Annotated in this window: 48 protein-coding genes, 4 tRNA genes and 1 riboswitch (1 of these 53 running past the window's edge); of the genes, 24 read left to right on the plus strand and 28 right to left on the minus strand. The window is 58.2% G+C overall.

The features are described 5' to 3' along the window. A protein-coding gene (locus tag JFT58_RS17525; RefSeq protein ID WP_003192651.1) for a hypothetical protein crosses the window boundary here: on the plus strand, positions 1 to 82 show its end. 152 nt of this gene lie to the left of the window's left edge; only the last 82 of its 234 coding nucleotides appear in the window; the start codon falls outside the window, past its left edge; it ends in the stop codon at positions 80 to 82. Between the two features lie 6 nt (positions 83 to 88). Here the strand turns inward: JFT58_RS17525 and JFT58_RS17530 are convergent, their stop codons facing one another. After that, on the minus strand, positions 89 to 583 hold the full coding sequence (locus tag JFT58_RS17530; protein ID WP_054896283.1) for a GNAT family N-acetyltransferase: 495 nt from the start codon (positions 581 to 583) through the stop codon (positions 89 to 91). A 119-nt stretch (positions 584 to 702) separates the two neighbouring features. On the opposite strand from JFT58_RS17530, the gene JFT58_RS17535 reads away from it, so the two are divergent. The 4 genes from JFT58_RS17535 (at position 703) to JFT58_RS17550 (ending at position 4,601) form a co-directional block, all read left to right on the plus strand. Then, a complete protein-coding gene (locus tag JFT58_RS17535) occupies positions 703 to 1,218 on the plus strand; it encodes a GNAT family N-acetyltransferase (protein ID WP_054896282.1) in 516 nt (171 codons plus the stop codon). 544 nt (positions 1,219 to 1,762) lie between these two features. Continuing rightward, positions 1,763 to 2,752, plus strand: coding sequence for a hypothetical protein (locus JFT58_RS17540; protein ID WP_054896281.1), 990 nt, complete (start codon positions 1,763 to 1,765; stop codon positions 2,750 to 2,752). After that, positions 2,745 to 3,359 (plus strand): hypothetical protein, encoded by a 615-nt coding sequence (locus JFT58_RS17545; RefSeq protein WP_054896280.1) that lies wholly within the window; start codon positions 2,745 to 2,747, stop codon positions 3,357 to 3,359. The genes JFT58_RS17540 and JFT58_RS17545 overlap by 8 nt, the downstream gene beginning before the upstream one ends. Positions 3,360 to 3,476: 117 nt before the next feature. Beyond that, positions 3,477 to 4,601 carry a DUF4238 domain-containing protein gene (locus JFT58_RS17550; RefSeq protein ID WP_054896279.1) on the plus strand — a complete coding sequence of 375 codons (1,125 nt, stop codon included), beginning with the start codon at positions 3,477 to 3,479 and terminating at the stop codon, positions 4,599 to 4,601. A 152-nt stretch (positions 4,602 to 4,753) separates the two neighbouring features. On the opposite strand, the gene JFT58_RS17555 is transcribed toward JFT58_RS17550, so the two are convergent. The 5 genes from JFT58_RS17555 to JFT58_RS17575 form a co-directional block, all read right to left on the minus strand. Further along, positions 4,754 to 5,488, minus strand: coding sequence for a hypothetical protein (locus JFT58_RS17555; RefSeq protein WP_140915327.1), 735 nt, complete (start codon positions 5,486 to 5,488; stop codon positions 4,754 to 4,756). Positions 5,489 to 5,993: 505 nt separating this feature from the next. Next, the gene (locus tag JFT58_RS17560) at positions 5,994 to 6,644 is read right to left on the minus strand and encodes a DUF7002 family protein (RefSeq protein WP_103299829.1); all 651 of its coding nucleotides are present in this window, start codon (positions 6,642 to 6,644) and stop codon (positions 5,994 to 5,996) included. Beyond that, positions 6,644 to 8,326: an adenylosuccinate synthetase gene (locus JFT58_RS17565; protein ID WP_103299831.1), complete on the minus strand. Its 1,683-nt coding sequence runs from the start codon at positions 8,324 to 8,326 to the stop codon at positions 6,644 to 6,646. The genes JFT58_RS17560 and JFT58_RS17565 overlap by 1 nt, the downstream gene beginning before the upstream one ends. Before the next feature lie 3 nt (positions 8,327 to 8,329). Beyond that, positions 8,330 to 8,902 carry an AAA family ATPase gene (locus tag JFT58_RS17570; RefSeq protein ID WP_254989604.1) on the minus strand — a complete coding sequence of 191 codons (573 nt, stop codon included), beginning with the start codon at positions 8,900 to 8,902 and terminating at the stop codon, positions 8,330 to 8,332. A 365-nt stretch (positions 8,903 to 9,267) separates the two neighbouring features. Continuing rightward, entirely contained in the window at positions 9,268 to 9,501 is a 234-nt protein-coding gene (locus JFT58_RS17575; protein ID WP_054898598.1) for a DUF6124 family protein, read from the minus strand. A gap of 437 nt (positions 9,502 to 9,938) precedes the next feature. Here JFT58_RS17575 and JFT58_RS17580 point away from each other — a divergent pair, with 437 nt between their 5' ends. Beyond that, on the plus strand, positions 9,939 to 10,388 hold the full coding sequence (locus JFT58_RS17580) for a GNAT family N-acetyltransferase (protein ID WP_054898597.1): 450 nt from the start codon (positions 9,939 to 9,941) through the stop codon (positions 10,386 to 10,388). Positions 10,389 to 10,517: 129 nt separating this feature from the next. Here the strand turns inward: JFT58_RS17580 and JFT58_RS17585 are convergent, their stop codons facing one another. From JFT58_RS17585 to JFT58_RS17650, 14 genes are all read right to left on the minus strand, one after another. Further along, positions 10,518 to 12,755, minus strand: a complete 2,238-nt coding sequence (locus JFT58_RS17585; RefSeq protein ID WP_054898596.1) for a GMC oxidoreductase — start codon at positions 12,753 to 12,755, stop codon at positions 10,518 to 10,520. Then, positions 12,752 to 13,243, minus strand: coding sequence for a sorbitol dehydrogenase (locus JFT58_RS17590; protein WP_054898595.1), 492 nt, complete (start codon positions 13,241 to 13,243; stop codon positions 12,752 to 12,754). The genes JFT58_RS17585 and JFT58_RS17590 overlap by 4 nt, the downstream gene beginning before the upstream one ends. A gap of 4 nt (positions 13,244 to 13,247) precedes the next feature. After that, a complete protein-coding gene (locus tag JFT58_RS17595) occupies positions 13,248 to 14,588 on the minus strand; it encodes a hypothetical protein (RefSeq protein ID WP_054898594.1) in 1,341 nt (446 codons plus the stop codon). Between the two features lie 173 nt (positions 14,589 to 14,761). Further along, the gene (locus JFT58_RS17600) at positions 14,762 to 15,595 is read right to left on the minus strand and encodes a hypothetical protein (RefSeq protein WP_054898593.1); all 834 of its coding nucleotides are present in this window, start codon (positions 15,593 to 15,595) and stop codon (positions 14,762 to 14,764) included. A gap of 137 nt (positions 15,596 to 15,732) precedes the next feature. After that, the gene (locus JFT58_RS17605) at positions 15,733 to 16,134 is read right to left on the minus strand and encodes a GFA family protein (RefSeq protein WP_082423452.1); all 402 of its coding nucleotides are present in this window, start codon (positions 16,132 to 16,134) and stop codon (positions 15,733 to 15,735) included. 692 nt (positions 16,135 to 16,826) lie between these two features. Continuing rightward, entirely contained in the window at positions 16,827 to 17,264 is a 438-nt protein-coding gene (locus tag JFT58_RS17610; protein WP_054898592.1) for a hypothetical protein, read from the minus strand. Then, a complete protein-coding gene (locus JFT58_RS17615) occupies positions 17,245 to 18,012 on the minus strand; it encodes an SDR family NAD(P)-dependent oxidoreductase (RefSeq protein WP_054898591.1) in 768 nt (255 codons plus the stop codon). Before JFT58_RS17615 ends, JFT58_RS17610 begins: the two co-directional genes overlap by 20 nt. An 8-nt stretch (positions 18,013 to 18,020) precedes the next feature. Further along, the gene (locus tag JFT58_RS17620) at positions 18,021 to 18,791 is read right to left on the minus strand and encodes an SDR family NAD(P)-dependent oxidoreductase (protein ID WP_054898590.1); all 771 of its coding nucleotides are present in this window, start codon (positions 18,789 to 18,791) and stop codon (positions 18,021 to 18,023) included. Between the two features lies 1 nt (position 18,792). Then, complete coding sequence (locus tag JFT58_RS17625) at positions 18,793 to 19,938, minus strand: oxidoreductase (protein ID WP_054898589.1); 1,146 nt, start codon at positions 19,936 to 19,938, stop codon at positions 18,793 to 18,795. Positions 19,939 to 19,951: 13 nt separating this feature from the next. Next, the gene (locus JFT58_RS17630; RefSeq protein ID WP_054898588.1) at positions 19,952 to 21,151 is read right to left on the minus strand and encodes an AfsA-related hotdog domain-containing protein; all 1,200 of its coding nucleotides are present in this window, start codon (positions 21,149 to 21,151) and stop codon (positions 19,952 to 19,954) included. Then, the gene (locus JFT58_RS17635; protein ID WP_054898587.1) at positions 21,148 to 21,678 is read right to left on the minus strand and encodes a DUF2867 domain-containing protein; all 531 of its coding nucleotides are present in this window, start codon (positions 21,676 to 21,678) and stop codon (positions 21,148 to 21,150) included. Before JFT58_RS17635 ends, JFT58_RS17630 begins: the two co-directional genes overlap by 4 nt. Positions 21,679 to 21,691: 13 nt before the next feature. Next, on the minus strand, positions 21,692 to 22,285 hold the full coding sequence (locus JFT58_RS17640) for an NAD(P)H-dependent oxidoreductase (protein ID WP_052199940.1): 594 nt from the start codon (positions 22,283 to 22,285) through the stop codon (positions 21,692 to 21,694). Between the two features lie 139 nt (positions 22,286 to 22,424). Next, positions 22,425 to 23,000, minus strand: coding sequence for an acyl-homoserine-lactone synthase (locus JFT58_RS17645; protein ID WP_034126215.1), 576 nt, complete (start codon positions 22,998 to 23,000; stop codon positions 22,425 to 22,427). 159 nt (positions 23,001 to 23,159) lie between these two features. Beyond that, on the minus strand, positions 23,160 to 23,876 hold the full coding sequence (locus JFT58_RS17650; RefSeq protein WP_054898586.1) for a helix-turn-helix transcriptional regulator: 717 nt from the start codon (positions 23,874 to 23,876) through the stop codon (positions 23,160 to 23,162). 460 nt (positions 23,877 to 24,336) lie between these two features. On the opposite strand from JFT58_RS17650, the gene JFT58_RS17655 reads away from it, so the two are divergent. Continuing rightward, the gene (locus JFT58_RS17655; protein ID WP_034126216.1) at positions 24,337 to 24,900 is read left to right on the plus strand and encodes a nucleotidyltransferase family protein; all 564 of its coding nucleotides are present in this window, start codon (positions 24,337 to 24,339) and stop codon (positions 24,898 to 24,900) included. A 105-nt stretch (positions 24,901 to 25,005) separates the two neighbouring features. Here the strand turns inward: JFT58_RS17655 and chrA are convergent, their stop codons facing one another. Beyond that, positions 25,006 to 26,199, minus strand: coding sequence for a chromate efflux transporter (gene chrA / locus JFT58_RS17660; RefSeq protein ID WP_054898585.1), 1,194 nt, complete (start codon positions 26,197 to 26,199; stop codon positions 25,006 to 25,008). 164 nt (positions 26,200 to 26,363) lie between these two features. Here chrA and tspO point away from each other — a divergent pair, with 164 nt between their 5' ends. Genes tspO through JFT58_RS17675 form a run of 3 tightly spaced genes read left to right on the plus strand, consistent with a single transcriptional unit; the run spans position 26,364 to position 28,214 of the window. Continuing rightward, complete coding sequence (gene tspO, locus JFT58_RS17665) at positions 26,364 to 26,804, plus strand: tryptophan-rich sensory protein TspO (protein ID WP_054898584.1); 441 nt, start codon at positions 26,364 to 26,366, stop codon at positions 26,802 to 26,804. After that, a complete protein-coding gene (locus JFT58_RS17670; RefSeq protein ID WP_054898583.1) occupies positions 26,804 to 27,733 on the plus strand; it encodes an alpha/beta hydrolase fold domain-containing protein in 930 nt (309 codons plus the stop codon). The genes tspO and JFT58_RS17670 overlap by 1 nt, the downstream gene beginning before the upstream one ends. After that, complete coding sequence (locus JFT58_RS17675; protein WP_054898582.1) at positions 27,723 to 28,214, plus strand: GNAT family N-acetyltransferase; 492 nt, start codon at positions 27,723 to 27,725, stop codon at positions 28,212 to 28,214. The genes JFT58_RS17670 and JFT58_RS17675 overlap by 11 nt, the downstream gene beginning before the upstream one ends. A gap of 98 nt (positions 28,215 to 28,312) precedes the next feature. On the opposite strand, the gene JFT58_RS17680 is transcribed toward JFT58_RS17675, so the two are convergent. The 4 genes from JFT58_RS17680 to JFT58_RS17695 all read right to left on the minus strand — a co-directional run bounded on the left by JFT58_RS17680 (position 28,313) and on the right by JFT58_RS17695 (position 32,442). Beyond that, positions 28,313 to 29,077, minus strand: a complete 765-nt coding sequence (locus JFT58_RS17680) for an ABC transporter ATP-binding protein (RefSeq protein WP_054898581.1) — start codon at positions 29,075 to 29,077, stop codon at positions 28,313 to 28,315. After that, positions 29,074 to 30,078 carry a FecCD family ABC transporter permease gene (locus JFT58_RS17685; protein ID WP_198834422.1) on the minus strand — a complete coding sequence of 335 codons (1,005 nt, stop codon included), beginning with the start codon at positions 30,076 to 30,078 and terminating at the stop codon, positions 29,074 to 29,076. The genes JFT58_RS17680 and JFT58_RS17685 overlap by 4 nt, the downstream gene beginning before the upstream one ends. Then, a complete protein-coding gene (locus JFT58_RS17690) occupies positions 30,075 to 31,085 on the minus strand; it encodes an ABC transporter substrate-binding protein (RefSeq protein ID WP_054898580.1) in 1,011 nt (336 codons plus the stop codon). The genes JFT58_RS17685 and JFT58_RS17690 overlap by 4 nt, the downstream gene beginning before the upstream one ends. Before the next feature lie 115 nt (positions 31,086 to 31,200). Continuing rightward, positions 31,201 to 31,393: riboswitch (cobalamin riboswitch) on the minus strand. Between the two features lie 119 nt (positions 31,394 to 31,512). Further along, positions 31,513 to 32,442: a DNA/RNA non-specific endonuclease gene (locus JFT58_RS17695; RefSeq protein ID WP_054898579.1), complete on the minus strand. Its 930-nt coding sequence runs from the start codon at positions 32,440 to 32,442 to the stop codon at positions 31,513 to 31,515. 136 nt (positions 32,443 to 32,578) lie between these two features. Here JFT58_RS17695 and JFT58_RS17700 point away from each other — a divergent pair, with 136 nt between their 5' ends. Both JFT58_RS17700 and JFT58_RS17705 read left to right on the plus strand, forming a co-directional pair. After that, positions 32,579 to 33,640 (plus strand): M4 family metallopeptidase, encoded by a 1,062-nt coding sequence (locus JFT58_RS17700; protein WP_054898578.1) that lies wholly within the window; start codon positions 32,579 to 32,581, stop codon positions 33,638 to 33,640. A 29-nt stretch (positions 33,641 to 33,669) separates the two neighbouring features. Further along, a complete protein-coding gene (locus JFT58_RS17705; protein ID WP_034126226.1) occupies positions 33,670 to 33,975 on the plus strand; it encodes a protealysin inhibitor emfourin in 306 nt (101 codons plus the stop codon). 18 nt (positions 33,976 to 33,993) lie between these two features. Here JFT58_RS17705 and JFT58_RS17710 read toward each other — a convergent pair whose 3' ends face one another. Beyond that, the gene (locus JFT58_RS17710; RefSeq protein WP_054898577.1) at positions 33,994 to 35,388 is read right to left on the minus strand and encodes an aldehyde dehydrogenase family protein; all 1,395 of its coding nucleotides are present in this window, start codon (positions 35,386 to 35,388) and stop codon (positions 33,994 to 33,996) included. 237 nt (positions 35,389 to 35,625) lie between these two features. Between JFT58_RS17710 and ptrR the strand changes: the two genes are divergently transcribed. Next, entirely contained in the window at positions 35,626 to 36,519 is an 894-nt protein-coding gene (ptrR, locus tag JFT58_RS17715) for a putrescine utilization regulator PtrR (RefSeq protein ID WP_054898576.1), read from the plus strand. A gap of 77 nt (positions 36,520 to 36,596) precedes the next feature. On the opposite strand, the gene JFT58_RS17720 is transcribed toward ptrR, so the two are convergent. Together JFT58_RS17720 and JFT58_RS17725 are read right to left on the minus strand one after the other, a co-directional pair. Continuing rightward, positions 36,597 to 36,806 (minus strand): hypothetical protein, encoded by a 210-nt coding sequence (locus JFT58_RS17720; protein ID WP_005789784.1) that lies wholly within the window; start codon positions 36,804 to 36,806, stop codon positions 36,597 to 36,599. Positions 36,807 to 36,906: 100 nt separating this feature from the next. Continuing rightward, complete coding sequence (locus tag JFT58_RS17725) at positions 36,907 to 38,103, minus strand: amino acid aminotransferase (RefSeq protein WP_054898575.1); 1,197 nt, start codon at positions 38,101 to 38,103, stop codon at positions 36,907 to 36,909. 343 nt (positions 38,104 to 38,446) lie between these two features. Between JFT58_RS17725 and uvrB the strand changes: the two genes are divergently transcribed. The 11 genes from uvrB to JFT58_RS17780 form a co-directional block, all read left to right on the plus strand. Beyond that, the gene (uvrB, locus tag JFT58_RS17730; RefSeq protein ID WP_003192575.1) at positions 38,447 to 40,462 is read left to right on the plus strand and encodes an excinuclease ABC subunit UvrB; all 2,016 of its coding nucleotides are present in this window, start codon (positions 38,447 to 38,449) and stop codon (positions 40,460 to 40,462) included. Positions 40,463 to 40,648: 186 nt separating this feature from the next. Next, a complete protein-coding gene (gltX, locus tag JFT58_RS17735; protein ID WP_032896132.1) occupies positions 40,649 to 42,130 on the plus strand; it encodes a glutamate--tRNA ligase in 1,482 nt (493 codons plus the stop codon). A gap of 147 nt (positions 42,131 to 42,277) precedes the next feature. Beyond that, positions 42,278 to 42,353: transfer RNA gene (locus JFT58_RS17740), tRNA-Ala, on the plus strand. Positions 42,354 to 42,432: 79 nt separating this feature from the next. Next, a tRNA-Glu gene (locus tag JFT58_RS17745) sits at positions 42,433 to 42,508 on the plus strand. Between the two features lie 50 nt (positions 42,509 to 42,558). Beyond that, positions 42,559 to 42,634: transfer RNA gene (locus tag JFT58_RS17750), tRNA-Ala, on the plus strand. An 81-nt stretch (positions 42,635 to 42,715) separates the two neighbouring features. After that, positions 42,716 to 42,791: transfer RNA gene (locus tag JFT58_RS17755), tRNA-Glu, on the plus strand. Positions 42,792 to 42,974: 183 nt separating this feature from the next. Further along, positions 42,975 to 43,514 carry a TetR/AcrR family transcriptional regulator gene (locus JFT58_RS17760; RefSeq protein WP_054898574.1) on the plus strand — a complete coding sequence of 180 codons (540 nt, stop codon included), beginning with the start codon at positions 42,975 to 42,977 and terminating at the stop codon, positions 43,512 to 43,514. Positions 43,515 to 43,529: 15 nt separating this feature from the next. Beyond that, complete coding sequence (locus JFT58_RS17765) at positions 43,530 to 44,363, plus strand: alpha/beta hydrolase (RefSeq protein ID WP_054898573.1); 834 nt, start codon at positions 43,530 to 43,532, stop codon at positions 44,361 to 44,363. A gap of 38 nt (positions 44,364 to 44,401) precedes the next feature. Beyond that, positions 44,402 to 44,836: an acyl-CoA thioesterase gene (locus JFT58_RS17770; protein ID WP_054898572.1), complete on the plus strand. Its 435-nt coding sequence runs from the start codon at positions 44,402 to 44,404 to the stop codon at positions 44,834 to 44,836. Positions 44,837 to 44,891: 55 nt separating this feature from the next. Beyond that, on the plus strand, positions 44,892 to 45,857 hold the full coding sequence (locus tag JFT58_RS17775; protein ID WP_054898571.1) for a tRNA dihydrouridine synthase: 966 nt from the start codon (positions 44,892 to 44,894) through the stop codon (positions 45,855 to 45,857). 612 nt (positions 45,858 to 46,469) lie between these two features. Continuing rightward, positions 46,470 to 46,966, plus strand: a 497-nt coding sequence (locus tag JFT58_RS17780) for a hypothetical protein (RefSeq protein WP_442963550.1), incomplete at its 3' end; no start/stop codon positions are given.

Consider the following 46,966-nt stretch of genomic DNA (forward strand, 5'->3'; position numbering starts at 1 on the left):
GATCAAAAGCCAAATCGCAGAGTCGCTGTATGTGGCGTATGACGACGCGGCGAGCAATCGGGCGGGTGAACTGAAGGGCTAGTGCACCTCAGCCCATGGTTCCGGAATGAGCGCCAATCGCCGGACTAGGCTGACGAACATAATAATTGTCGAACTCACTGCTTTCGATGAACTGGAAGCCATGGCGGGTATAAAAGCGATTCGAAGCGCTTTCTTTGAGAGCCCCTACTTTGATAGGCAGCGCAGCCGCATCCGCCTCTTTGAAAATCTGAGTGAGAACAGCAGACCCCACCCCTGACCCTTGCGCGCTCGGCCTTACATACAAGTGGTCGAGCAAGAGTTCATTGGGGTGATGTTTCACCACTACGAAACCCACCCGCTCTCCAGATGCCTCGATATAGCGTGTGTCGCGAGCTTCAAAGCCGCCAAGAAACCGCTCCCGCGCACGCACAGGGTCAAATCGCCCAACACGCTCCAGACTTTCGCGCATGGCCTCGATTCGAATAGCTACCAGATTATCCAAGTCGCTTTGTTGAACTGGGGCCAAAGTGATGGGGGAATTTTGATTGGGTGCGACGGGCATATTGGGTGCTCGAACTACCATCCTGGGGGCTCAGTATAGATAGCCTGATACTGATGAAGCGACCCGCATGATATGTTCACGGCATACATGGAGTAACGGACCCCAGGAAGGAAATGGCCATGCCAGTGGACACCCACGCAATCCGCATTCTCTCGCAACGCCTGAGCATCGAGCCCTTCTGCGAGCAGGACGCTGTTGAGTCTTTCTCTTGTATCTCACTGTCTCTGACTCGCTACATGTCCTGGGAACCGCCTGCCTCACTGGAAGAGTACGCGCAAGTCTGGGGGCAGTGGCTGCCTGCGATAGCGGATGGTAGCGACATTGTGTTCACGGTCAGGGAGCTGGTGAATGCTCGTTTTGCCGGCTTGGTTGGGCTGAACGATACCGGCAGTGAAACACCGGAGTTGGGCATCTGGATCCGTGAAGATAAACATGGGTTGGCGTTTGGTGGTGAAGCGGTGCGGGCGGTTGTTCAGTGGGCTAGCCAGTGGGTGGTGGTAAAGTACTTTATCTATCCTGTTGCGACGCAGAATGGTGCGAGTCGGCGTATTGCTGAAGCTTTGGGGGGAGTCGTTATCGAGAGGCGGGCGTCGGAGAAATATGATTCGGTTGTGTACCGGATACCGGTGGTTTAACTCTGGGTATCAGGTTGGCCGATTGCTCTCCTTCACGAACGGCAGAAATCGGCCAGAAGCAGACGCCACTCAATTCAGCGCGCTGATTGTGATTGCTCTCGAAATCAGGGAACGAGCGACGAGTCCTCTTTTCAAAAGCGTAACGAATCCTTCGATACCGCTTTCCAGACACTTCAGCTTTTCCATCGCCTATTCCTTATTTGATTCGCATCAGGTCATAGAACATCCGCGATCCGCTCGGATGCCATCAACCGAGATGAAAACAACACAGCCGCACCACCATGTGCGGCATACCGCACATGGTGATTACGGCATCCCTGGGTGTTCATGGCAATGAGGAGACTGTCCATTAGTGGTTCTGCGCAACGTCGAGGCGCTGTAGCGCTTGCTGTGATCTTTCGGGCGGGAGGTAGCCGCCGCTGCGGGGTGGAGTTTCCTGACAGACGGCAGGAACAGTGCCCACTGTCATAGGTGACAAAAAACTGATGAGCAACTATGGTTGGCATCAGTTTGCCATCCGTAAGCCGGAACGTAGAGGGATCTAATGTCAAAGCCACCGCGCCCCGTTGAGTTGGGTAATTTTGTCTGCAAGTTCGGCAGCAAAAATCTCCTCGATTATTTTGAGACTGTTGTCTATCCAGCTTTTGCTGATGATGGCCTACTGCGGAAGTACAGTGAAACGAAATACTTTTTTGATAAAGTTGAGTTGATAACCATCGACGGCAGAGTTCTACTGGTCGGTAGATTCATAAAAGATATGATTCTGGAGCGGGAACAGATTTATAAGCAGTCACAGGGTTTGGTAGAAGATCACGATGAAATGCAATCCTCTCCGTCAGCAATATTTGTGCTGGTTCTGGATGTCCATCGCTTGATCTATTTGAAAGAAACTAAATTTGCACCCACTCTGGAAAATTTTAAATCAACCATTGAGAGTTTCATCAAGACAAAACACAAACTGTACATTGATAATCTCGCCGAGGAAAGTAAGGCGGCGGGAAACCGAGTGACGAAGAAGAAATTATTGCTTGAGCATTTTCCGCCGACACTAGACATAATTCCTTTGACATCAGCTCATAATGTGGAAGATTTCATTCGGCAGTATGAAGTGCTCAGCTCCGTGACCTATAAGTTTTCAGATAGGAACGATGAACTGGACAACGAAGGGTTTTTCCGGGCAGTTCAGAGACAGAAAGACGAGGTAGGCAGTCGTACCACGACAATCAAGCACTCAAGCCCAGAGGGGCTAGAGAAGGAGGCCGTGATCGAAGAGGTTCAGGCTGCAACAGTTCAGGGTAACCAGCGGGTAGTGATGGTGGGAAAAGATTCATCTGGAAACACCGTTAGGGGTGACAATAATGATTTCCAGCTCAAAACCTCGATCGAGGTTACCAGTCATACACCGGTTCGTATCGCAAAAAAAATGTTTAGTAAGTTTTTGGAACTCCTGGGTGATGGTTTGATTCAAGTCGAAAACCCGCCCAAACGTGCGCGTGAGAAACTAGCTCCCTATCGAGATAATGACGATGAATAACGATGATCTGTCGGCCAAGGCTTTGACGGAGGAGAAAAGCCTGTGGGCCGTCTATCTCAGGGCTCGCCGGATCCCTTTCAACTCTTTCAATATTTGGACAACAATCGCCGTTGTGGGTCTCGTGACCGCTCAATACTGTGTTTTAGAAATCTCTCTTGATGAAAAACTTAAAATAGTGAGGGAATTTTCGTCAATCGCGATGGGAATTGTCGTCTCTGTGCTTGGGTTTCTTTTGGCGGGGTTCACAATCTTCGCCACCATTAGCCAACCCGATATGTTAGTTGCTATGTCGAGGCACCGTCACGAGAAGTCCGGCTTATCCTACTTGAAGAATAATTTCTTTATTTTTATACGGATTTTCATATATTACTTGGTATATACCATAGCTTGCTTATTGATAACAGTTTTCGGGGTTAAGGGTGGGCTATTGTACAAGCTGATCTCTATGTCGCCGATTGGGTGCCATATCGAAGAGTGGCTTGTAGGTATTTCATATGTTTTTCTTTATGGAGGCATGTTCTTTCTTATGATGCAGCTTAAGTCCTTTATCTACAACGTTTATCTTTCAGTGATGACCGCTATCAGGTGGAAGGCTATGCAAGATTGATGAGGAAGAGGTGACTCCCGAATATCCGCTTCCGGCCATAAGCGTACGCTCAGGACTGGTCATCTTTCGGCCAAAAGAAGACGCTCAAGGCATCTATAGAAGCGGGGGCGATTCGCAATGATAAAACAACAGTCGTACAGACATCACTACGTGCCCCAGTGGTATCAGAGGGGATTTCTTCCACATGGTCATACCGCGTTCAAAATACTGGACTTGCGGCCAGAGATTTTCCGCGATGCTAAAGGAGCGGTTGTCGGTCAAGCGCGTGCAATTCTAACCAAAGGGCCGGATGCTTGGTTTTTTGAGCGGGATCTATACACCACCCGCGTGCTGGGCGAACCGAATGATGACATCGAAAGATTTCTGTTTGGAGCAATAGACAGAACGGGGAAGGAGGCAATTCAGGCGTTACTCGAAAGTGACTGGAACAAAGTGCACTTCACATACACGCAAGTTTTCGAGTTCCTCGATGCACTCCGATTGCGTACCCCCAAAGGTCTCCGATTCCTTCAATCAACACTTGCGACGACAAATCAGCAAGAACTCATGGTTCGCATGCAGGAAGTTCGCAGGATGCACTGTGTTATGTGGATGGAAGGCGCCATAGAGATTTTCGAAGCTACCCAATCAGGGACCAAGTTCATTTTTTCAGATCACCCTGTGACATTTTTCAATCCTCACGTTTTTCCGAAAGATCGTGCCATACCGGAAGGTTTAGACGTTCCCCAGCACTGGTTGGGAACTCAAACCTTAATTCCACTCGATAGCAACCATTTGATGGTGATCACACATAGGGAGTGGGGTCGCAAGCAAGGTGAAATTCGAGCTAGAAAATCACGCACCAATCCAAGACTTTTTGATAATCCGCTAGTTACTTACGATGGAATTCAGAGAGGAAGACAGCTTTCTGAGAAACAGGTGCGAGAGGTCAATTACATAATTAAAACTCGTGCAGAGCGGTACATCGCGAGCTGCAACGAGCAGCACCTGTTCCCTGAACGCCATCTTAAAACTACTCTGTGGAGCAAGCTGGGAAGCTTTCTAATGCCTCGAAGCTATGCGACAGCGCTTCAGAGCGGCTTCATGACAGTAAAAAAGAAGGACGGCTCTTACTATTTTCAAGATGAATTTGGCCGACGCCCAAACAGCAAATCCGAATTTGATAAGGCGGTACAAGACGCCAAATCAATGGAGGCAATGATGAAAAGGGTTCTAGGCGAACGGTATAGCGGGAAAGAGTGAGAGGCCGCTATCGGCCAGATGATTGATGAGGCGGAATCGCGCTCCGAGACAACTTGCGAGTTGTGTGGTGCTGCCGGAAAGACGCAAGAGAGCGAGCGTGGGTGGCTACGCGCGAGATGCATGCTCACGCTATCTGAGGATTCTCCGCGTGCCTAAACCCCCAAACGGCGATTCTGCTTATCTGATAGTGGGTTTTCGACTGCATCTTTATGGGCCGCTTGGCATTTATCCCAAAATGCCCGATGAAACCATCTCAAAGCCTCTCCCGAAATCGGCAATAAGTTCGTCCAAAATCGATACCGAACCGCACCCAGGCTGATTGAGCTAATGAAACTCGTAGGCCTTCTAGTCGTTGAGTCCACGGGGACGATTAGCCCCCCATGGGCTGCATACTTATGTTCACCGTGCGCTTCCCGGAAATCTTGATAGGTTGGATCCGCATCAATTCTAAGCCAAACGACATTACGGTCAACGGCACCAATGGCAAACCGACTGACATCCAACGGTCGAGGTCCGGAGGACTCCGCGACATGGCAGCACAACAGCTTTGAAAAATAGCGGAACACATTGAGATAGGCTTCGCTACCGATCTCATACTGGGGTAGGTCGAAGACTGATGACGGATCTTCGCCTTTCAGCAAACGTGCTGATACCAGTGCATGAAACCTGTCGAACTCTCTATCGGCTGCCTGGGTTCTCGCTCCATTACACGTTGAGCACATCCGGGCGGTGAAGTGGAAAGCCTCGGATTTTGGGCCTTGAGCTGGACGTACGATGCTCTCGCCATTGAAACTCCCGATGACCATGCGATCCTTTCCGAAGATTTTTCGCAAGGCAGATGCTTTGATCTTGTGTTCACCAGTTAGCGCCTCATCAGATCCACACAAGCAACACACCTTCACCTGATACGACTCAAAGAATATTCCCATCGAGGTCCCTTTCGAAAACGAGAGTAAATGGCATTGGTGCTTCGTGGCCAACGTCAGGGAGACGTCATTACGAATAGCCCTTGTGTAAAAAAGTGACTGATATATTTAATAAAAACTTAAAATCTCGGAATAAATTAACCAGTCTTTAAGAAGTTAATCCTTTTTAACGGTTTCCTACATTAACCAACGAAGCCACTCTTCATTTGCATCTCCAGCACCACCATCCGCGGCGAGTATCTTTTTCGGAAGGGACGTAGGCTTTAGCCCAATCTTTGAACTTTTCCCTTACTAGAACCTGATGGGCTTCAGCAGAAAAAGGGGACGGATTTATTTTTAGGAAATAAATCCGTCCCCTTTTCGCGTCCCCTTTTCAGTCCCACAAGCAGCTTTCTTGTACACCGTTGTCATACGCTTTCTCCATCATGCGTCGTTGCGACATAACTCCCCCTTGGGTAGATGAGCGTTAACCAATGACTTTCAACACTTCACTGCCCCTCATACGCCGAATTTCCACCACATAGTCAGCGATGTTAGGTACGGAGTAATCGACAACCAACTCGACAACATTTTTGACCGGCTTGCCCGAAGGCTTCACAGGATAATCTGCGATTCTATGAAAGATCTCCGTATCACGACGATGAGGAATAGGCCACGTGTTACCCGAGTTCATGTGACACAGCCATATTTTTTCAGCGTAGGCCGGGATAAACTCCGCAGAGTTCAACGTCAGAACATCGTGTTCGAGCGTTCTGTAATCACGAGCGCCTAGCAGACGATGCAGCCTTTCTTCCTCGACCCAGAAGAAGACCTTGTCGTTTATCAATTCATACCACTGCCGGGGTGTTGTCCCATTCATTAGAGCCTGTAACAGCCGCCCCTCTGGCATAGGCTTTTGATCACGAAGCACTATGTTGGAAGGGTGGTCTGCCCGCACATCCATTTTCTGACTACGGTGTTCGCTTTCGAACTGAGCGCGTTCGCCATCTGCCACTTCAAGATGATCAAGGACTGCGGTCGTGCTCATCAGTCCACGTTGTTGAATACTCCCCCACGTCCCGCGTTCAGCCATATGGTATACACGAGGGTGAAGCTCAATGAGCTTTTCCAAATTCATCAGTCTCTCCTACCAGAGCGTGCAGTCCAATTGCGTCGATCGATCAGCGAGCGTAGATCACTGGCATCTGGATCTCTAGAAAACCTGGTGTTTATCAGCGATACGGGGGCTTGAGAGACGCGCTCCAATTCCTCCACAAACTTTATAGTTTCTGGGTCAAGCTGCTCGAATCTACGCGCTTTACTATTCGTCGACTTGAGGTAGTCCGCAAAGGTGAGGACGATGTCGGTGGGCGCATTTAGAGCGCACGCTTTTCGGAATTGATCCCACTCGAACCACCCGACTCGCCTATTGCGGCGGGTGGTGGACGTCTTCTCAGCTGCGTTTAAAACCTCAGCTTCAAGACCCGCAAATTCGGCGATTTTGTCGAAGGTGGTAGAAAGCTTGAGCGTTCCAGATGTGTGGCCCTTGTCTCCGTCCGGATCTCCAACACGTATTGGCATCGGTCGGATGACCATAAGGATTTTACGAATCCTGCTGGGTGATATTCCTGCCTCAGCGAGGCACCCTGCGACATTGGTGTCCCTCGAGGTCACATGGGGGTAATCACCATGAAAAATACTCAACCCACTACCTTGGGTTCCTTCTAACAGAATGGAGTGACCGTTGCGGTAGGCTTCCTCCAATCTGTCTGATGTGGAGCCGTGAAAATTTCCAGGAGTGCCTACATACGGACGCAACGCATCCACGTCCCGTGCAAGCCTAATCGTTGCTCTACCTCTACTGAGAATACGCCGTGCGGCGGCAGCTCCACTCCCGCTTCCGGTAGACGCGATAGTTGAAACCAGATGCGCCTTCTCCGCCTGAATGTCTTCATCTTCAATGATGGTAGCTTGAGGGTCGATGAACAGGCGGTCTACGCCGATACCGCACTCCTCGATTTCCTGTAAAAGCCCCGGCAATCGAATAGTCATGCCAGGGCCAAGAAGGAGTCGAGCGGACACATCGCGAGACCCTGACGGTAGATGATGATAGGTGTAGGGGCCTGCGGAACTGGCCACGGTGTGTCCAGCATTTGGGCCCCCTACGCGAACCATGACATCGTATTCTCGAGCCAGGTAGGAAACGATATTGCCTTTACCCTCGCTCCCGTACTGCCCACCAATGAGAACATCCACGCATCTAATTTCGGGCGGCGTGAAAAGATGTAAGCGAGCGGCTACCCGTACCAACGTGTCCTTGGAGTCCGAGCGCTCGGTGTATATCCGAACGTCCGAATCTTCCTTAAGAGAGTTAATCTCTTCCGGATCCCTCAGTTGATTGAGCTCGTCATAAGCCGCAGGATTGGTTCTGCCTTCAACTCTTTTCTCGTAACGCTCATGAAGGGTCTTGTCACTTGCGTAGAGGTGAACATGCACAAGGTTTGCACCAAAAGTCTCTCGAAACTGCAAAACCTGTTTCAGGGTATCTAGATGATCTACGACCAATGGTCGATCATCTTTCTGATCTGCGCATATTTCCTTTGTTTCAACGAGCATCCACTGCGCACGCTGGTTATCGTCTAAATCTCTTCGGCGATCGATCAAGGCGGGCTGATCCATGCTGAGATTCCACGCTACATCTTGGGAGGCCCGGCGGTCGCTAACCACAACGAAGTTGAACTCCTTTTCCAGCAAGTGAGCCAACTCACTTTTACCGCTACAAGTTTTTCCACTGATCACTACGATCTGCCGAGTCTCCATGCGCTACCTCTCCCAGATTTCTATTATCTGAAGTGCGATTTCAGGAGCTGTAAGTGCTCCGGTATCGAAAACCTTGTCAGCCATACTTCCTAGTGAACGTGCACTCAGCTCATTGGGGTGTCGTACATTTGCTTGATATTCCGCGAGATGATTCGGGCTACGCTCAGCGTATCTTTGCTGCAGAACGGACTCAGGCGCGTCTATATGTATGTGCATAACCGCCGCCGCATAGTGATGCTTGAAAAGCTCCACCTGTTTCGACTTGCGGACGGAGTCCAGCAACCAATTATCGACATCCGGCCGGGCGTTGATTGCCGGTCTGGCGACTGAGTCAATGACCCACGAAAAGTCAGTAGACCTATCCAGACTGTCGCCAAGCTCCTGCAGTTTGTGACGGTCAGGCACTACGCCCTGGCCAACCAACTGCGTTCGCAAAAAATAACTACTACTAATTGGAAAAAAACCAAAGTGTTCTTGTAGAACTGCGGAAACAGATGTTTTGCCGCTGGCCATGGGGCCACTTAACAGAAGTAGTCGCTTCACGTTTATGACGAATCCCTTTCTGGAATGTTTCATCTCAGACGTAGCGTAGCTTAGATATACAAAGTGATACGTTTTTTTGCCGAAGCTACCGCACCACAACCATTTTCTTCAGTTCAGTGCCCAGGAATGCGAATTCTTGCCGCCCGTATGCCTGATGACGCTTCAGAAGCTCATCGGATATCAAGGAGGCCCAGGGTAAAGTGTGAATCGGCCCTAGTATTGTAGATCTCATTTGGAGGATTGCTTTTGGCCGAAAGCAGTCGCCGCTCTCGTCATCGCAGAGGGTTTTGTGCCTGGGCTGAATCCACCAAGGCCATAAAAAACAAATCGCCGAGTCGTTGTAAGTGGCTTATGACGACGCGGCGAATCATCGGTCTAATAAGTTGAAGAGCTAATCATCACCCAGGGCAGGGCACTTCGCGGTCAAGAAGTCTGGCTGTGAGGAGTACGCCCAGTTCACTCAGTTGGTGGATGGCCAGGGCGATGTCGCGGTGTTTGCCGTTGAGGTCTTCGGACAGGTCGAGCAGCAGGGTGCTGACGCTGGTGAAGGTTTCGTAGGTGTTGGTGATGAGGGTTTCGTTGCTGGCGTTGGGGGCGACGGTGAAGAGCGTTGTTGAATCTGCTTTTGACATGAGTAGACATCCTGAGTGATGCCACCACCTTTCCGCTACTAAACAGTGGGTGGCAGCTGTACGCAGGTTAGTAGACCGGTGGATATCTAAAGCCGGCGCGCCCGAAGACGCCCTACGCACAGCCACCATCAAGCACAGACGCACTGTCTGACTGATGAAACTCATGCACTAATAGATACCCAAGCTCAGGCTACTAAACCCGATCACTGAACAATTCAGCGACCGAGCCACCTTAGAGACGGCCACCTCAGCGCACAAGCCGGCGGATTCTGACGCAGGCGTAGGCAATGGAGCAAGGTGCGGCAGGGGAATCGGATTTTGCCTTCAGGCGCTGCGTTATCGTTTGGGGTTTTCGCGAGCAAGCTCGCTCCTACAGGCGTGTTCGTCACCTCAGACGAAATTGTTAGCATTGAACGCGTTTCATATTGGAGGCAGGGATGGATGAACGATATGAGGTTCAACGGATCACCCACCTTCCGCGCCAGATACAAGCGCTGGAAAAGGAAGCCGTTGGCGAGGGTTTCAGGTTCCTCACGCGTCTGATTAACGAATGGCACTCTGGAGCAAACCGCTTTGATGCACCCGGCGAGTGTCTGATGGCGGCCTATTTGAATCAGCAACTGATCGGCATCGGCGGTCTTTCAGTTGATCCCTATGCTGACAATAACGTGGCCAGACTGCGGCGGGTTTACGTCGCAGCTTCGGCAAGGGGGCAACACGTCGGGCAGGCGCTGGTAAAGGCGCTTGTTGAACGCGCCGCTCTCAGGTTTCAGGTCGTGCGTCTTTTCACGGTTACGGCTGAAGGAAGCGCCTTTTATGAGCGCTGTGGCTTCAAGCGGACAGATGAGGCTCAGGCGACTCATATCATGCGGCTTGGCGGTTTTTGAGGCGATGGCTGCAATGGCAATGGCTCACGGCGTTAGGCGTGGCCGATAGCTTGTAAGTGACGGGATTGAGAGAGCAACCCCACAGCACTGCAGCATCACCGCAGCACTGTGGGGTTGCTATGACAACGCCTACACCGACCCGAAACGTACCTCCACTGACAGACTGCCCTGGTTATCGCTCAGGCCAGCCCCGTAGCGCCCGGCCAGGTCGTCATTGATGCACAATTGCAACTCCCCCTGTTGGCCACGCGGCAATTGCGCCTGGTTGCCGACCAGGAACGGCGCGCCGCTGGTGCCGATACGCCCGATCAACGCGCCTTCCGCTTGACCGGGCAAGGTATAGCCGGGCTTGGCGGTCAGGCCTGGGTGGCCCGCCGCGCCGACCATGCCGGTGCCCGGGTTGGCCGTCCACTGCCCACCGGTGCACACCGCCAGTTGCCAGCTCTGTCCGTTGACCTGCACGCCGGTGCCCTGCCAGGGGTCTCTGGCCTGCACCTGCACGGTACGCTTGAGCAGGTCGCTGGCGACCACGTCGGCGGCCTGGAAGGTCAGCGCGGTGATGGTCAAGGTCGGGTTGGCGGTGCCGGTGGAGGGGAACACGCCGTCGCCCACCAGGAACAGGTTGGGGTGGTCCCAACTGCGTTGGTCCTTGTCCACCACTGAATATCTGCGGTCCGAGCCCATGCGGTAGGTGCCCATCAGGTGGCCAGCGCCGTAGAAGGCGTAGTTCTGACCGTCGTACTCGAACACGGTTTGCGAGCCGGGCTTGAGCTTGGGCTTCAGGTCGGTCAGCTCGGTGGCGCCCATCAGTTTGGTGATGATATGCGTGGCGGCCAGGCGCGCCTGCTTGAAGCCCTCCTTGGTGTAGTCGGACAGTTCGTAGGCGATCTCTGGCCGAGGCAGGCCCAAGCCGTCGGTGAAATGCTTGCTACTCTCCACCCGGCACTGCGCATGCTCGGGGTCTTTCTCCACCTGCTCGATCAAGAAGGCCAAGCGGAACTGGCGGGTCAGCACGCTGTTGAGCTTCTGCACCAGCGCCACGCCGGACAATGCCTCGCTCTTGTGGTCGGCGCCGCCATTGTTGGTGCCGCCATTGTTGTCGCCGTCGATAAAATCGCAAACCGTGGTGTACGGATCATTCGCCGACCAATTCCAGCCCTCGTTGCCGATCTCGATACGCCACGCGGCACGCTCGCTGCGGAACGGGCCATCGCGCATGTCTTCGATCCCCGAGGTGGACAGTGGCCCACGGAACGGGAACAACGGCTTGCCTTCAGGCATCAGGCCCCAGGCCAGGTACACCGGGTGGTCGGCCAACGACTTGCCGACCTGGCCGCTGCTGTTGGCCACGCCGTTGGGGCTGTGCGGGCTGATGGAGTTGAGCAGCAGCTTGGGCGTTTCGATCGCGTGGGCGGCGATCACGTAGCGCTTGCCCTGGGCCGTGCCGTTCTGTTGCGTGCCGTTGTTCTGGTACTGGATGAAATCGATACCCGTGACCCCATTGGCATCGACCTGCACCTTGCTCGCCACGCATTGGTAGAGGATCCGCACGTTACCGGTATCCAGTGCCTTGGCCATGGTCACGGTAGCGTCGTACTTGGCCTGGATCGGGCAGATCGGCGTGCAGCTGGTGTTGCCGGCGCATACCCGGCGGCCGTTGTCGTTCTGCGAGTTACGCCCGGCTGGCGTTTGCCGCACGTTGAGGGTGAAGCCCTGGTACTGCTTGTCATTGATGGCCTTGCCCACGCCCTGGTCGACCAACGATGGAGGAATGCCGTGCATGCTGTATTGGTAGCCATGGGGGAAGGTCACGCCCAGGTAGCTCTGCGACGCCACATCGGCGGACACGCACATCTCTTCCTCGGCGCGGCAGTAGGCGGTTTGCAGGTCGTCGTAGCTGATCGGCCAGTCGACCCCGACCTTGTACTTGGTCTGCATACGAAAGTCGTTGGGCAACAGGCGCAGGGCCGTGCCCATCCAGTGCCACATAGTGCCGCCGCCTACCCGCTCGTAGGTGCTGGCGAACAGTTGCGGCCCGTTCTGTACCAGGTAGCTCTTCTGCACCTTGTCCTTGTCGTCGCTGCCGGCGGTGATCAAGTCCTGGATAGTCGCTCGCGGGGCGAACTGTTTGGCCGGGGTCTGCTTGCTCTGCTCCGGTGGGTAGGGCGACTCGGGCGCTTTGAGCACGGCGGTGTAGAAACGCTCCAGGTACTCGCTGCGGTTAGGCGGTATCGCCGGGCCCGACTCGAGCACCAGCACTTTCAAGCCGGCCAGGCCCAGCTGGTAGGCCATGACGCTGCCGGCCATGCCGGCGCCCACGACGATCACGTCGGCGGTTTCGATGTTCTGGGTGTTTAGAGTGCTCATGGCTGCTGCCCTTCCTTGGCGTCGACACCGGTGAATTGCTTGAGGGTCGGTGGCTGCTCGGCCCAGTAGCCGAAGTGGTACTCGCTGTAGCCCATGGGGTGGGATTGGGCGATTTTCCACGCCCAGCTTTCCTTGTAAGCCTGGTCGGAGACTACGCGGATGTCATGCTCTTTGGCGGTGCCCTGGTCATAAGGCTGGTACCAGCTACCAAGCAGCCACAGCTTCATGATCGAGCGGGCGCCTTTGGCGATCTGCGGGTCCGAACTGCCGAGTATGGCGCTGGCGATCTGCTCATGGGGTTGGCCTTTGATAGGGACGTACAGGTTCAGCAGTTTGCTGAACGCTTCGGTGCCCATGCCTTGCTGGGCGGTGTCGAAGAACACCGGAGGCAGGTTGATCGGGTCGACGGCAGGCGCCAGCAGCTTGGCTGACAGGCCAGTGAGCTCGGCAGACAGGTCGATGAAGTCTTGCAGGTTCGGGTCGTTCATGGCATCACTCCTTGGCACCGGTGGATTGGGCACGTTCAAGCAGAAAGGTGAAATCGGCGAAGCTGGTGCGCGGTGACTGGGTCACCCGGGTGGTCGCGTTGTTGTGGCATTCCATGCAACTGGATGAAGCCTGCGGCGTAGTGCCCTGGTTGTAGGTTTCCAGCGTGGCGTTGGCCAGGAAGTTCGGCGCAGGCGTGCCCAGCGGGTTGGTTGGCGACGGCACCTGGCAGTCATCGGCGGGGGCGGTTGGCCATTGGGTGCTGATCAGTTGGTAGTTGGCCCACACCGTACCCTTGAGCGCGCCTTGCCATTGCGCGTTGAGCTGGTGGGTTGCGGCGGTGAGCGGAATTTCCCGCACGATCTGCGAGGGTGTGGCTTTCTTCGACGGGTCCCACGGCTGCGCGGGCGGCTCGTTCACCGGGCGGTCGCTGGCCTGGGCGTTGTAGAACAGGTAGGGGCCCTTGCGCTCGTTCATGGGGGTGGTCTTTTCCGGTACGTTGCGCACGTGCTCGAAGCTTGACCACACCCACTGCGGCGCATCTTTGGTCTTGTGCACGATGTGCAGGCCGACCAGCCCGACCTTCTGCACGTTGCACGATTCGGGGATCACCGCGCCCTTGCTCGGGTCGGCGTTGCCTGGGGTGTAGACCAGCGCGTCGACGGCGTGGAAGTCCTGCGAGTTGTCGTTGCCGCCGAGTACCTTCCAGGCCGACTTGACCATGATCGCGCCGACCTCCTTGTCCTCCTTCACGCCGCAGGAGAAGGCGATGCGGTTGTCGGCCTTGGTGAAGAAAGCCTGTTGGCCTTCCTTGCTGTACAGACCATTGTTGACGATGTTGTCGAACATCGGCTGGTTGACCATGATCGCGTTGCGCGTGTAAGTGCCGTTCTGGTCCACCAGTGGGCCGGTCTTGAACGGCTGGATGGTCTCGTCGAGCACACCAGCAACCTTACCCATCTGCTGCAGCACGGGCAGGTCACCCTTGCCTTGGCAGGCCGGGGGTAGCGGCGACTTCTGGTTCCAGGCGACAGGCTTCTGGCCTTGGGGCAGGAAAATCTCGTAGCTCTCCTTCCACGACTCCCACACCGTCTGCCCCGGCGCGCCGATCTGCGCCGAGGTATTGGCGCTGCCGTCGGCGTTGGCGGGCCAGTTCAGCGCGACGAAGGTCTGCCACGACAGCACGTCGAAATCGTGTTGCAGGTTGTCCAGGGTGAAGGGGGCATTGGCGGTGACGTCGAAGGGAATCGCAGGTGACAGCGGCGGCGGGCTGGCCGCATCGGCCATGGCGAGCACGCTGGTGAAGCTTGCACCCAGGCACGCCAACCGTTTCAAGGTTATTTTCATTATCGTCTCCTCAGCAGATAAAGCGTCGGGACGACGAGGCGTACTGGCCCTTCATGGACCGATAGTTCAGCGTTATCCCTTACGCTAGGCTGAAGGCTAGCCGTTGCGCTTGAACCGCCAGAAATATCCGACTAAAGGTAGGGATAAGCAGGATCGCGCATAAAGTGCGGGCCTTACTCTGAATATCTCCCCACCTGTTTTTTCCAAGGCAAGTACTCCACAAAAACGACGCGGTGGGCTACTCCATCTTCCCTTACACGAAACCCTGACATTTGTTGCAGATCGAGTTGCAAGCATTCAGTTGCAAGTGCCTTTTGTAACGCCGGATCCGGGTGGAAATGTTCAGGGCGCAGATAGTTTTTTTTCAACGTGACATCGCAACGTGCGACTTGGCCCTTTGCGTTGGCAGTGAATTCGAAGCGTGCTTGGCCGAACGCATTTATTGATTGCTTGGCCACCACGTTGTCCCAGAAAAAACGGCTTTCAACAGCAGACCTCTGGTGTCTGCGTTCGTAATCAGAAATGGGTGAGGTATTACCAGAAGCTATCAAAGGCACGGTGACCTCAAAGGTGCCATCAACTGGATTCTGAAGTCCTTCCGGAACGCTCTCCCAGATACTGCTCCAGCACACATCCGTGACGACATTCGTAAAGCCTGGTGGACTTCCAGCGTCCATTGGCTGCGCCTCGCAGCGCAATACGTCGCCCTGTCGATCAAGCTTCATACGTAGCTTCACGCTGCCTCGCAGTCCCTCGCCATTCGCCCAGAACACATTTTGAGCCAAGGTAGTGCCTAAAACCCTGCCATAACGCCTCTCTTCTATGCGCTTGATTTCTTCTGAGGTGAGATAAGTTGGAGCGGACTTACCACCGCTATCAACCCAGGCATTCACTCGCTGCTCGGGTGTCAACCGATGGCAACCAGAGAGGGGCACTGAACCTGCCAATAACAGCAGCATGGAGATGAGCCGACAATCGGCCCGTGATTTCATTTTAATGATGGACACTCTTGCCTTCCTTGAAACGACACAAATCGATATTTTGCCTTGAGTGCTAATGAGCGTCTTGTGCTGGTCGAGACTGTGTAAAGCGCTCTGTATCGTTTGCTTCCTACCGTAACTAACTGAATAGGGACTGAAAGTAGTCACCCGCCCTGGGAACATGATTTGGACGGCGCGTACCAATAGACTGCAGAGTCGACGTGAACGTGTTTTTGCTTTTCAGGTATGAATGTCGTGTCGAGGGTGCCCAACGCTATCGACACCCAATCGGCAAACTCGCCTTGAGAGCGTGACCAGAACAATGTCGAGCCGCAGTGCGTGCAAAATTCGCGTGACACCGCCTGTGAGGATGCATAGGTTCTGATGCTCGTGGCGCCGGAAAGTATTCGTAGTGCGTTACGGGGAACACTGCCGTAAGAAGCGAATGCGGCTCCATGGCCTTTGCGGCATTGGCGGCAATGGCAATGGCTCACTGCTGTCGGCGTGGCGGATAGCTCGTAAGTGACGGCTGCGCATACGCAGCTTCCTTGGTACACCTTTGTCATGCGCTTTCCAGCCATACGAAAACTTCAGCGTAACCGTCCCACTCCAGTCAGTCGACCGATAGCTGCTGGTCGATGACGCTTGTGCACATGGTATGGGTAAACCCTCAGGCTACTAAACCGATCACTGAACAATTCAGCGCCCGAGCCACCTTAGGGACGGCCACCCCAGCGCACAAGCTGGCACGATGGCGCAAGGTGCGGCAAGGGAATCGGATTTTGGCTTCAGGCGCTGCGTTATCGTTTGGGTTTTTCGCGAGCAAGCTCGCTCCTACAGGAGTGGGTCAAGCGTGGGTTGTTATCAAGGTGCGGGTAGCTGGACAATAGATGCCGACGAGCCAGCAACGAAGCACCAGATGTGCGAACGTTTGGTTCGCTCGGCTGGGCTCTGTTTTACTCGCGCTACGCGCTTGTGCCTGCCGAGGAAGCGCTGCGTTCTATCAAGTGGTGCCAGGAGCTGCCGGCAACCGCACGGTAACCACGCGTCCAACATCATCCAAAGCCAACTTGCCGACAGAGAGCAACCCCACACTACCGCGGCACTGTGGGGTTGTTAGCCGTCGCGCTTGAACCCCCAGAAATATCCGACTAAAGCTAGGGTAAGCAGGAACGCTCAGTGGGTGGACGGTCCGCGGGCGATGTCGAGGAGATGAAGGCGGGGCCTCCATCAAGCACCAGGTTGGCCCCCGGCGGCATCAGTAAGCGCGTGCCTCTTCTCGGCTGGATGGGGCACCGCTGCGCTCGAATAACCTATGCGAAAACTCCAGCACCGCCAGCAACAATTGAACGGCACCCAGCACCAGCAGGAAAGGTGAAGCGCCACTGCTGACGGCCACTACCTGCACTACCACTACGATCACGCGTAGTAGGGCGCTGAGACGGGCATGTTCGCGGGTAGGGGCTCGCCAACGTACAACGCCCCACACAAGGTATGCCCAGGCGCCGATGTTGAGCAGGAAAATAGCCGTGGGGTCGAGCGCCGAGAAGTGGCTGTCGAAGCCCAGTTGCAAATCAACCCATTGGATCAGTGCATAGGCCCAGACGGACACGATCGGCAAGGCGAAGGGAGCCATCGCGAGAATGTCGTATGCAGCGCCGACACGTACGATTTTTTCATGGGTGGATTGGGTCATTGCGGGTCTCCTCCTGGAGTGGCTGGGTCAACAAGTCGCGGATTTCCTGGAACTCACCCGATTTCAGTCCAAGATGATGGCGCTCGGCCAAGACCTGAACGATATGCGCAGCGCGGGATTCTGCGTCGACGATGTAGCCGGGCACTGCCGCCCGTTGGCGGAGTGCGATAAGATCACTGAAGCGTTCATCCGCCGCCATGATGGTCTTCGCCACCGTCGTCTGGACGTTGCAGAGCCCCAGCACGGCAAAGAATGTGTGTGGGTTTTCCAGGTGATAGATCTTTGCCAGAGCGTTCAGCGCCGCCTTGGAGACCGAATATGAGAGCATCCCGGCCCGTTGGCGCACGGCCGAAATCGATGATGAAAACACCACGGTGCTGGGAGGCTGCGTCGCACTCAACAGGATATCCAGGACCATTTTCACCGCGCCCAGGTTAAGTGCCAGGACGCTGTTGAACTCCTGCATCGAGGTTTGCGTGGCCAGTTGTGGAGGGCTGCCGAACCGACCCGCATTCAGGTAGACGGTGTCTACCGGGGCGGAGGAGCGCGACAGCAACGCCTGCAAGATTGCCGGGGCGCGGTCAATATCGGTCAAATCGCACCTGAGGAAGTGAAAGCGCTCCTGTGACGGGATATTGGCCGCAGGATTGCGTGATACCGCGAGCACCTCGTCGCCCCTGGCCAAGTGGTAACGTGCCAGAGCGTTGCCGATACCGGTGCTCACACCGGTGATCAATATGCTAGCCATGATTGCCCCTAGAATTTGCCGATGTGATAGCCGCCATCGGCACTGAGCACCGAGCCGGTGATGTAGCTGGATCTGCGGCTCAACAAAAACACGATCGCGTCGGCGATTTCCTCTGGATGGGCAAAGCGTTTCATGGCGGTCACGTCACGCTTGCGCTGGGTGTTTTCCGGGTGGGCCGCCAGCCGTTCCGCAGAGTTCATACCGCCCAGTGTCGGCCCGGGCGCTACGGCGTTGACGCGTACGGCAAAACCGGATTCGCTGTCGCAGGCATTCTCCATGGCCGCGACCTGCGTCAAGGCATTGAGCGCGGTCTTGCTGGCGACGTAGGCGGCCTGATTGGCCATAGGCATTACGCCCGCGCACGAAGACACATTGACGATCGCTCCATCGGGGTACCGGCTGATCAGTTCCAGTTCTTTTTGCAGGCAGTAAAAGGGGCCGTTCAGGTTGGTGTGGATGACCCTGTCCCAATCCTGCGGTGCGCTGGTCGCGATCGGTGCGTAGGGGGCGGTAATGCCGGCGTTGTTAATTGCAAAGTGCAACTGATCCACCTCGCCATCCACCGTCGCGAATGCCTCGGCTACCGAGGTGTGCGACGCCACATCGCAAAAGATGAACTGCGCCGAAGCCCCCAGTATCTCTAGAGCGGCGTCGGCCTTTTGCTGGTTCCTGCTCATCAGGAACAGGCGTGCGCCCGCTTTGGCCAGTTGTTTTGCCACCGCCAGGCCGATGCCGCTGGCACCGCCGGTAATGACGATGTTCTTGTCTTGAAATTCCATGTTATTGATTTCCGTAGTGGATGTGAGCGGGACGCTTGTAGTGCTCATTCACGCAGCAATACACCCGGTCGAGTTGCGGGTTGCTCTTGTCCCGAAAGCAGTTACCGTCAAACCGGCATTGCTGAACCTTGTCTTCATGGCCGGCGAGCGATTTGTTGATCAGGTCGTTGTCGGCAAAAAGGGCTCGGCTCATACCGATCAGGTCACAGTGACCCAGCCGCAGTTGATTTTCTGCTTCCTGCAGGGAGCCAATGAAACCGGCATAGCCGACCGGCAGCGAGGTGAATGACTTGATCAGGCGTACCCCTTCGACGAACTGTTGCTGAATCGTCGGATGGGCAGACAGCATGTAGCGGAAGGTTTCCTTGATGGTGATCGAGCACATGATTGCCGAGGTCCCGGCGTTTTCCAGGGCAGCCACCACATCCTGGAGCAGTTCCGGTTGCTGCCCGTCGGCGCCTACGCAATCATCAATGCCCAGGCGCACGGAAACCTCCAGCTCTCCTGCGGTAACCCTGTGAATGCGGTCGATGACTTCCAACAGAAACCGCGCTCGCTTGAGCGGGCTGCCGCCGTAAGCGTCATTGCGATGGTTGGTCCAGGGCGATAGAAAACTGCTCAGCAGGTAGCCATTGGAGGCCTGAAGCTGGACCATCCTGGCGCCGGCCTGTCTGGCTCGCAGAGCCGCTTGAGCAAACTGATCGCAAACGGCGTCGATGTCCTCGACACTCATCTCCAATGCCTCGGCGCCGCGGCTGCCGGATAACGCACTGCGGCTCGGGCAAAGCAGCGGTTGGCCGCTGATCTGAGTGCCACCTTGGGCGCCGTAATGCTGAAGCTGCACCACCACTGGACAGTCCCGCTGGCGACCGTACTCCACCAGCGGCGCGAGCTTTTCCACGTTGGCATGGCTGTGCAGGCACAGGCCACGCGCATGCAGGCGCGTGGAGGGCGCTATGGAGGAGTTGCCCAGCACCACCATGGCGCAGCCACCGTCGATCACATGGTGATAGAAACTGAGCATTTCCTCGGACAGAGAACCGTCCGAGGTGGCCAGGTCGATGCCCATCGGCGCGAAGTACACGCGGTTTTTCAGCGAAACGCCCTGACCGATCATCAGTGGGCGTTGTGATAACTCATAGCTCATGGGCGCAGGATCCTCATGCCACGATTTGCTCGGGGGCCAGAGGGTCAGTTGAAGAGCCAGCGTTCCATTGCATCTGCCCGGCAAAGAAGCAGTGGCACTTGATCGTTTCACGCAGTTCGCTGGCCTGGCTCTTGGACAGCTTGTCGAACACCAGCACGCGCTGGTCGGGTTCGCCGGTGGAGCAAGTCGAAGCAACGGGCAGGCTGAGGAAGCCGCCCCCTTCGATATACAGCGATACGGTCGTGACCGTGCTCCAATTGATGCCTTCGGCCTGGTGAGTCACCAGCACGCCCAGTACCGAGAGCAGGCTCAGCCTGGCTTGCAGCGCACTGTCGGCGTGATGCACGAGGATGTTCTTGGGCAAGCGATCGGAAGGGGTGAACCAGTGATCCTGAGGGTAGTTCAACGAACGCATGCGTTTGAACAGCGGTAATTTGATCACTGCGCCTTGCAGCCAGAGACGCGATACCAGCCGGCCGTTCTGATAGAAGTTTGCGCACTTGTCGATGGACTTGGGTTGCGATCGCTTCAGGCCGTGGGTCTGTTGCACCACGACTTCGACCTCGTAAGCCGATTCGGTGTAGGCGTTGAAGGAAATGCGCAAGTCTTCGATGGAAATGGAAACCGCACCGCGCTGATGGCCCAAGTAGTTGTAGACGTAGTGGTACATGGCTTGCCTGGCCACTTCGATCAACATCAGGCCCGGTACATGTTCGTGCTGTTTGTTGTAGAAGTAGTAATTCTTGGTGTCGTTGATCAACAGGTAAGAGCCCTGCCTGGCCTTGTCCCACTGCGCGAGCGACTCAAGGCATTCGATCATGCGCATTACCTGGTCGGGCGGTATGTGGGCATCACCGCCTTGAAAATGCTGGGCCAGGTAGCGTTGGGCCTGGTGGGGGATGAATTCAGCCGTGAGGATGAAGTGGTCGTCGCACTCGGTATAGAAGTCAGCCAGGCGGATCTCGAAGGTGGAGAGTGTGCCGGCCTGTTCCGCACTGAGGGTCAGGGGCAGATGGCGCAGCACATACCGGCCGTCTTGGGCACGGTACAGCTGTTTGAAGAGGTCCTGATCCTGGGGGTTGCCAGCCAGTATGTCGGCACCGATCGAAGCACTGAGAAAGCTGGGCAGAATCAGCCTGGGTCGACCGATCAATACATCCCTGGGTGTGTCTTTGTGCAACAGATGAGGGTCAATTGAGTCTGCGCTGTTCATGAGTTGCGATCTCCAAGTGAGCGAGTTGGGGAATGTAGGGGGAGACGGGACAGCAAACGCTTGATGATGAGCCCATGTACCGGCGCCACCGGCAGCATGTACAGGCGGCCGAACGTGTTGTAGGTCTTGACGGAGGTGGTGATATGCAGGCAGCGCGGTTGCGTGAGAGGTGTATCGATCGAGACCATGACCGCCAGGTGGGTATCGCGTGAGGTCAGTACCAGCTTCTGTGCGCTGATGGCTTCGATGGTGAAGAAGTCGAGCTTTTCGCCGACCACCGGGGCGCACTGGGGTGTGACACCCGAGAACCCGCCGATCCGCTCGACGTGAAAGTGCTGTGAGATGCTGTCGCGCAACCTGAACGCGCCTTTGAGCCAGGCGGGCGTCGCGGCAGTCATCTGGCAGTACAGTTCCAGTGGCGTGGCTTGGGTGTCGATGAGTGCGCTGGCAGAGTGCAGAAAACCCAGCTCGTTGCGCGCGGCCACCAGGCTGGCGCACGGTGGGATCTGGTTATTTGACGTCTTCATGCGTGAGGGCACCTTATTGCAGCAGCGCGATTTGTGCCTGCTCGGCCTGCAACAGCATGTTCTCGTAGAGTTGGTCGGCGCTGGCCTGGTCCTCAATCACTTGTGCGGCGACATTCCGAGCGGTGACGTCGATTGATTCGTCATCGATGAACACCGATTCGTAAATCCCGACTACAGGCAGGTAGATGCCTTTGACGTACGCCACCGTCTGCTGCAACGGCCTGAGCAATTCATCCAGGGTGTAACGGTTGAACCCGCCAGCGCGGTAGCCGGTGGAGGGCGCACCCACCGTGGTGATGATCATGAATTCCTTGTCTTTGAGCTTGTCGCCGCCGCGTGCGTAGGCATAGCCGGGGGTGAAGACTTCATCGATCCACTGTTTCATGATTGCCGGGCAGGAATACCAGTACAACGGAAACAGCAACACGATGCGGTCATGGGCATTGAGCAATGCCTGCTCTGCACCCATATCGAACCCGGTGGGCGTCACCGCGCTGGCCAGACTATGGACCTTGACGCCACGCTGGCTGATCTTGCCCATGATCGCGGTATTGACGCGGGAAACCGAAAGATCAGGATGGCCAGAAATGACAATGACTTTTTTCATGTAGATCGTGTGTCCCATTTATAGTCGGTTGGAATGCCGATGCAGCGTTATTTAAGAGCAGGCGCCTGAGGTTGTAACCTAACCTTTTGGGGAGTCGGCTCGGCCGACTTGCCCGCAGCGGCAGGCCATTTGCGCTGCTTCAGGCCACTTCTCGATCAGCCAGGCAGGGCGGCACACTGATCCAGTTGGCCATGATCTTGTGCCCGTCGATCACGGTCAGCTTGCCCTCGCAATGAGCGTCGAAACCCGCGTTGCGCAACAAGCGGGTAATTCCCGGCGGCGATACCGTGATCAATTGGCGAACCTTGTGGCAAGCGGCGACCTTGAGCACTTCATGCAGCAGCGCCACGGCGTTGGGCGATGACAGGGAGTGGCCCGTGAAGGTCTGTTGTTGCAGGTCGACGGCGGCAAACCGGGAAATTTCCCAGATGTGCGCAGAATGAGGGAGTGCCTGGCCACCCAGCACCTGGGGGAACACTTCCTTGAGCAGATAGGGCTTGTGCGTGGGCAGCAGCCGCGCCACACCGACGATGTGCGGGCCTTGACGGGCGATTACGTACACCGTGTCGTCGCGGTCAAATTGGTCCAGTTCCTCACCGACCGCACAGTCCAGATGCCACCCAAGTTTTTCGACAAATACGCGATAGCGATACAGCAACAGGGCCTGCCACAGTTCGGTCGGTAATGTCAGGCGCGTACCCGTGGTTATATACATGAGGAACCCTCGGCAAAAAAACGAGGGGCCATTCGGCAGAATAATCGAACACTTAGGTACTGCTCTTTTGGGCAGGTGTGTCGTGAGGGTGCGCGTATTATTGTTGTTGTTCACACTGAGCGGCATTAACGCATCAGGGGTGCGCCAATCAGGTATGTGTCAGACGAGCAAGCCCAGTGAAGTGGCGCGCACGACGGTAGCGGTGCAGTTATGCACGCCCAGTTTCGAGCCTGCATTGCGCAGGTGAAATTTGATGGTTTCCCGCGATAGCGAGAGGATCAAACCGATCTCGTGGGCGGTCTTGCCGTCGGCTGCCCACTTGAGCACTTCACATTCACGCTGCGACAGGGTTTTTTCCTGCGGTAACTGCCAGTGCGGCGTCAGCACGCGCAAGAACCCCTGATGAGCCACATGCACCAAAAACCGCATGTATTTTTGATTGGCGGCAAGCTCTTGGGCCGTAATAGGGTCATTGGAGCGCGCCAGTGTCAGCATGCCGCCGCTGCCGCGGCCGTCCAGGCAGGATTGCGCCCAACCATGGGCCAGCCCGGCGCCACGGGCTTCTTCCCACATCTGCGGGTTTTGCCGGGTCATTTGCTCGTCCCAGACAATCGGTATCGTCGATTTTGTGCAGTGCTGTACCGTCGGGTCCACGGCGATGTATTTGCAGTGGGCGTAGCGTTGTCGCCATGAAGGCAAAAAATTATTGCTCATCACGATTTTAGGGCGGGTGACGGGGATAGGGATTCGGATTCCATAGGCGCAATAGTCGAACCCCAGGTGTTTTGCCGTGCTGACGATCCGAGCCAACAATTCAGCTTCGGTTCGGGCATTGTCGATCGTGTCCAGCACATCATCCATCCACTTCACTGTCATTCTCCTTGAATTGACCTTTACGCTCTATCTGCGCCGAAAACGATGACGGCACTACGCCGGTGTCATCAACGGTGTGGGTTTAGATGCTCGGCGTTAAAGTTAGACACATTTATGCAGCGCTCTCGGCCTTCATACTTTTGGCGCGAAAAGGCGTTGCAGGTATTGCGATACGCACCTTTGGGAGCGTGCAAGGGGCGAACTCCATTTAGCCGGTGTCCTGATCAATTTCAGCGGGGGCAGCTGAGGTAGGGCGTGTAAGGGTAGTGCTGCGTAAAGTTGCTTTACAAGCAAGTGGGGGCATTCTTCATGTTGGTTTCATTTGTTCGGCTTCGCGCCGAGTTGTGCGCAGGGCGCGAGGTGATTTCGTCAAACTTCTGATTCGTTTCGGTGTTAAAAGCCCGCGCCTACAGAAGTGACATGTTGGGGTGGTATTGTTGCGCCAGATTATGGAGGACTGAACATGACATTGACGGTCGACACCCTGCTCGAATTGGCCATGGCCAACCCTATCAATGCGCAACTCACCGCGCGCTTGCCGGATCTGGGTGTGCAGCAGTGCATGCTCACGGCGGGCTGTTTGTTCCAGGCGGTGTGGAACCATCAGGCGAATCTGCCGGCGGCTCAGGGCGTGAAGGATTACGACGTTTTTTACTTTGACGAGGACCTGTCCTACGAGGCGGAAGACGCGGTAATTCGTGCGGCGCAGGGGCTGTTCCAAGACCTGGGGGTGAATGTGGAGGTCAGGAATCAGGCGCGGGTGCACCTTTGGTATGGTCAGCGGTTTGGCCGACCTTACCCGCAGTTGCATTCGGCTCGGCAGGGGGTTGACCGTTACCTGGTGGCGGGTACGTGCATTGCGCTGGATATCGCTTGCGGTGAGGTGTATGCGCCTTATGGATTGGAGGATGTGGAGCAAGGGGTGTTGCGTATCAACCCTTTGCATCCGGAGCCGGAGCTGTTTTTGCACAAGGCCCGGAGTTATCAGGCGCGTTGGCCATGGCTCAAGATAGTCGAGCCGGGCTGAGCCCCAATGCTGTAGGAGCGAGCTTGCTCGCGAAAATCGTTAACGATAACGCGTGCCTTCAGATTAAACGCGGCGCCTGTGAGTTTTTCGCGAGCAAGCTCGCTCCTACAGTAACGTGCCGAGTAGGCCGCAACTTATCACTACCAGCCATGGCGGCAGTTTCCACACCATCAGCGCGACCAGTGCTAGTAGCGCCAACGCCACGTCATACCCGTTGAAAATCGCGCTGGTCCACACCGGCTGGTACAGCGCCGCCAACAACAGGCCAACCACCGCCGCGTTCACCCCGACGAGCGCGGCCTGGGTGCGCGGGCTGCTGCGCAGGTTGGCCCAGAAGGGCAAGGCGCCGAAGATCAGCAGGAACGACGGGGCGAAGATCGCCAGCAGCGCGATCACTCCGCCAAGCCAACCGCTCGGGGCGTGGGTCATGGAGGCGCCGAGGAAGGCGGCGAAGGTGAACAGCGGGCCGGGCACGGCCTGGGTGGCGCCGTAACCGGCGAGGAAGACGTCATTGCTTACCCATTGTCTGGGCACCACTTCGGCTTGCAGCAACGGCAGCACCACGTGGCCGCCGCCGAATACCAGCGCACCGGTGCGGTAGAAGGCGTCCACCAGCGCCAGTGTGGGGTTGAGCGCCCATGTGGCGAGGAGTGGCAAACCCACCAGCAACAACAAAAACAGCATCAACCACAGGGCTCCGGCGCGGCGGCTGATGGCGATGGGCAGGGCGTCGGGCTCGGCACTGCTCTCGGGCTTGAACAACAGCAGGCCAGCCACGCCTGCGACCACCATGACCCCGACCTGAGCCCAGGCGGAGGGTTGCACCACCACCACGCAGGCGGCGATCAACATCAACGCCACCCGTAAAACGCCTCGGCACAGGTTGCGCGCCATGCCCCACACGGCCTGGGCCACCACGGCTACGGCGACCACCTTAAGGCCGTGCAGCGCGCCAGGGGGCAGGGCGCTGCCGTAGTGGGCCAGCCCCAGGGCAAACAGGATCAGGGCGATGGCCGACGGCAAGGTGAACCCGGCCCAGGCTGCCGCCGCGCCCCGGTAACCTGCGCGGGACAGGCCCAACGCGATACCGACCTGGCTGCTGGCCGGGCCTGGGAGGAACTGGCACAGCGCGACCAGTTCGGCATAGCTGCGCTCGCTGAGCCAGCGGCGGCGGGTGACGAACTCTTGGCGAAAATAACCCAGGTGCGCAATCGGCCCGCCGAAGGAGGTAAGGCCCAGGCGCAGGAAGATCAGGAACACTGACCAGGGGCGGCTGCGGTGATCGGCAAGCTGGGGCAAGGGGATGTCTCGGGCAACGGTGCTGGATGTTGCCGACCATAACCAATTTTCATGACGCGTAGAAGCGCGGGTATTTTGCCGCCCCCATTGAATTTATCCGCGGTTGTTCGAGTCACTTAAAAGCAGTGTACTGTTTTCCATCCACTGGACCTCAAGGACCGACCATGATCTTTTTCATCTTCCTGCTCGCCTGCGGCGCCGCCGCCAGCACTGGCGTGATCTTCAAACCCGGCGCCTGGTACGAATCCCTGGTCAAGCCCAGCTTCACCCCGCCTAATTGGCTGTTCCCGGTGGCATGGACGATCATCTACCTGCTGTTGGCCTGGGCCGGTTATCGCTTGACCCTGATCCCCGGCAGCGAAATGGTGTTGGCCCTGTGGGCGGCGCAGATTGCGTTGAATACCCTGTGGACGCCGGTGTTCTTTGGTGCCCATCGTTTGTTCGCCGGGATGGTGATTATCGTGCTCTTGTGGCTCACCGTGGCAGCGATGGTGGTGCTGGCCGTTCGCCTGGATTTGATCACCGGCCTGATCCTGTTCCCGTACCTGGCGTGGCTGTGCGTGGCCGCGGCGTTGAACTTCTCGATCCTGCGTAATAATCGCTGATGGCCTACCAGCATTGGCCCGCCAGCGAGCCCGAACTGGCCCAGATGCGCCGCTTCAATCGCAAACTGGCGTGGATGCCGCGCTTCAAGGTCCGCAACCGCGTGATGCCGCGCCTGATCCAGGCGCTGCTGCGTGCCAGCCAGACCTTCAAGAAGGCGCCCCTGGCGGAACGCAAAATGCTCGGGGCGATCCCCTTGCGCATCCTGCGGCCCGCTGGCCCGCCCAGAGGCGTGGTGCTGGATATCCATGGCGGTGGCTGGGTGATCGGTAATGCGCAAATGGATGACGACCTTAACCTTGGCATGGTCAACGCGTGCGATGTGGCGGTGGTGTCGGTGGATTATCGGCTGGCGGTGGATACGCCGATCGAAGGGCTGCTGGATGACTGCCTGACGGCTGCGCGCTGGCTTTTGGCGGACTGCCCGGAGTTTGCCGGCCTGCCGGTGTTTTTTGTCGGTGAGTCGGCCGGCGGGCACCTGGCGGCGGCCACTTTGTTGGCGCTCAGGCAATGGCCCGAGTTGCTCCAGCGGGTAAGCGGCGCGGTGTTGTATTACGGCGTCTACGATTTGACCGGCACCCCCAGCGTGCGCACGGCCGGGCCGGACACCTTGTTGCTGGACGGGCCGGGCATGGTTCAGGCGCTGCGCCTGCTGACGCCGGGGATCAGCGACGAGACGCGCCGACAGCCACCGTTGTCGCCCTTGTATGGGGACTTTGAGGGGCTGCCGCCAGCGTTGATGTTCGTGGGCGAACTGGACCCGCTCAAGGATGACACCCTGCTGATTGCCGAGCGATGGCCAACGGCGGATGCTCATTTGCTGCCGGAAGCGGCCCATGGGTTTATTCACTTTCCGGTGGCGATGGCCGATCGCGTGTTGGCTTACGCTCGCCAGTGGATAACGGGCCGGATCCTTGGCGATGAGCGTTAGTATCGAGGCGGTGCAGGCCGCTGACATTCCCGAGGTGCTGAGCTTTGCTTTGCAGGCGCGTGATGAACTGTTTCCCACGCTCAGTGCCACCGGTGTCCCCCACGATCTGGCGCAGTTTGAAGCCATCTACCTTGAGGGCGGCGGGCGGTTTTTGATTGCTCGTGCCGAAGGCCGGATCGTTGCCTCGGTGGCTTATCGGCCCTACGACGGCCGCTTCCCGCAGTTGAACTACCACGGGCGAAAGACGGTGGAAGTGGTGCGCCTGTATGTGCTCCCGGCTGTGCGACGCTTGGGCCTGGCGGGCCGGTTATACCGCTCGCTGCAAGCGCTGGCGCGGGCCGATGGCGTAGAGGTGATGTACCTGCACACCCATCCGTTTCTGCCCGGTGCGATTGATTTCTGGCAGCGGCAGGGGTTCGAGGTGGTGGATGTCGAGGCCGACCCGATCTGGCAAACCACCCATATGCACCAACTTCTGTAGGAGCGAGCTTGCTCGCGAAAAACGTCAACGATAACGCGTGTTTTCTGGATGAACGCGGCGCCTGGAAGTTTTTCGCGAGCAAGCTCGCTCCTACAGGTTCAGTTGGAGCGCAGGCGCAGGATTTGCGCGCCGTCGAACGGGTCCGTCAGGTAATGCCCCTGCACCCCGAAGGTCTCCTGCAAGCGCTGTGGCGTCAGCACCTCCAGCGGCGCGCCCAGCGCCACCAGTTGCCCGCGATCCAGCACGGCCAGGCGATCACAGGTCAACGCCTGATTCAGATCATGCAGCGCAATCAAGGTGGTCACGGGCAAGCCTTGCACGCCTTTGAGGATCGCCAGTTGATGCTGGATATCCAGGTGATTGGTCGGCTCATCCAGCAACAAAATCTGTGGGCGTTGCGCCAGGGCGCGGGCGATGTGCACGCGCTGGCGTTCGCCACCCGAGAGGCTGCGCCAGGCGCGTTGGCTCAGGTGGGTGGCGTCTACGTCATGTAGGGCCTGGTGCACGATGGCGTCGTCCTCGCGTGACCACGGGCTCAATGCAGACAGCCACGGCGTGCGACCCAGGGCCACGGCGTCGAACACGCGGATGGCGTCGTCGGTGTCGGCCTGTTGCTCCACAACTGCCAATTGCTGCGCGATGGTGCGGCGCGACAACTCACCGAGCCGCTTGCCACCCAGGCGAACTTCGCCGCTGGCCGGCACACGCAAGCCGGCCAGCAATTTGAGCAGGGTGGATTTGCCTGAACCATTGGGCCCGACGATGCCAAGGGTTTCACCCAACTGCACGTCCAGGTCAATGTCACGCAGCAACTGCGCGTCACGCACTTTGAAGCCCAGGCCGCGGCAACTGAGTACGCTCATCGGGCATTCCTCCGCCCAATCAGGATCAGCGCAAACACTGGCGCGCCCACCAATGCCGTGACCACACCCACCGGAATCACCTGGCCCTTGATCAAGGTGCGCGACAGCACGTCCGCAGCGATCAAAAACAGCGCGCCCCCCAAGGCGCTGGCCGGCAGCAAACGCGAATGCCCGGTGCCAAGCAACAGGCGCACCGCATGGGGAATCACCAACCCGACAAATCCGATGGAGCCGACGATAGACACCATCACCGCCGTCACCAGCGCGGCGCAGGCCACCAGCACAAATTGCACGCGGTGCACCGGGATGCCGAGGGAGGCTGCCGAGTCGCTGCCGAAGGTGAACGCATCCAGTGCACGCCGGTGCCACAGGCACACCGCGAGCCCCACGACCGCCACCGGCACCGCCAACCACACCGAAGGCCAGCGCACGCCGCTGAGGTTGCCCAGCAGCCAGAACATAATGCCGCGGGCTTGTTCGGAGCTGGCCGACTTGGTGATCAGGAACGCGGTCAGGGCATTGAACAACTGCGAGCCGGCGATACCTGCGAGGATGATCTGCCCGGTACCGCTGGACGATCCGCTGGCCCGCGCCAGCAGCGTCACCAGCGCAAAGGCCGCCATCGCCCCCACAAACGCGCCCGCCGACAACGACACCAGGCCACCGCCCACGCCAATCAAGGCCACGAGCACCGCGCCGGTTGACGCGCCGGCGCTGATGCCCAGCAGGTACGGGTCGGCCAGCGGGTTACGCAGCAGCGATTGCAGGATCACCCCGCACGTTGCCAACCCTGCGCCGCAAGCTGCGGCCACCAAGGCACGGGTGAGGCGGTAGTTCCACACCACGCCTTCGTCGATGGGGTCCAGTGCATAGCTGGCGCCCCAGAGTTTATTGGCGAGCACCTGCAGCACCACCTGCGGTTCTATGGCGGTTTCACCGATGGCGACGCCAGCGAGCAGGGCGAGCAGCAGCAACGCCAGGGCGAGTAGGGTGCGCATCATTGGCCCAGGTGGTAGCCGTCAATGGCGGCCGCCAGTTGTTCAAGGCCCTCGAAGGTGCGCAGGCTCGCCTGCAAGGCCAGAGCGTCGAGGATGATGATGCGGTTGTTCTTCACCGCGTCCATGTTGCGGGTCACGGGGTCGCTGCGCAGGAAGGCGAGTTTCTTTTCATGGTCGTCGGCCGGGTAGCGACGGCGATCCATGCGTGCGATCACCAGGAAGGTGGGATTGGCCTTGGCGATGGTTTCCCAGCCGACGGCAGGCCACTCCTCATCGGACTGCACCACGTTACGCAAGCCAAGGGTTTGCAGCATGAATTGCGGCACGCCTTTGTGGCCGGCTACGTAAGGGTCGCTGGCCATTTCGGCGCTGGAAAACCACACCAGTGCGCTGGCTTGCTGCAAGCCCTTGCCCTGGGCCGTGGCGACGGACTTGGCCAGGCGCGCCTTGAGTTCGTCGGTCAGTTGTTGGCCGCGATCCTGCACGTCGAAAATCTGCGCCAGTTGCTGGAGGCTCTGGTAGATCGTCTCGATGCGAAAGGGCTCCAATCGCGTGCCGTCGGCGCCGACCAGGTTGTCCTTGCCTTCGCAATCGGACGGCAACAGGTAGGTGGGGATCTTCAGTTCATGAAACTGCTCACGGGTACCGACCACGCCTTGGGGGCCCACCACCCATTCCAGCTCGGCGGCCACCAGTTGCGGGCGCTTGGCGAGTACGGCTTCGAAGCTGGGCTCGTTGTTGGCCAGGCGCTCGATGCGGTCGTCCTGGGCCTTGTACTGCGCTGCCACGTTGTTGAACCACAGCGAAGTGCCGACCACCTTGTCGCCCACGCCCAGGGCATACAGCATCTCGGTGGCGGCCTGGCCGATGGTAACGCTGCGGGCGGGGGCGTGCTGGAAGGTCAGGGTGCTGCCGCAGTTTTGCAGGGTCAGCGGGTACTGAGTGGGCGCGGCTTGCGCCAGGGCACACATACCCAAGCCTGCGATCAGGGCGGTAACGCGTGGCAGCATGAGGCGATCTCCTTGTGAACCGTAGGTGCAGCAGGGGAGGTACGGCTCGGAAATACGCCCATGGAGGCTGCTGATGCGCAGGGCCAGGATGTCCTTCCCGGACACCCCGCCGGTTAGTGAGTTAGCTGGGCCGGCAGGTCTCCTGACTGATGCGTCGTCGCCATGCCCCGCCTTCCCGGACGTGGTCCAGTGGCATTCAAGGGCAGGCTCGGCATCTACAGTTGCGGGGGCAGTTTCGGTTCACGTCGCGTGCGGCGTTTCGAATTCCCTGTTAGTCCCATACGGGAACCGGCGGCGGTATGGTAAGCGATCACCCCCTGTAGGAGCGAGCTTGCTCGCGAAGGTCGCTAACGATAACGCGGGGAGCCTGATGCGCCGCGGCGTTCTCAGGTGCTTCGCGAGCAAGCTCGCTCCTACAAAAGAAGCGTCAGAGCCGAATATCCTGGGGGCCGCGGATCAGCGCTTCGATCCGGGTGCCTGTGGCGCGCTCTTCGTTGCTGAAGCCGTCGTAGTCGGCCAGGTTGGCGAAGCGGATGCCGGTCAGTTGTTCGATCGCAATCACACTGCGCTGGTAGGTTCGAAGCGGGCCGAATACCAGGTCGAGTTGGCCCAGCTCGCGGCTCTGGTCAATCATGTAGGCGCTGGCGGACGGCTTGCCCTCGTCGCTGAGGTAGGCCACTACTTTCCAGAACGCCTTGGGGATTTTTACGCCACGGTACAGTCGGTCGTCATCGGCGAACACTGGTCCGGTAAATACCGTGGCGCGAGCTTTCCAGCGCTGGGTGTTGTCGAGAATGTAGTCTTCGAGCTCCAGCCAGGTCTTCTGGTTGAAGCCGCTCATCTGTGGCGAGCAGTTGGTGAAGTGAAAGGTGTCGAAGTTGGCGGTGTTGGCCTCATCGCCCCAGTTGGGGTCCTGGCGCCGCACCAGGTGGCCACGGTCCAGGCCATTGCCGGCATAAAGGTCTTCACCTACCTGCGCCTCCAGGGGCAGGCGACCATCGTAGGCCCAGGTGTCGTTGCTGCGCGTGATGTCCACATGCTTGGCGCCATCGATATTCACCCCCACGTACAGCGCCAGTCGTCGAGCGTGCGACATGGTGATGGAGAAATGCGTGTAGTCCAGGCGCTTGGGTTGCACATCGCCCGCCAGTGGCTGGTCAACCGTGGGCCATGGCACCACGAAGTCGCTGAGGAAGTCGTCGGCATAGCCAGCGCGGTTTTTGAGGTCCTTGGCCGCGGTGACGCGCGGCGTCGCGGCTCTGGCTTCCAGCAGGGTGGGGCTGGCCGCGACCAATGGGCGCAGGTCGGCAAGCCTTGGGCGGTGGGAAAGGTCGATGTTGGCTGCGCGGGCGGGCATGGGCATGTTCCTTATGGGCCTGGGATAAACACCACTGAAACACAAAACCATGACAATTTGGCCCAGGTGGCTAACTCAGGACTATCCTGAAAACCGTTACCCGGACGTTCATCACACGCCAAAAAGGAGCCAGCTCATGTGTGTTCGCCAACCGCGCAACCCGATTTTTTGCCTGATCCCGCCGTACATGCTCGACCAGATCGCCCGCCACGGCGACAAAGCCCAACGGGAAGTCGCATTACGCACGCGTGCCAAGGACAGCACGTTCCGCTCGTTGCGCATGGTCGCGGTACCCGCCAAGGGCCCGGCCCGCATGGCACTGGCCGTGGGCGCCGAGAAGCAACGCTCGATCTACAGCGCCGAAAACACCGACAGCCTGCCCGGCAAGCTGATTCGCGGTGAAGGGCAGCCCGCCAGTGGCGATGCCGCAGTAGACGAAGCCTATGACGGCCTGGGCGCAACCTTCGATTTTTTTGACCAGGTATTCGATCGCAATTCCATCGACGATGCGGGCATGGCGCTGGACGCCACGGTGCACTTCGGCCAGGACTACAACAATGCCTTCTGGAACTCAACCCAGATGGTGTTCGGCGATGGCGACCAGCAGTTGTTCAACCGCTTTACCGTGGCACTCGACGTCATTGGCCATGAGTTGGCCCATGGCGTGACCGAGGATGAAGCCAAGCTGATGTATTTCAATCAATCCGGTGCGCTGAACGAGTCGTTGTCGGATGTGTTTGGCTCGTTGATCAAGCAGTACGCGCTGAAGCAAACGGCCGAGGACGCCGACTGGTTGATCGGCAAGGGGCTGTTTACCAAAAAGATCAAGGGCACGGCGCTGCGCTCGATGAAGGCGCCAGGCACTGCGTTTGATGACAAGCTGCTGGGCAAAGACCCACAGCCTGGGCACATGGATGATTTTGTGCAAACTTACGAGGACAATGGCGGGGTGCATATCAATTCCGGCATTCCCAACCACGCGTTCTATCAGGTGGCCACCCGGATTGGCGGGTTCGCCTGGGAGCGTGCCGGGCGTATCTGGTATGACGCACTGCGCGATTCGCGGCTGCGGCCCAATTCCGGGTTTTTGCGTTTTGCGCGCATTACCCACGATATTGCCGGTCAGCTTTATGGTGTGAACAAAGCTGAGCACAAGGCAGTCAAGGAAGGCTGGAAAGCGGTAGGTATAAACGTTTGACGAAGCCGCCTGCGCGGCGAGGAACAGCCATGCGAATTTCAATCAAGGAAAGCGGCGGACCGGCGTTTTTTCCGGGGTTGGCCAAGCCGCGCACGGTAGAGTTGGACGCGTTGCCCGAGCCCGACCAGCAGGAGTTGCGGCAACTGATTGAAGCGTGCGATTTTTTCCAGTTGCCGCAAAGCACCGATCCCGAGCCTGGCAACCCAGGCCGAGTGCATTACACCCTGACAGTAGCGGAGGGCGAGCGCGAGCACACAGTCTGTGTACTCGCGCCGGTGAATCCCCCGGCACTGGACGGGTTGGTTCAGTGCGTGCGACGGCATATTAATTGTTGAAGCGCCAATGCTGGCAGGCTACTTACGATCCAGCCATACCGTCTGCGCATTGCAGAACTCGCGTACGCCGAAGTGCGACAGCTCGCGGCCGAACCCGCTTTTCTTCACGCCGCCAAATGCCACCCGCGGGTCCGACACGCTGAACGCGTTGACAAAGACCCCGCCGGTTTCCAACTGATCGGCAATCGCCCGCGCCTTTGCGGAATCGGCCGTGAAGATGCTCGCGGTCAGGCCAAACTCGCTGTCATTGGCCAGCGCCACGGCGTGCTCGGCGTCGCGGGCGGTGATGATCGATGCCACGGGGCCGAACAGTTCCTGTTTGAACGACGTCATGTGGTCGGTGACGTCGGCCAGGATGGTCGGTTCATAGTAATTGCCCGCGCCCGCGACTTTATGGCCACCCAGCAGCAGCGTGGCGCCTTCTTCCAGGGTCGCCTGGACCTGGCCGTGCAGTTCGTCACGCAGATCAAAGCGCGCCATGGGGCCGATATAGGTGGCGTCCGCGGTGGGCTCGCCCATCACCAGGGCGCGGCTGGCTTCAAGGAATTTGGCGGTGAAGGCTTCAACCACGCCCGCTTCGATGATCAAGCGCTTGGCGGCGGCGCAGACCTGGCCGCTGTTCTGGAAGCGGCCGATGACCGCGGCTTGCACGGCGGCGTCGAGGTCGGCGTCGTTGAGCACGATAAAGGGGTCGGAGCCACCCAGTTCCAGCACGCATTTCTTCAATGCGGCCCCGGCCTGTGAGCCGATGGCGATGCCGGCGCGCACGCTGCCGGTGAGGGTCACAGCGGCGATGCGTGGGTCGGCGATGGCAGCGGACACGCCCTCCTGGGTGACGTTGATCACTTCGAACACGCCTTCAGCGAAACCGGCTTTACGCAGCGCTTGCTGGATCAGATAGGCGCTGCCCATCACGTTTGGCGCGTGTTTGAGCACATAGGTGTTGCCGGCGAGCAGGGTCGGCACCGCGCCGCGCAGCACTTGCCACACCGGGAAATTCCACGGCATTACCGCGAGGATCGGGCCCAGTGGGCGGTATTCGATCCGGGCGCTGCCGTTGTCCACCAGGGTGGGCTCCGGGGCGAGCATGGCCGGCCCGTGGGCGGCGTACCATTCGCTCAGTTGCGCGCATTTTTCGATTTCGGCGCGGGCCTGGGCGATGGGTTTGCCCATTTCCAGGGTGATCATTTGCGCCATCTCTTCAGCTTGCTCACGCAGGGCGGCAGCCAGGGCCAGCAGGTATTCGGCGCGCTGGCTCACAGGCGTGCGGCGCCAGGTGCGGAAGGCAGTGGTCGAGCGGGCGAGGGCGGCGTTCAGTTGTTCTGCGCTTTCGTAGGGGTAGCTGCCGACTGTTTCGCCGTTGGCGGGGTTGATCGACAGGGCGTGGGTCTGGTGGGAGATAACATTGTTCATGGCACCGTCCGGCTGAATGAGTGGAATGGGACCAGAGTACGGGGCTGTATGTTTTCTGGAAACTGAATAATACTAAGTAATATGTTCTCAATTCGAGAATGTTAGATCGTCCCCACGCTCTGCGTGGGAATGCATTCCATAACGCTCCGCGTCGCGCCAACGATCGGACGCGGAGCGTCCGAGGCAGCGTTCCCACGCAGAGCGTGGGAACGATCATGTGCATGATTGGAGAATGATTTGGATCTGGTGCAGCTGGAAATCTTCAAGGCCGTTGCCGAGCAAGGCAGCATCAGCGCTGCCGCCCAGTTGATTCATCGGGTGCCGTCGAACCTCACCACGCGCATCAAGCAACTGGAGCAGGATTTGGGCGTGGAGTTATTCATCCGAGAGAAGAGTCGCTTGCGTTTGTCTCCGGCGGGGTGGAATTTCCTCGGCTACACGCGGCGTATTCTCGACCTGGTACAGGAAGCCCGCGCCACGGTGGCGGGGGAGGAGCCCCAGGGCGCCTTTGCCCTGGGCTCGCTGGAGAGCACGGCGGCGGTGCGTATCCCGGCATTATTGGCGGCGTATAACCAGCAATACACCAAGGTCGAGCTGGACCTGAGCACTGGCCCCTCGGGCACCATGATCGAAGGCGTGCTGTCGGGTCGGTTGACGGCGGCCTTTGTCGACGGGCCGGTGCTGCATTCCACGCTGGAGGGTGTGGCGGTGTTCGAGGAAGAGATGGTGGTGATTGCGCCGCTGCATCACGCGCCGATCACCCGCGGCCAGGATGTGAATGGCGAGAACATCTATACGTTTCGTTCCAACTGTTCGTACCGGCATCACTTCGAACGCTGGTTCTCACAGGATGGCGCGGTGCCCGGCAGGATCTTCGAGATCGAGTCGTACCATGGCATGTTGGCCTGTGTCAGCGCCGGGGCCGGGCTGGCGCTGATGCCGCGCAGTATGCTGGAGAGTATGCCGGGGTGTGCGGCGGTGAGCGTGTGGCCGCTGCCCGACACGTTCCGTATCTTGAATACCTGGCTGATCTGGCGGCGGGGCACGGTGTCGCAGAGTTTGAACAGCTTTGTAAAACTGCTGGAAGAACGCGGGTTTTGTAGGAGCGAGCTTGCTCGCGAAGACCGTTAACGATAACGCGGGCATTCTGGATGAACGCGGTGTCTTTGGGTTTTTCGCGAGCAAGCTCGCTCCTACAGGAGAGCGGGTCAGCCACCAAATTGCAGGGTGCCCATGGCTAGTTTGGCCATGATTGCCGTGGCGCCCAGTTGTACCAGCCATAACGCCAACCCACCGAGGAATACTCCCAGCGCTACCTGCAGCACCAAGCTCTTCTGCCGCTTGGCTTGCGGTGCGCGTGGGGCGTAGTCGTGCAGTTCGTCGCGGTCGGCGCGCAGATCCAGGTCGTCGTTTCTCATAAAGCTCTCACAGCAAGGGGCAGTCGGTGTTCAGTCTAGTGCGTTCGCCAATAAAAAGGGGGAAGCCATTGGCTTCCCCCTTCGTATAACGTGTGTCCGCTTACAGCACTTGGACAATCGCCTTGGTCACTGCACCAATGTTCGACTGGTTCAGCGCCGCCACGCAGATGCGACCGGTATCCAGCGCATAGATCCCGAATTCGGTGCGCAGGCGGGTGACTTGCTCAACGGTCAGGCCGGAGTAGGAGAACATCCCACGCTGGCGGCCGACGAAGCTGAAGTCATGGCCTGGAGCAGCCTTGGCCAGTTCGGCCACCATCTGCTCGCGCATGCCACGGATGCGCAGGCGCATCTCGGCCAGTTCGGCTTCCCACTGGGCGCGCAGTTCCGGGTTGTTGAGTACGGCGGCGACGATGGCTGCGCCGTGGGTGGGCGGGTTGGAGTAGTTGGTGCGGATCACACGCTTGACCTGGGACAGGATGCGCGCGCTTTCTTCCTTGGACTCGCTGACGATCGACAGCGCGCCTACCCGTTCGCCATACAGCGAGAACGACTTGGAGAACGAGCTGGATACAAAGAAGGTCAGGCCCGACTCTGCGAACAGGCGCACCGCGGCGGCGTCTTCGTGGATGCCATCGCCGAAGCCCTGGTAGGCCATGTCGAGGAACGGCACCAGGTTCTTGGCCTTGACCACGTCCAGCACGTTTTGCCAGTCGGCCGGGCTGAGGTCGACGCCGGTCGGGTTATGGCAGCAAGCGTGCAGCACCACGATGGACTGTGGCGGCAGGGCGTTGAGGTCTTCGATCAGGCCGGCACGGTTCACGTCGTGTGTGGCGGCGTCGTAGTAGCGGTAGGTCTGCACCGGGAAACCGGCTTTTTCAAACAGCGCCTGGTGGTTTTCCCAGCTTGGGTCGCTGATGGCGACGACGGCGTTGGGCAGCAGTTGCTTGAGGAAGTCGGCGCCGATTTTCAGCGCGCCAGTGCCGCCCACGGCCTGTGCGGTAATCACACGGCCTGCGCTCAACAGTGGCGACTCAGCGCCAAACAGCAGCTTTTGCACGGCCTGGTCGTAGGCCACGATGCCGTCGATTGGCAAGTAGCCTCGAGCGGCATGTTGCGCCACACGAATGGCTTCCGCTTCGGCAACGGCACGCAAGAGTGGAATCTTCCCCTCCTCGTTGCAGTAAACGCCCACGCCAAGGTTCACCTTGGTGGTTCGTGTGTCGGCGTTGAATGCTTCGTTGAGGCCCAGGATTGGATCGCGTGGTGCCATTTCGACAGCGGAGAACAGGCTCATTTTTGCGGCAGCTCTATGGGGGGTAGGAGGGACGTGTCGCGCTCCAGCCGAATGCACTAGAGCGGTGCACAAACGGGGAGCTAGTATAGAGGCCATCACGGCTGAGAGCGACAACGGAAACGGCTTTTCGGCCAAGTTTTTCGGTTTATTTGCTGACCGTTAGTCTTATTGCAACATTGACGATAAAGGTCGTGTAGGAAGACGGCCTTGAAACCCGTCACATTCGACACCACTTCTACAGCTATCATGGTTTTTTCCTGCAACCTGCGATGACTAATCGCGGGTTGCTGAGCTATTTCGTCCCTGGCGGTGTCGAGTCTGGGGTGACTTCACGAGGTACGTTATGTCGGATTTCCAGCTCGTTACCCGTTTTGAACCCGCCGGCGATCAACCGGAAGCCATTCGTCAGATGGTCGAAGGCATCGAGGCCGGCCTGGCGCACCAGACGCTGCTTGGGGTGACCGGTTCTGGCAAGACCTTCAGCATCGCCAATGTGATCGCCCAGACCAACCGCCCGACCCTGGTGCTGGCGCCAAACAAAACCCTGGCGGCGCAGCTCTACGGCGAGTTCAAGGCGTTCTTCCCCAACAACGCGGTGGAGTACTTCGTTTCCTACTACGACTACTACCAGCCCGAAGCCTATGTGCCATCCTCCGATACCTTCATCGAGAAGGATGCGTCGATCAACGACCACATCGAGCAGATGCGGCTGTCGGCCACCAAGGCACTGCTGGAGCGCAAAGACGCGATCATCGTCACCACGGTGTCGTGCATCTACGGCTTGGGCAGCCCGGAAACCTATTTGAAGATGGTGCTGCACGTCGACCGTGGCGACAAACTCGACCAGCGCGAACTGTTGCGCCGCCTGGCGAGCCTGCAGTACACCCGCAACGACATGGACTTCGCCCGCGCCACCTTCCGGGTGCGCGGCGATGTGATCGACATCTACCCGGCCGAATCCGACCTGGAAGCGATCCGCATCGAGCTGTTCGATGATGAAGTTGAAAGCCTGTCGGCCTTCGACCCGTTGACCGGCGAGGTGATCCGCAAGCTGCCGCGCTTTACCTTCTACCCGAAAAGCCACTACGTGACCCCACGCGAAACCTTGATGGGCGCCATCGAGGGCATCAAGGTCGAGCTGGCCGAGCGCCTGGAATACCTGCGTTCCAACAATAAGCTGGTGGAAGCCCAGCGCCTGGAGCAGCGCACTCGCTTCGACCTGGAGATGATCCTGGAGCTGGGCTACTGCAACGGCATCGAAAACTACTCGCGTTACCTGTCGGGCCGTGACTCCGGGGCGCCGCCACCGACGCTCTATGACTACCTGCCGCCGGACGCCTTGCTGGTGATCGACGAATCCCACGTCAGCGTGCCGCAGGTGGGGGCCATGTATAAGGGTGACCGCTCACGTAAGGAAACCCTGGTGGAGTACGGCTTCCGCCTGCCGTCGGCGCTGGACAACCGGCCAATGCGCTTTGACGAGTGGGAAGCCATCAGCCCGCAGACCATCTTCGTCTCCGCTACGCCCGGCAACTATGAAGCCGAGCACGCGGGCCGCGTCATCGAGCAACTGGTACGTCCCACTGGCCTGGTGGACCCGGAAATCGAAATTCGCCCGGCGCTGACCCAGGTCGACGACTTGCTCTCTGAAATCAACAAGCGCGTGGCCCTGGAAGAGCGGGTGCTGGTCACCACCCTGACCAAGCGCATGTCCGAAGACTTGACTGATTACCTGGCCGACCACGGCGTGCGCGTGCGTTACCTGCACTCGGACATCGACACCGTGGAACGCGTGGAAATCATCCGCGACCTGCGCCTGGGCACTTTCGATGTGCTGGTGGGGATCAACCTGCTGCGTGAAGGCCTGGACATGCCGGAAGTGTCGCTGGTGGCGATCCTGGATGCGGACAAGGAGGGCTTCCTGCGCTCCGAACGCTCGCTGATCCAGACCATCGGCCGAGCGGCGCGTAACCTCAATGGACGGGCGATCCTGTATGCGGACCGCATCACCGGTTCCATGGAGCGTGCGATTGGCGAGACCCAGCGTCGTCGCGACAAGCAGATCGCGTTCAACCTGGAACACGGCATTACCCCCAAAGGTGTGTTCAAGGACGTTGCCGACATCATGGAAGGCGCCACCGTGCCCGGCTCGCGCAGCAAGAAGCGCAAGGGCATGGCCAAGGCCGCCGAGGAGAGCGCCAAGTACGAAAACGAACTGCGCTCACCGAGTGAGATCACCAAGCGGATTCGGCAGTTGGAAGAGAAGATGTACCAGTTGGCGCGGGATCTGGAGTTTGAGGCGGCGGCGCAGACGCGGGATGAGATTGGCAAGTTGCGTGAGCGCCTGCTGGCTGTTTGATTTGCGTTGATTGGGCTGGCCCCATCGCGTGTAAGCCCGGCTCCCACATTGATCTGTGAATGCGGTCAAAATGTGGGAGCTGGCTTGCCTGCGATGGCCGCGCCTCGGTTTTCCAGATATCCCCCAGGCTGTTACCATTCGCCCCTTGTTTCAATTTTCAGTTTTATCGCCCATTCGAGACCTGCCATGACCACCGTCCGCACGCGCATTGCGCCATCGCCTACTGGGGATCCCCACGTCGGTACTGCTTACATCGCCCTGTTCAACTACTGCTTTGCCAAGCAGCATGGTGGTGAATTCATCCTGCGGATCGAAGATACCGATCAACTGCGTTCCACCCGTGAGTCGGAACAGCAGATTTTCGATGCCTTGCGCTGGTTGGGCATTACCTGGGCTGAAGGCCCGGATGTCGGCGGCCCGCATGGCCCGTATCGCCAGAGCGAGCGCAGCGACATCTACAAGCAATACACCCAGCAACTGGTTGACATGGGCCATGCCTTCCCGTGCTTCTGCACCGCCGAAGAACTGGACCAGATGCGCGCCGAGCAGCAGGCCCGTGGCGAGACCCCGCGTTACGATGGTCGTGCGTTGCTGTTGTCCAAGGAAGAAGTGGCTGCGCGCCTGGCCGCCGGTGAGCCTCACGTCATTCGTATGAAAGTGCCAAGCGAAGGCGTTTGCGTGGTGCCGGACATGCTGCGCGGTGACGTCGAGATCCCGTGGGACCGCATGGATATGCAGGTGCTGATGAAGACCGACGGCTTGCCGACGTACTTCCTGGCGAACGTGGTCGATGACCACCTGATGGGCATCACCCATGTGCTGCGCGGCGAAGAGTGGCTGCCATCGGCGCCGAAACTGATCCTGCTGTACGAATACTTCGGCTGGGAGCAACCGCAGCTGTGCTACATGCCGCTGCTGCGTAACCCGGACAAGAGCAAGCTGTCCAAGCGCAAGAACCCCACGTCGGTGACCTTCTACGAGCGCATGGGCTTCATGCCCGAGGCGATGCTCAACTACCTGGGCCGCATGGGCTGGTCGATGCCGGACGAGCGCGAGAAGTTCTCGTTGCAGGAAATGGTCGACAACTTCGACCTGTCCCGCGTCTCCCTCGGCGGCCCGATCTTCGATATCGAGAAGCTTTCGTGGCTCAACGGCCAGTGGCTGCGTGACCTGCCGGTGCAAGAGTTCGCCAGCCGTGTGCAGCAGTGGGCGTTGAACCCCGAGTACATGATGAAGATAGCGCCACTGGTGCAGGGCAGGGTAGAGACGTTCAGCCAGGTCGCGCCCTTGGCCAGTTTCTTCTTTGCTGGCGGCGTGAATCCCGATCCCAAGCTGTTCGAGTCCAAGAAGCTTTCCGGTGACCAGGTTCGCCAGCTGATGCAGTTGATCCTGTGGAAGCTTGAAAGCCTGCGTCAGTGGGAGAAGGATGCGATCACCGCGACCATCCAGGCGGTGGTGGAATCCCTTGAGCTGAAACTGCGCGATGCCATGCCGCTGATGTTTGCCGCCATCACCGGGCAGGCCAGTTCGGTGTCTGTGCTCGATGCGATGGAAATTCTCGGCCCGGACCTGACCCGTTTCCGTCTGCGCCAAGCCCTTGATTTGCTTGGTGGTGTGTCGAAGAAAGAAAACAAGGAATGGGAAAAGCTGCTGGGCGCTATCGCCTAAGCAGGCCGCTTAGGGCACGAAACCCCGGTTTTCCGGGGTTTCGTCGGTAAGTGATTGTTATCCCGGCAAAAAATTTTGGAAATTGTTGAAAATAAATTTGACACGTTTCCAAACCGCCATTAAGATTCGCCCCGTCCTCACCGATGAGGGGCTATAGCTCAGCTGGGAGAGCGCTTGCATGGCATGCAAGAGGTCAACGGTTCGATCCCGTTTAGCTCCACCAATTTACAGGTTCAAGGTTCCGGCCACACCGTCCTTGAATTGATCAGGTCTCAGCTCTGATCAGATGTACAGAAGGTTTTGTCCCCTTCGTCTAGTGGCCTAGGACACCGCCCTTTCACGGCGGTAACAGGGGTTCGAGTCCCCTAGGGGACGCCAGTTTCAACAAGCAGCTCGAAAGGTCTGCTGCGTCGCGAGACGAAAAATCCGGGGCTATAGCTCAGCTGGGAGAGCGCTTGCATGGCATGCAAGAGGTCAACGGTTCGATCCCGTTTAGCTCCACCAATTTTACAGGTTCAAGGTTCCGGCCACACCGTCCTTGGATCGATCAGTTCTCAGCGCTGATCTGTTGTATAGAAGGTTTGTGTCCCCTTCGTCTAGTGGCCTAGGACACCGCCCTTTCACGGCGGTAACAGGGGTTCGAGTCCCCTAGGGGACGCCACGATTACCCGCTCTGCGGGATTTTTAAGGGTCATTCAATTATTGAATGGCCCTTTTGTTTGTCTGGCGTTTGGCCAATTCCCTCCTTTATCACCCATTTTCTGTTCTGACCGGCGGTCGTGCTTATCGCTTGCCAAATATTATTATGGTAATAATATTCAACCCATGAAAGACGGAGGCTTCGATGAGCGATAAAAAAGCGCAAACCCGCGAACGTATTTTGCAGGCTGCCAGCGCGGCATTGATCCAGCGTGGCCCGGCTGAGCCCAGTGTGGGCGAAGTAATGGGGGCGGCGGGGCTGACAGTCGGCGGCTTCTACGCGCACTTTGAAAGCAAGGACGCGCTGATGCTGGAAGCGTTCAGCCAGTTGCTGGCGCAGCGTCGCGCCTCCATCGATGACTTGGACGAACAACTGACCGGCGAAGAGCGCCGCACGTTGGTCGCAGCGTTTTATCTGTCGCGCAAGCACCGCGACTCCACGACCCAGGCCTGCCCGTTGCCCGCGACGGTGGGGGAGATGGGGCGCTTGCCGGACGCTTTTCGCGAGGTTTTGAACGAGCACGTCGAGTTGATGGCCGCGCAATTGGCCGGCAGCCCCGAAGATATCGACAAGGCCCTGGCGGACATGGCCTTGATGGTAGGGGGGCTGACCCTGGCGCGGGCACTCGGACCCGGCGAGTTATCAGATCGGGTGATACGTGCGGCCAAGTCGGCGGTACGCTGAAAAAGGGGATGCAAGATGGGCGCATTGACCTGGGTTCGTGGTTTCAATGGCACGGTGGGGCGCCTTGCGCCGCATGCGGTCGCCAGCAAGATGCGTCGCACCTTCATGACCCCGCGCGATCTGCCGCCGCGTGACTGGGAGTTGCCGCTGTTGGCCCATTCGGAGCGCATCACTCTGCGTTTCGGCCTGTCGGCATTGCGTTGGGGGCATGGCCCGGCGGTGCTGCTGATGCATGGCTGGGAAGGCCGCCCGACTCAATTCGCCAGCTTGATCACGGCGTTGGTCGACAACGGCTATTCGGTGATAGCCCTGGACGGTCCCGCTCACGGCCGTTCGCCAGGGCGTGAAGCTCATGTACTGCTGTTTGCCCGCGCCATGCTTGAGGCGGCGGCCGAGCTGCCGCCGCTGTATGCGGTGGTCGGCCATTCCATGGGCGGCGCCAGTGCGATGTTGGCGGTGCAGTTGGGGTTGCGTACGCAGGCATTGGTCAGCATTGCCGCACCGTCGCGCTTTCTGGATGTGCTACGCGGGTTCACCCGCATGGTCGGCTTGCCGCCCCGGGCGCGCTCAGCCTTTATCCAAGAGGTGGAGTTGAGCATGGGCATGCCGCTCAAGCATCTGGACGTGGCCCACTACCAGTTGAACATTCCCGGCCTGATCGTGCACGCCGAAGACGACACCTTCGTTCCGGTCAGGGCGGCTCAAGCCATTCACGAAGCCTGGTTCGACAGCCGCCTGCTGCGCCTGGAGCAGGGTGGCCACCAGAAAGTGCTCGCCGACCCGCAGGTCATCGACGCTGTACTTGCCCTATTGGCCGGCTGCCGTCTACAGGAGCGCCAAAGCGCCTGATACACTGCCCCGCCGACATCAATCGACTGGAGCAAGGCATGGGCTGGGATTTGGCAACGCCGTTCATCATCGATCTGCAGGTTGCGGCTGAGGACATCGACGGCCTGGGGCACGCCAATAATGCGGTGTACGTCTCATGGCTGGAGCGTTGCGCCTGGCGCCATTCCCAGCGCCTGGGGCTGGACCTCACCGAATACCGACGCCTCGACCGCGCCATGGCCGTGGTGCGCCATGAGATCGACTACTTGGTGGCAGGCTATGAGGGCGATGAGTTACAACTGGCCACCTGGATCGTCGATTGGGACCAGCGCCTGAAAATGACCCGTCGTTTCCAGCTTGTGCGCCCCCGTGACGGCGCGACCCTGCTGCGTGCGCAAACAACCTTCGTATGTATTGAGTTGTCCAGCGGCAAGCCCAAGCGTATGCCCGCCGAGTTTATTGAAGGTTACGGCCCCGCCCTGACAGGGGGTTAACGGTTGCCGCAGGAAACCCAGTAAACTGCGCCACGATTTTTGTTGAGTGTTTTCCATGCAAATTGCTTTGGCGCCCATGGAGGGGTTGGTCGACAACATCCTGCGGGACGTGTTGACCCACGTGGGCGGTATCGACTGGTGCGTGACCGAGTTCATCCGGGTCAACGACCGCCTGCTCACACCTGCCTATTTCCACAAGCTCGCCCCGGAACTGCTGCACGGTGCGCACACCGCTGCGGGCGTGCCGTTGCGTGTGCAATTGCTGGGCTCCGACCCGGTTTGCCTGGCGGAGAACGCCGCCTTGGCCTGCGAGCTGGGTTCGCAAGTCATCGACCTGAACTTCGGCTGCCCAGCCAAGACCGTCAACAAGTCCCGCGGCGGTGCGGTGCTGCTCAAGGAGCCGGAGCTGCTCAACCAGATCGTCGAACATGTGCGCCGTGCTGTACCTGCCCATATCCCGGTGACCGCCAAGATGCGTTTGGGCTTCGACAGCCCGGATGGCGCGTTGGTGTGTGCAACGGCCCTGGCAGAAGGTGGTGCGGCGCATATCGTGGTACATGCGCGTACCAAAACCGATGGCTATAAGCCCCCCGCCCATTGGGAGTGGATCCCGCGTGTGCAAGACGTGGTGAAGGTGCCAGTGTTTGCCAATGGTGATATATGGAGTGTTGAAGATTGGCGGCGGTGCCGGGAAATCAGCGGCGTAGAAGACATCATGTTGGGACGCGGCTTGGTCGCGCGGCCTGACCTGGCCCGGCAAATCGCTGCTGCGCGCGCTGGCGAAGAAGTAGTGGAGATGACCTGGGCGCAGATGCAACCCATGCTCCACGAGTTCTGGCGTCAATCGGTAGCCCAGTTGACTGAAAAGCAGGCGCCGGGCCGTTTGAAGCAATGGCTGGCGATGTTGACGCGTAATTACCCGGAGGCGGTCGAACTGTTTACGGCCCTGCGTCGTGAAACCGCATTGGAACAGGTTAGCCGCTTGCTTGGCATGCCTCACCCACAACCGGCAACGTTATGAGTTGTAACGCTTCAATGTCCGTTGATGGTGGGTGCAACATTATTTGAGTCGGCGTCCTGTTTCAAAAAATGCCCCATATTGAGAGATATGGGGCATTTTTTTGTTTGTTGGGATTATCTATGGCTGAACTTGACGCCCTTTATAGAGCGCTCGCAGTTTGTTCTCACATAGGTTGAATGTTGCTCGGTAATAAACAGGCACGTTATAGGTTTTTTAAATTCAAAAGTTTCTCTGTGTAAGTTTATTTATAAATATATGTCTTCGGTGCGTGGTTCTGGTTGTGTCTTATATGTTCGCGCGAAATATCAAAGTGGGCGGTTACGCGGCGTTTTGAATTGTATCGACAAGTTGCGTTTCAGGTGAGTTATTAATCTGTATTTCTGCCACGCACACATTCGGGGGCGGCAAATCGAGGTGTTCTTTAAAAAGCACGAGGCAAAGTCTGAAAATTTGGTTTGGTTTCTTTATATGACGCGCGATTTTAGGAACTGGTCAGCGTTAACTCCCACAAATTAGCAGCTGTCAGGCAGTGTTGTTGCTTGCAGTTCATTAAGGCTATTGCTTCCCTGGCCATTTAACGGAGTCAGGTGGCGCCGATTAAGGAGTTTATGAATGTCTCTATCTGTCAATAATTCGCCCTTTGTCAAAGTTGATACATCACCTCTGAGCGGGCAGTTGCCGACCCCGTTGAAAGTCGACATGCAACCTAAACCTCCGACGAGCCATTTCAACCTCAACCCCGCATCTGCACGCAATGAAAACAGTGAGGTCATGGTGAGTGCGACGGCGCTCACCAGAGTATTTGACATGCTCGAGCAGTTCTTCAAATCCATGCGGGAGATGCTTTTGGGAAAAAGTGTTACGCCTGATCTGGAGGCAAAAGACCAGCCCGTGAAGCCAGCTACAACTGATCAAGCGGAGAAGCTGAATGCAAAAGACCTGCCGGTGAAGCCAGGTACGACTGATCAAGCGATGAAGCCGGATGCAAAAGACCAGCCGGTGAAGCCAGGTACGACTGATCAGTCGGTGAAGCCGAATGCAAAAGACCAGCCGGTGAAGCCAGGTACGACTGATCAGTCGGTGAAGCCGAATGCAAAAGACCAGCCGGT

It is taken from the genome of Pseudomonas sp. MF6767 (assembly GCF_016405475.1).
Taxonomy (GTDB): domain Bacteria; phylum Pseudomonadota; class Gammaproteobacteria; order Pseudomonadales; family Pseudomonadaceae; genus Aquipseudomonas; species Aquipseudomonas paracarnis.

Coding starts and splice junctions, on each gene's coding strand:
- JFT58_RS17585 (WP_054898596.1), bottom strand. CDS start 12,755: ATGAGCACTCTAAACACCCAGAACATCGAAACCGCCGACGTGATCGTC.
- JFT58_RS17630 (WP_054898588.1), bottom strand. CDS start 21,151: ATGAACAGCGCAGACTCAATTGACCCTCATCTGTTGCACAAAGACACA.
- JFT58_RS17605 (WP_082423452.1), bottom strand. CDS start 16,134: ATGACAAAGGTGTACCAAGGAAGCTGCGTATGCGCAGCCGTCACTTAC.
- JFT58_RS17590 (WP_054898595.1), bottom strand. CDS start 13,243: ATGAACGACCCGAACCTGCAAGACTTCATCGACCTGTCTGCCGAGCTC.
- JFT58_RS17700 (WP_054898578.1), top strand. CDS start 32,579: ATGTGTGTTCGCCAACCGCGCAACCCGATTTTTTGCCTGATCCCGCCG.
- JFT58_RS17570 (WP_254989604.1), bottom strand. CDS start 8,902: ATGAAACATTCCAGAAAGGGATTCGTCATAAACGTGAAGCGACTACTT.
- JFT58_RS17550 (WP_054896279.1), top strand. CDS start 3,477: ATGATAAAACAACAGTCGTACAGACATCACTACGTGCCCCAGTGGTAT.
- JFT58_RS17690 (WP_054898580.1), bottom strand. CDS start 31,085: ATGCTGCCACGCGTTACCGCCCTGATCGCAGGCTTGGGTATGTGTGCC.
- JFT58_RS17775 (WP_054898571.1), top strand. CDS start 44,892: ATGCAAATTGCTTTGGCGCCCATGGAGGGGTTGGTCGACAACATCCTG.
- JFT58_RS17650 (WP_054898586.1), bottom strand. CDS start 23,876: ATGACAGTGAAGTGGATGGATGATGTGCTGGACACGATCGACAATGCC.
- JFT58_RS17545 (WP_054896280.1), top strand. CDS start 2,745: ATGAATAACGATGATCTGTCGGCCAAGGCTTTGACGGAGGAGAAAAGC.
- JFT58_RS17695 (WP_054898579.1), bottom strand. CDS start 32,442: ATGCCCGCCCGCGCAGCCAACATCGACCTTTCCCACCGCCCAAGGCTT.
- JFT58_RS17765 (WP_054898573.1), top strand. CDS start 43,530: ATGGGCGCATTGACCTGGGTTCGTGGTTTCAATGGCACGGTGGGGCGC.
- JFT58_RS17580 (WP_054898597.1), top strand. CDS start 9,939: ATGGATGAACGATATGAGGTTCAACGGATCACCCACCTTCCGCGCCAG.
- JFT58_RS17540 (WP_054896281.1), top strand. CDS start 1,763: ATGTCAAAGCCACCGCGCCCCGTTGAGTTGGGTAATTTTGTCTGCAAG.
- JFT58_RS17705 (WP_034126226.1), top strand. CDS start 33,670: ATGCGAATTTCAATCAAGGAAAGCGGCGGACCGGCGTTTTTTCCGGGG.
- JFT58_RS17680 (WP_054898581.1), bottom strand. CDS start 29,077: ATGAGCGTACTCAGTTGCCGCGGCCTGGGCTTCAAAGTGCGTGACGCG.
- JFT58_RS17720 (WP_005789784.1), bottom strand. CDS start 36,806: ATGAGAAACGACGACCTGGATCTGCGCGCCGACCGCGACGAACTGCAC.
- JFT58_RS17610 (WP_054898592.1), bottom strand. CDS start 17,264: ATGACCCAATCCACCCATGAAAAAATCGTACGTGTCGGCGCTGCATAC.
- JFT58_RS17710 (WP_054898577.1), bottom strand. CDS start 35,388: ATGAACAATGTTATCTCCCACCAGACCCACGCCCTGTCGATCAACCCC.
- JFT58_RS17575 (WP_054898598.1), bottom strand. CDS start 9,501: ATGTCAAAAGCAGATTCAACAACGCTCTTCACCGTCGCCCCCAACGCC.
- JFT58_RS17645 (WP_034126215.1), bottom strand. CDS start 23,000: ATGTATATAACCACGGGTACGCGCCTGACATTACCGACCGAACTGTGG.
- JFT58_RS17640 (WP_052199940.1), bottom strand. CDS start 22,285: ATGAAAAAAGTCATTGTCATTTCTGGCCATCCTGATCTTTCGGTTTCC.
- JFT58_RS17565 (WP_103299831.1), bottom strand. CDS start 8,326: ATGGAGACTCGGCAGATCGTAGTGATCAGTGGAAAAACTTGTAGCGGT.
- JFT58_RS17685 (WP_198834422.1), bottom strand. CDS start 30,078: ATGATGCGCACCCTACTCGCCCTGGCGTTGCTGCTGCTCGCCCTGCTC.
- JFT58_RS17635 (WP_054898587.1), bottom strand. CDS start 21,678: ATGAAGACGTCAAATAACCAGATCCCACCGTGCGCCAGCCTGGTGGCC.
- JFT58_RS17655 (WP_034126216.1), top strand. CDS start 24,337: ATGACATTGACGGTCGACACCCTGCTCGAATTGGCCATGGCCAACCCT.
- uvrB (WP_003192575.1), top strand. CDS start 38,447: ATGTCGGATTTCCAGCTCGTTACCCGTTTTGAACCCGCCGGCGATCAA.
- JFT58_RS17560 (WP_103299829.1), bottom strand. CDS start 6,644: ATGAATTTGGAAAAGCTCATTGAGCTTCACCCTCGTGTATACCATATG.
- JFT58_RS17625 (WP_054898589.1), bottom strand. CDS start 19,938: ATGAGCTATGAGTTATCACAACGCCCACTGATGATCGGTCAGGGCGTT.
- JFT58_RS17620 (WP_054898590.1), bottom strand. CDS start 18,791: ATGGAATTTCAAGACAAGAACATCGTCATTACCGGCGGTGCCAGCGGC.
- JFT58_RS17675 (WP_054898582.1), top strand. CDS start 27,723: ATGAGCGTTAGTATCGAGGCGGTGCAGGCCGCTGACATTCCCGAGGTG.
- JFT58_RS17530 (WP_054896283.1), bottom strand. CDS start 583: ATGCCCGTCGCACCCAATCAAAATTCCCCCATCACTTTGGCCCCAGTT.
- JFT58_RS17670 (WP_054898583.1), top strand. CDS start 26,804: ATGGCCTACCAGCATTGGCCCGCCAGCGAGCCCGAACTGGCCCAGATG.
- gltX (WP_032896132.1), top strand. CDS start 40,649: ATGACCACCGTCCGCACGCGCATTGCGCCATCGCCTACTGGGGATCCC.
- tspO (WP_054898584.1), top strand. CDS start 26,364: ATGATCTTTTTCATCTTCCTGCTCGCCTGCGGCGCCGCCGCCAGCACT.
- JFT58_RS17535 (WP_054896282.1), top strand. CDS start 703: ATGCCAGTGGACACCCACGCAATCCGCATTCTCTCGCAACGCCTGAGC.
- JFT58_RS17725 (WP_054898575.1), bottom strand. CDS start 38,103: ATGAGCCTGTTCTCCGCTGTCGAAATGGCACCACGCGATCCAATCCTG.
- JFT58_RS17595 (WP_054898594.1), bottom strand. CDS start 14,588: ATGAAAATAACCTTGAAACGGTTGGCGTGCCTGGGTGCAAGCTTCACC.
- JFT58_RS17770 (WP_054898572.1), top strand. CDS start 44,402: ATGGGCTGGGATTTGGCAACGCCGTTCATCATCGATCTGCAGGTTGCG.
- JFT58_RS17615 (WP_054898591.1), bottom strand. CDS start 18,012: ATGGCTAGCATATTGATCACCGGTGTGAGCACCGGTATCGGCAACGCT.
- JFT58_RS17760 (WP_054898574.1), top strand. CDS start 42,975: ATGAGCGATAAAAAAGCGCAAACCCGCGAACGTATTTTGCAGGCTGCC.